Below are 57,671 nucleotides of genomic sequence, written 5' to 3' on the forward strand. Positions count from 1 at the left end.
CGCCAGGCCCTGCACTTGCTGCTGCGCCAGTTTCTGCGCGTCTTCCGCATTATAGCCCTGCAACAAGGCGGTCTTCGCGGTCACTTCGGTGGCCATCGCTTCCGGAATGGTCAGGCTGAGATCCAGCTTTTTAACCGCCTGAGCGATCAGCTGATCCGGCGATTGTGCCGGGGAGGCGGCCTTGCTCGGATCGGTCATCGCCAGATCCAGCGTGAAGATGCTCTCACCCTTGCTGTTTTTCCAGCTCAGCGGGGCGATGCTGAGGCTTGGATTGCCTTTCAGCAGCATCGGCAGGTTCTTTTGCAGCATCTCGGAGGTCTGCTGTTCGTAGACGTCCGGATCCAGGTTCTCGCCCTGCTGCAGCAGCGCCATGGTTTGGCGGTTGTAGCTGTCGGAGAAGTCTTTCAGCGCCTTGCCGTCGACGTTGTCGATTTTCAGCGTCAGTTTACCGGCGCCGAAGTCGTTGCCCTGCACCTTGAGCGCGTCCATGGTGTAGTCGATCTGGCCGCCGATGTTGCTGCTGCCTTGCTCGCCGAACTTGCTCACCAGATTGAAACCGTCCAACGCCACGGTGTCTTTACCGTCGATCGTCAGTTTGAACTGTTTCAGGGTCATCGTCTGATCGCCGAGCTTCACGCCGAACTTGCTTTCGTTACTGTTGCCTTTCAGGTTGAAGCCCTGGAAGGTGATCTGCTCGTTTTGGCCGAATTCATTCGGGCTGGCGAACACGATAGTGTCGCTATTGGCGTCCAGCGCGAATTTTTTCAGATCGCGGGACACGTCGGCGTCAATGGTGGCGCCGCTGAATTTCAGCGAAGATTTATCCTTCTGGTAGTCCAGTGGGATAAAGTCGATGGTGGACGCGGTATCGCCGCTGTACGAGATGCGCGAATCGGCGGTAAACAGCGATTTGCCTTTGGTGGTTTCAAACAGGCCTTTCACCGCCGGGGTGTTTTCCAGCTCGGTATGCACCGACGCCATGCTCGGCAGCAGGTTGAATTTTTTCAGCTGCGCGAACGGGAACGGACCGTGATCGATGGTTTCCAGGAACGCCACTTCTTCACCGGCTTTCAGCGCCGCGTTTTCGCTGGTATCCGTGCCGTCGGAACGCAGCACATAACGCACTTTGCTGCTGAACAGGCCGCGCTGGTAATTTTCATAGCTCAGCTTGACGCCGGCTTTCGGCAGGTAGGCTTTCAATTGGCCATTGGCGTTGTCGACGACTTCGCCCATGTGCTGCTCGATCTGTTTCCCGGTGTACCAGGATGCCCCGGTCCATGCTGCGCCAAGAACGACAATGACGCTGACAGCGACTAACGATTTTTTCATAGCTCTGTTTCATCCTTTTTTCTTATCACCCTCCGTTGCGTGGGAGGGGCAAATAGGGGCCGCCAAAAAACGCCCGCAGGCGCTTAATTGTGGGGGCAGCTCTCGCTTTCAGCAAGCAATTTGCTGAAATTTATCAACGGTTAGGCCAGTTGGTTATAAACCCGGGCGATGCGGCCGCTGCCGCTGACGTTGACCGGGGATTCGAACGCCCCGATAAAGCAGGATTCGCCCGGTTTGAGCGTCAGGCGTTGCCCGGATTTCTCCAGCGTCGCTTCGCCGGCGACGCAGAACACGATGGCGGCGCTTCGCTGTGCCAGCGCCTGCGGCGCGGCGGTCAAATCGTGCAGTGAGAAGGCGAAATCTTCCACCGGGATCGGGAAGAACAGCTCGTTGCCGCGTTGCTCCGGTTGGGTCAGCAGGCCGGAAGCCGGTTGCGGGCGGAACTGCAGGTTGGCCAGCAGCTCGGGCACGTCGATGAATTTCGGCGTCAGGCCCGCGCGCAGCACGTTATCCGAGTTGGCCATCACCTCCAGCGCCACGCCTTTCAGGTAGGCGTGAGGCGTTTCGGCATACAGGAACATCGCCTCGCCCGGCGCGAGCTGCACCACGTTCAACAGCAGCGGTGAGAACAGACCGCTGTCGTCCGGATAGAAGCCGGCGATGAAGCGCACGGTATCCCAGGGTTCCCCCTGCTGGTTGTTGAGCGCGGCTTTCAGCACGCCGAGCGCCAGCGATTTTTGTTCGCCGCTCATCGTCAACAGGCTGGCGAACAGGGTCGCGAGATGGGCGGTGTCCGGCTGCTGCAGGAAGGCGGCGATGTCGTGGTGCGCGCCGGCGATCGGCTGCAGCAGGGAAACGATATCGGCCAATTCACGAAAACCGTTCATCGCCAGGAACGGCGTCAGGGCGAACACCAGCTCGGGCTTGTGATTAGGATCTTTGTAGTTGCGTTCGGCGGCGCTCAGCGGGATGCCTGCGGCGTTCTCTTTCGCGAAGCCGACCTCGGCCGCCGCTTTGCTCGGGTGGACCTGGATCGACAGCGGCTGATCGGCGCACAGCACTTTAAACAGGAACGGCAACTCGCCAAAACGGCTGGCGACGTTGGCGCCCAGCTGTTTTGGCTGGTCTTCGTCGATCAGATCGCGCAGCGAACGCAGTTCACCGTCGGCGCCCGGCACGCGGGAAGGGCTCTTGGGATGGGCGCCCATCCACAGTTCGGCCATCGGCTGATTATCCGGGTTGGCGATGCCGTAAAGACGGGTCAGCGCATCGTGGCTGCCCCAGGCGTAATGCTGTACCGCGTTGGTCATTTTTTGCATGTCGATAAACGTCCTTAACGTCATTGTCGTACTGGATGACAATAACCTACTGATTTTATACGGTTAACTAAATCTGTGCCGACACCTATCCTACGCCCGCGTCGGCAGGAAAAATCATGGGCGCGATCAAAAAAACGCCGGATAACGTCGCGCCCGGCAACGGGGCCAAAGTATAGCGTGATAACGATCGGCGTCTCAATTGGCGCGCAGGCCTCAAGGCGGCCCGGAAAACCCGCCGATCGATTATTCTTTGGCCCCGCGGAATTATTGCCGATAGCTTGGTCATTCTGCGTCATTATTTATTTTTTCAGCATGTCAAACTATGTCGGCTGAATTTATTTTTTACCGTCTGAGCCATTCCCTTAATTATTATTTTCGCGCTGCGCCGGGCTATCACACGCTGAGCTTAAACCTGCGCGTCAGACCCGTTTACCGTAACGGCCAACACGTCGATTTAACGAAACAAGAGGTCTGTTGCATGAAAAAACTGTTGTTGCTATTGGGGCTTTGCACCGGCGCAACCCAGGCGGCGGTGATTGTCGCCTATCCCTACGCGGCGCCACGCACCGTGGTGATCGCGCCGGCACCGATCGTCGTTACACCCGCGCCGGTCGCGGCTGTGGCGCATCCGCTGGCACTCACCGCCGGTGCGGCGGCGACCGGGGTGTATCGGCATAATGAACGGCAGGACGCCTACGACGAGATCAATCATCTGCAGCAGCAACGGTTCGATGAGCTCAATCATTTACAGGCGCAACGCATCAATAATTTTAATTCGCGTCATCCGCATTAATGGTTATCCACATTTTTATTCTCCAGGCTCATTCCCGGCCGTTTATTTCACCGCGGGTTAACCGGCGGAAAATAACCGCGTCGTTAATGGGTAAAAGAGATGAAACGTGCTGTGAGATAACTCTCTTAATGCGAATAGTTATTATGTCACTATACTGGGAGTGCATGCCGACGGGGGGTAGCGCGTCGGCCTAACCCTACAATTTTAGGAATTATGCTAAGGAGATCATGATGGCAGGCGTTCGTATCGAAAAAGACTCTATGGGCCCCATCGAAGTACCGACCGACAAGCTGTGGGGCGCGCAAACCCAGCGTTCGTTGGCGCATTTCCGTATTTCCTCCGAAAAGATGCCGACCGCGCTGATCCACGCGCTGGCGTTGACCAAGCGCGCCGCCGCGCAGGTGAACGTGGATCTGGGGCTGCTGCCGGCCGAACGGGGCGCCGCTATCATCAAGGCCGCCGACGAAGTGCTGGCGGATCGCCATGCCGACCAGTTCCCGTTGTCAATCTGGCAAACCGGCTCCGGCACCCAGACCAACATGAACATGAACGAAGTGTTGGCCAACCGCGCCAGCGAGCTGCTGGGCGGCGTGCGCGGTGAAGAGCGCAAGGTGCACCCGAACGACGACGTCAATAAAAGCCAAAGCTCCAACGACGTGTTTCCCACCGCGATGCACGTGGCGGCGGTGATTGCGCTGCGCGAGCACCTGATCCCCGAGCTGAAAGTGCTGCACAAGACGCTGAGCGACAAGGCCGAAGCCTACCGCGACATCGTCAAAATCGGCCGCACCCATCTGCAGGACGCCACGCCGCTGACCCTGGGGCAGGAGATATCCGGTTGGGCGGCGATGCTGGCGCACAATCTGAAACACATCGAGGACAGTATCCCGCACATTGCCGAGCTGGCGCTGGGCGGCACGGCGGTCGGCACCGGCCTGAACACCCATCCGGAGTACGCGGTGCGCGTCGCTAAAGCGCTGGCGGAATTGACCCATCAGCCGTTCGTCACCGCGCCGAACAAGTTCGAAGCGCTGGCGACCTGCGACGCGCTGGTGCAAGGGCATGGCGCGCTGAAAGGGCTGGCGGCTTCGCTGATGAAGATCGCCAACGACGTGCGTTGGCTGGCGTCCGGCCCGCGCTGCGGCATCGGTGAGATTTCGATCCCGGAGAACGAGCCGGGCAGTTCCATCATGCCGGGCAAGGTCAACCCGACCCAGTGCGAAGCGATGACCATGCTGTGCGCGCAGGTGCTGGGCAACGACGTGGCGGTGAACATCGGCGGCGCTTCCGGCAACTTCGAGCTGAACGTGTTCCGCCCGATGGTGATCCACAACTACCTGCAGTCGATTCGCCTGCTGGCCGACGGCATGCAGGGCTTTAACGAGCACTGCGCGGTGGGTATCGAACCGAACCGCGATCGCATCACCCAATTGCTGAATGAATCGCTGATGCTGGTGACGGCGCTCAACACCCACATCGGTTATGACAAAGCGGCGGAAATCGCCAAGAAAGCGCACAAGGAAGGGCTGACGCTGAAAGCCGCGGCGCTGAAGCTCGGCTACCTGACCGAAGCGCAGTTCGACGAGTGGGTGCGGCCGGAAGCGATGGTCGGCAGCATGCAGAAATAATTGATCTGTGAGACAACCGGGGGCTTACTGAGGTAAGCCCCTTTTTTATGGAGAAATTAAGATGTCGCGCGCACAACGTTTACTCGATCTGATGCAGCTGCTGCGCAGCCACCGTTATCCGGTGGCGGGCCATGCGCTGGCGCAGACGCTGGGCATCAGCATGCGCACTCTGTACCGCGATATCGCCACGCTGCAGCAGCAGGGGGCGGAGATCGCCGGTGAGGCGGGCGTCGGCTATGTGCTGCGCCCCGGTTTTATGCTGCCGCCGTTGATGTTCTCGCCGGCGGAGACTGAAGCGCTGGTGCTGGGGATGCGCTGGGTCAGCCGCCGCGGCGACAGCCAATTGGCGAGCGCGGCGGGCCAGGCGCTGGCCAAGATCGCCGCGGTGCTGCCGCCGGCGCTGCGGGAGGAGCTGGAGGCCAATACGCTGCTTATCGCGCCGGTTCAGGCGCCGCCGGTGGCGGATGAGATGCGGGTGCTGATCCGTGACACCATCCGCCGCGAGCGCAAACTGCATATCGACTACCTCGATCTGGCGGGACAGCGCAGCGAACGCCTGCTTTGGCCCTTTGCGCTGGGCTTTTTCGATCAGTTTCAGATGTTGGTCGCCTGGTGCGAGCTGCGTCAGGCCTTTCGCCATTTTCGCCTCGATCGCATCCAGGCCGCCACGCCGTTGGAACAGCGTTATCCGCGTGGCCGGCGGCGGCTGCTGAAAGAGTGGCGCCTCAGCGAGGGCATAGCGGAGCAATAGCGGCACGCTGCTGCCATAAACTGTCAGTCGCGCGCCTTAGTCTGTGCCTATCGGGAACCGACCGGTTCCCATCATCCAGAGGACAGACCGATGACCCTTCCCAGCATGACCCTGCTTTACGTCGACAACCCGCTCAACAGCGCCGCCTTTTATCAACGTTTATTGGGACAGGCGCCGGTGGAACTTTCTCCCGGCTTCGCCCTGTTCGTACTCAACAACGGCTTCAAGCTGGGGATGTGGGCCAAACAGGGGGTAAAACCCGCCGCCACGTTGACCGGCGGCGGCGGTGAGCTGGGCTTCTTGTGCCAGGATCCGCAAGAGGTCGAGGCGCGCTATAACCAGTGGCGCGAACTCGGGCTGCCTATCGAGCAAACGCCGACCGAGATGGAATTCGGTTACACCTTCGTGGCGCGGGATCCGGACGGCCATCGCCTGCGGGTGTATGCCCTCAGCGAGTAGCGTCGTCGGCATACAGGTGCAAGCGCGGCACCAGCAGCCGCAGCGGCCTGGCGTCGGGTTTGTAACGGTGTTTCACCGCGTCGGCGTCGTAGTTGAGCAGCTCGCCAATCTTCGGCACCGCAGCGCCGTTTTCAACCTGACACAGGGCGATCAGCGGCAGCGGGCAGGGGTGTTGCACCTGTTTTTGCTGCTGCTGATACCACACCCGGGCGATCGGCTGCACTTTTACCGGCCGCTTGATTTTCAGCGTCGCATGCTGCGGCAGGCGGCTGACGTCGTCTATTTCGCGGCTGACCAGGGCGGCCCACTGTTCACGGCTGTGCGGCGGCACCGCGCGGCCGGCTTTCAGGCTTTTCTCCAGCTGCGCCAGAATGTCGTCCCGCTTGACGTTTTTGATGATGTGCTTGTTGGCCCAGCCGAAGCGCACGGAGTCGGGATTGGTCAGGGCGGTGAGGGTGCGGTAGGCGCTGAGGGTAATCAGCCCGTGCAGATGGGTGTGCACGAACTCGAAACGCTGCTCCGGCGCCAGACCGGAATCGACGGTGATAATCTGCTCCAGTTCGCTCTTCAGGCGGTTGATCAGCGCCAACTGCGTCTGCAACGTCTGATATTCCGGTTGCTCCACCGCCAGACAGATGACGCCGGGCAGGCGCACGGCGGCCTTGCTGCTGACATTCTCCCGGTTATGGTGGATGAACAACCGTTGATAGTGTTCCAGTGCCAGATCGCGCGCCGCTTGCCCCACATGCTGCTCGACCGCGATATGCGAAATCGCCTGATGTTCCTGGCCTTTTTCAACCTCCGGCAGGCTGAACACCCGCGCCGCCAGCAACCGCAGCGGGGCGATCTGCTGCTGCAACGCGCCGAGCGCCTGCTCCAGCTCGTTAAAGCAGGCGTTCATTCGGCCAATCACATCGTATCTGCTCATCGCTCACTCCCATATTAGTTACAACATACTATAGAAGAGCGGCCGACTGGGGGCAACATCGGCAATGGGGCAATACTCGGCTAAACTGCCCGCCCAGCTTGCCAGGGGAAATAGGGCGGGCAGCAGGGGGAATTCTCTCGCTCGTTTATTTTTTGTTTAGCCCATTTCTTGTTTGCCGTTGTCCAATCGCTGGAACAAACAGAATGGCAGGACGCTATGAGCCCCTCGGGTTATCTTTTCTTCTGTCATTAACGGGTGCTTTAAACGGAGGTTTACGGTGGATATTAAACAGAAAGTCAAAAACATGACGCTGGAAGAGAAGATCGGGCAAAAAATCATGCTGGATTTTCGCTACTGGGATCAGAACGGTAGCAGCAATCAGGATATGACCGTTCCCGATGCAGCCATTGGCAAGCTGATCACCGATAACCACATAGGTGGGGTGATCCTGTTTGCCAATAATCTGAAAGACAAGCAGCAGATCAAAACGCTGACGGCCTGGTATGCCGTGATGAAAACGCACGCCGGCGTTCGTTTGTTTATTGGCACGGATAACGAAGGCGGTAACGTTTTCCGGCTGCCGCGCGGCGACTACGCCTCATTCCCCGGCAATATGGCGCTGGCGGCGGCGATTGAGGGCGGCGCGGATAAACAGCTCGCCGTTGAACAGGGCAAACTGATGGCTCAGGATATGCGCGCGTTGCATATCAATACCAACTTTGCCCCGGTCGTGGATGTCAACACCAACCCGTTCAACCCGGTGATTAACGTTCGCGCCTTCAGCGATGATAAGAACACCGTTGCCCGCCTGGCCGAGAAAATGGTGGCGGGGATGAAGCAGCAAGGGCTGATCACCGCGTACAAACACTTCCCCGGCCATGGCAGCACCTCCACCGATTCGCATACCGGTTTGCCGCGCGTCGATCGTACGCGGGAAGAGGCCTTTGCCATCGATATCGCGCCTTACAAGCAGGCCATTGACCGCTGCGTGGCGCCGGACATGGTGATGACTGCGCATATTCAGTACCCCGCACTGGATAACAGCCAGATCGACACCCGCAACGGTGATAAAATCACGGTGCCGGCCACTATGTCGCGCGAAATCCAGACCCAGATCCTGCGCAATGAGCTGGGTTATGCCGGCGTAACGATTTCAGACGCGCTGGATATGGGCGCGATTGCCGAGCATTTCAGCCAGCAAGCGGCGGCTGAAAACGTCTTTATCGCCGGGGTGGATATCGCCCTGATGCCTGTCAGCATCGCCTCGCCGGCGCAGGCGAGCCTGCTGCCCGAGCTTATCCGCTACATTGCGGAGCGGGTGAAAACAGGGCATCTCAGCGAGGCTGATATCGATGCCTCGGTCGAGCGCATTTTGCGCCTCAAATTGCGCCATCACCTGATGGGCCATAGCGATAAACCTTGTTCCAACGACGTTGCGTCGTCAGCGCACAGGCTGGAAAAGCGCATCGCCGATCGTTCCATTACCGTGGTTATCAACCGTCAATGTCTGCTGCCGCTAAAGGACAAGGCGCTGCGCTACTTTATTCTGACGCCGTGGGGCGAGCAGGCCAACGGCATCGCGAACGTGATGGCGCAGGAGGGCTATCAGAACGTCGTGGCCGCGAAGGAAACGGAACTGAGCGACGCCGAGGTCAGGGAACATATTGCCGGCTGCGACGTGTTCTTGCTCGGAACCCTCTCAACCCGCTTTACGCCTGCCGAGCAGGATGGGGTCGTGACCTCCGCAACCGGGGCGGCTAATGATACCAGTCCTTATCCGGGCTGGCTGAAATACGCCGCCGAGCAGGGGAAAAAGCGCGTTCATCTCTCACTGCGCGCACCTTACGATATCGTGAACTATGCCGCAGAGGTGGAGGCGGCTGTCGCTACCTATTCCTATTACGGCTATGACGGCGGGGTATGGCGCGGTCCCTCGATGATATCGCTGGCGCAGGTGCTGACGGGGAAAATCACCCCGCAGGGCAAACTGCCGGTCAACACCTGGCATGACTACGATGTGGAGACCAACACGGGCAAAATCGCATTCCCTCGCGGGACGGGGCTGAGCTGGTAATGGGACAAGTACCGGCGTCGTCAGAAAGGGCGGCGCCGGTCGCTGGATGGCGTTGATAAAGCGGGCGGTTTCTTGCTCCGCACGCCGCGACATGGGATAACCGTCACTCACGGAAGGAGAACATTTATGCCGACAGGCGCAACAAAACTAGGCGGATGGCTGTTGATGGCCGCCATGCTGGGCGTGAGCGGATGCGCCAAACCCCCTGAGCCGGAAAAGCCTCCGCAGCCTGTACCGCCGGTCACACCGATGCGGGGCATCTGGCTGTCCACGGTCATTGGATTGGACTGGCCGCCGACGGCCTCGCTGAAAGCGGAATCCCCGCAAGAGCGGGCGCGCCTGCAGAAGCAGGGGCTGACGGACGCGCTGGACGACATGGTGAAAACCGGGATTAACACGGTGTATTTTCAGGTTAAACCGGACGGAACGGCCCTGTGGCGTTCTGACATCTTGCCCTGGTCGGAGGTATTGACCGGCACCGTGGGCCAGGATCCCGGTTATGATCCGCTGGCCTTTATGCTGACAGAAGCGCACCGGCGCGGCATCAAGGTCCACGCCTGGCTGAACCCTTATCGGGTTTCCATGAATACCCGACAGCAAACGATAGATGCACTTAATCATACGCTGCAGTCGCCGCCGGCCAGCGTCTATGCGCTGCATCCCGACTGGATCCGCACCGCCAGCGATCGCTTCGTGCTCGATCCTGGTCTGCCCGACGTGCGCAACTGGATCACCGGCGTGGTGGCTGAAGTTGTCAAAAACTATGATGTCGACGGCATTCAGTTTGACGATTATTTCTATTACGAAACGCCGCAATCGCCGCTGGATGATGAAAGGACGTATCGCGAATACGGCCAAGGGTTTGCAGACAAAGCCGCCTGGCGAAGAGACAATACGCTGCAATTGATAAAACAGGTTTCCGCCACCGTCAAAGCGTTGAAGCCCGCAGTCGCGTTTGGCGTCAGCCCGGCGGGCGTATGGCGAAACCAAGCGGACGATCCTGCCGGCTCGGCGACGCGGGCCGGCGCGCCGTCGTACGATACGGCCTATGCCGATACGCGCCAGTGGGTCAAGCTGGGGCTGCTCGACTACATCGCACCGCAGCTGTATTGGCCTTTTGATCGTGAAATTGTCCGCTACGACGTGCTGGCCAACTGGTGGGCCGAGGTGGTGAAAGGCACGCCGGTTCGGCTTTATGCCGGGGTGGCGCTGTATAAAGTGGGTACGCCATCGGCCAGCGAGCCGGCCTGGACCGTCGACGGCGGCGTCCCCGAGCTGAAAAGGCAGTTGGATCTCAACGAGAGCCTGCCGGGGATGGGGGGAACCATCCTGTTCCGGCAACGTTATCTGACCGAGCCGCAAACGGATAAGGCCGTGAACTACCTGCGCACCCGCTGGAAAACCGGTCAATAATCACAGGCTCCGGCATGACGGGCCGCGGCAAGTCGCCGCGGCTTTTTCTTTTCAGAGACGGGCCGCTTCCGGCAGGCGTTTCAGGTAATGCACCACCAGCAGCGCCAGCAACAGCATCAGGCTGATGAACGCCGCCACGCCATTCCAGCCGAAACTGTGCCAGAACACGCCGCCGAGGGTGCCGGCCACGCTGGAGCCGACGTAATAGCAGAACAGGTACAGCGACGACGCCTGGCCTTTGGCGCGGCGCGCGCGGCGGCCAATCCAGCTGCTGGCCACCGAGTGGGCGGCGAAGAAACCGGCGGTGAACAGCATCATGCCGATAAAGATCGCCGGCACCTGCGGCAGCGCGGTAATCAGGATCCCGATCAGCATAATCACGATCGACGCCAGCAGCACCGGGCCGCGCCCGAAGCGTGAGGTGAGCGCGCCGGCCTTGGGCGAGCTGTAGGAACCGGTGAGGTACACCACCGACAGCAGGCCGACCACCGCCTGGCTCAGGTGATAAGGATCCGCCAGTAGGCGATAACCGATGTAGTTGAACAGGGTGACGAAGCTGCCCATCAGCAGGAAACCCTCCGCGAACAGCAGCGGCAGCCCCTTATCGTGCCAATGCAGTTTGAAGTTGATCAGCAGGGTGCGGGGGCGCAGCGAGCTGGCGCGAAAATGCCGCGAGGCAGGCAGGATACGCCAGAACATGCAGGCGGCGGCGAGGGCGAACAGGCCGATGACGCCAAGCGATACGCGCCAGGAAAAGAAATCGGTCAACACCCCGGTCACCAGGCGGCCGCTCATGCCGCCGATCGAGTTGCCGCTGATATACAGCCCCATCGAGAAGGCGACGAAGCTCGGATGGATCTCTTCGCTGAGGTAGGTCATGCCGACCGCCGCCACGCCGCTCAGCGACAGGCCGATCAGCGCGCGCATCAGCAAAATGCCGTGCCAGCTGGTCATAAAGGCGCAAATCAGCGTGCAAACCGCCGCCAGCAGCAGCGCCACCACCATCACCGACTTGCGGCCGATGGCGTCGGACAACGGCCCGGTAAACATCAGGCCGATCGCCAGCAGGCCGGTGGAGACCGAAAGCGACAGGCTGCTTTCCGCCGGCGAGACGCCGAAATCTTGCGACAGCACCGGCAGGATCGGCTGCACGCAGTAGAGCAGCGCGAAGGTTGCCAGCCCGGCGGAAAACAGCGCCAGCGTCACGCGCATAAACTGCGGCGTGCCGCGTTCGATATAGGGGAGTTTGTTGTTGAGGGTGGAGCGTTTTACTTTTGGCGCAGCGGCCGCGTCATCGTTGGCGGCCAGCGTCGACGGCATCGCGGCCGCAGAACGAACAGGGGTTGTCACAGCGTTTCCTTACCGAACTTCGGGGAGATAAACAGACAGGTTACAGATAACAAAATGATAGGGAGCGGCGATTTTTTTGTCTAATATATTAATAATTCAAATTAAGACGTTTTAAATATGAATATCGAACTGAGACACCTGCGTTACTTTATCGCCGTGGCGGAAGAGTTGCATTTTGGCCGCGCCGCCGAGCGGTTGCGCATCTCCCAGCCTCCGCTCAGCCAGCAAATTCAGGCGCTGGAAGAGATGGTCGGCGCGCGCTTGCTGGCGCGCAACAACCGCAACGTCAGCTTGACGCAGGCCGGGGAGATGTTCCTCAAAGAAGCCTATCAGGTGCTCGATCAGGTCGGGCGCGCGGCGGAAAAGGCGGCGCGCCTGGATCGCGGCGAACTGGGGGAAATGACCATCGGCTTTACTTCTTCCGCGCCCTTTATCGGCGTGGTGGCGCGCAGCCTGCGCGCCTTTCGCCAGCAGTCCCCGCAGGTGCACATCAAGATGCGCGAAATCAACACCAAACAGCAGATCGAACCGCTGCTGAACGGTGAGCTGGATCTGGGGGTGATGCGCAATACGCGGCTGCCGGAGGCGCTGCACTATCAGCTGCTGCTGCGTGAGCCGCTGGTGGCGGTGGTGCCGGAAGGGCATCCGCTGGCGGAAACGCCCGGCGGCGCGCTGCGGTTTCAACACTTGGCGCGGGAACCGTTCGTGTTCTTCTCGCGCGAAGTGGGCACCGCGCTGTACGACGAAATTCTGCTGCTGCTCGGCAAAGCCGGCATTACCCCGTATATCACCCAGGAAGTGGGGGAAGCGATGACCATCATCGGGCTGGTCTCCGCCGGATTGGGCGTCTCGATTCTGCCGGCGTCTTTCGCCCGGGTGAGGGTGGACGGCGTGCGCTATTTGCCGCTGGCGGAGCCGGACGCCACCACCGAAGTGTGGCTGGTGCATCACCGCCGCCGGCCGCTGACCGCTGCCGCGCAGGCGCTGATGGCGTTGATGCTGAAATGACGTTGAACTTGGGCAAATAAAAATCAATTCACGCTGAAATTGCGAGGAATTTGTGCAGCAAATCACATAACTAATCAAATAGTTGACGCTGTATGACAAAAGCCCCACCATAACCCCTAGTCTTTATTTAGAAGCGCGAAAAATAGTAGGAGCAGGTTTGTGATTGCGGTTGGGCAGCCTGGGCATATCGATCAAATCAAGCAGACCAATGCGGGGGCGGTTTATCGGCTAATCGATCAACTGGGCCCGATTTCGCGTATCGAACTGTCAAAACGCGCGCAGCTGGCGCCCGCCAGCATCACCAAGATCGTGCGCGAGCTGCTGGAAGCCCATCTGGTCAAGGAAACCGAGTACCAGGAAATCGGCAGCCGGGGCCGCCCGGCGGTGGGGCTGGTGCTGGACACCGAGGCCTGGCATTACCTGTCCGCCCGTATCAGCCGCGGCAGCATCACGCTGGCGCTGCGCGATCTCAGCAGTAAACTGGTGGTGGAGGAGCAGCTGCCGCTGGCGGCCGAACACCCCGAACCGCTGCTGAAACGCATCCTGACCGAAGTCGACCAATTCTTTATCCGCCACCAAAGCAAGCTGGAACGGCTGACGGCGATCGCCATCACGCTGCCGGGCATGATCGACGTGCAGTCCGGCGTGGTGCATCGCATGCCGTTTTACGATGTGCTGGAGATGCCGCTCGGCCCGGCGCTGGAAACCCGCACCGGCCTGCCGGTTTACCTGCAGCACGACATCAGCGCCTGGACCATGGCCGAGGCGCTGTACGGCGCCTCGCGCGGCAGCCAGAACGTGATTCAGGTGGTGATCGACCACAACGTCGGCGCCGGGGTGATCACCGGCGGCCACGTGCTGCACGCCGGCAGCCACAGCGTGGTGGAGATCGGCCACACCCAGGTCGATCCCTACGGCAAACGCTGCTACTGCGGCAACCACGGCTGTCTCGAAACCGTGGCCAGCATCGAGAACATGCTGGAGATCGCCCAGCAGCGGCTGAGCGGCTCGATGAGCTCCAGCCTGCACGGCGCGCCGCTGACCGTCGAATCGCTGTGTGACGCCGCGCTGGCGGGCGATCAGCTGGCGCGGGACATCATTCTCGGCGTCGGCCACAGCGTGGGGCGGATTCTGGCTATCATGGTCAACCTGTTCAATCCGGAGAAGATCCTGGTGGGCTCGCCGCTCAACCGCGCGGCGGAGATCCTGCACCCGGCCATCGCCTCCTGCATTCGCCAACAGGCGCTGCCGGCCTACAGCGAGCAGGTCAAGGTCGAATCCACGCAGTTCTTCAATCAGGGCACCATGCCCGGCGCGGCGCTGGTGAAAGAGGCGCTGTACAATGGTTCATTGCTGGTGCAACTGCTGCAAGGCTAACATCAGAACTTCTTATTAATCCTGCAAAAGATTGAGCTACCTCAAGCCCCTACGCGGCAGCATCCCCTAGAATTTTTCCGAAAGACTTCTTCGCCGCCGGTGCGGCGATACATTGTTAACGGGGCATTCTGGGGCATTTTATTCATGTTGAAGCGTTTATTTGTGACAGGCACGGATACCGACGTCGGTAAAACCGTGGTTTCCCGCGGGTTGATGCAGGCGCTGGCCGCCGAAGGCCGTTCGGTGGCCGGCTACAAGCCGATCGCCGCGCGCTGCCAGGAAACCAGCGAGGGCATCCGCAATAAAGACGCTTTGGTATTGCAGGCATCTTCAACCCTGCCGCTGTCCTACGAGGAGATCAATCCCATCACCTGCCTGGATGAGGTGTTTCACGCGCATGCGACCGAGGACATCAACTATGGCGTGATGAGCAGCGGTCTGCGGGATCTGTCCGCCAAAGCCGATACGGTGGTGGTGGAAGGCAGCGGCGGCTGGCGGGTGCTGATGAACGATCTGCGGCCTTACGCCGAGTGGGTGGTGCAGGAACAGCTGCCGGTGGTGCTGGTGGTGGGCATCAAGCTGGGCTGCGTCAGCCACGCGTTGCTGACCGCACAGTCGATTATCAATGACGGCCTGCCGTTGCTGGGCTGGGTCGCCAACCGCATCAATCCGGGGTTGGCGCACTATGCCGAAACCATCGCGGCGCTGCAGCAGCGCATTTCCGCGCCGCTGCTGGGTGAGATCCCGTATCTGCCGCGCGCGGAGCAGCGCGAACTGGCGCACTATCTCGACATTTCCACGCTGCTGCGCTAGCGCGCTCAGGCCAGCAAAGGGGCCAACAAACGGGCGGAGACAAACAGCCCCAGGCCGTACACCGTATGCACCAGCAGGCTGATGATGCGGCTACGCGTCGGATTGGGGGTGTTCGCCGCCGCTACGCCAAAGCCCAACGCCGGCTGCATCACGAAGAAGGGCGCCGCCAGGCTCAGCCAGCCGCTCAGCAGCGCGACCAGCGGCGTCGGCGCGGCGTACCACACGATGCCCGCCAAGCCGAGCGGGATAAAGGCGAAGGCGACGCCGATCGCGTAGTGCAGCAGCCATCCCATCGCTTTTTCTCCCCGTCGCACCGGCGCCGCCATGATCGGAGCGTGATAAAACCGGCCGTCGAACAGGCCGATAAACCAGCGGCCAACCAGCGCGTAGTTAAGGGGCGGGATGCCCAGCACGCGCTTTTGCACGATGGCCCACAGATCGGTGCACAGCGTGGCGCCCACCCCGGCCAGCATAATCATCAGTAAAATTTCTGTCGTCATTTTCGTGCCCTTAAAGTCACTCATGGTGTAATGTGCGCACAGTGTGCAACTTAAAGTCGACTTCAAGTCAATGGCAAAAGAACTGGATATTGGCGAGGTGGCGCGTTTGAGCGGCATCGCGCCCTCGGCGCTGCGGCATTACGAGAAAAAAGGGCTGATCGCGTCGATAGGCCGCAATGGTTTACGTCGCCAATACGCCGCTGGGGTGCTGGATCAACTGAAGCTGATCGCCCTCGGGCGGCTGGCGGGATTTACGCTGGATGAGATCGCCTCGCTGTTTGACGAGCGGGGACGCATTGCCCTCGATCGCCGGCTGCTGGCGGCGCGGATTGAAGAACTGGATCGCACCCTGCGGCGTCTGGGGCAGGTGCGCGCCGGTTTGCAGCACATGGTCGATTGCCCTGAACCGGAACACCTGCAGTGCCCGCAGTTCAGGAAGCTGCTGCAGCAGGGCGAGTTTAAGCCTCGCGTTTGGGCGGTGGCGCGGTGTGGTATACCGATACCGGCCGCAGGCCGCGCGACACGGTGGTGGCGATCACGCAGGCCAGCAGAATGCCGGGCAGCAGCGCGTATTCGCCGGTCATTTCAAACACCATCAGCGCCGCCATGATCGGCGCATGGGTGGTGGCGGCCAGCAGGGTGGCCATGCCGGTCAGCGCCAGCAGCAGCGGCACCGCCGCATCCATGCCCGGCAACAGGCCGAACAGCTGACCGATGATAGAACCGAGCGCGGCGCCGACGAACAGCGTCGGGGTGAAGACCCCGCCGGGCGCGCCCGACCCGCTGCTGGCGAGGATCGCCAACAGCTTGCATACCAGGATCGCGCCCAGCAGCAACACCCCCGGCGGCGCGATCAGCAGCGCCTGCACCACGCTGTAACCGTTGCCCCACACCTGTGGGAACAGCAGCGAAAGCAGCCCGACGATCAGGCCGCCCAGCGCCAGCTGCAACGGCGGCTTCAACCGCAGCGATCGGAACGCGCGGCCGGTGGCGGTCATCAACCACAAAAACAGCGGCCCGCCGGCGCCGGCCACCACGCCGACCAGCGCCATCAGCAGGTATTGCGTCGGCAGAGGGGCGGCGAGCGGCGTCACCAGGTAGAGCGGCGCCTGGCCGCCGTTAAGCAGGTTGGTCATCAGCAGGGCGCTCACTGCGGCGATCACCACCGGGCCGAGCGAGGCCAGCATCAGGGTGCCGAACAGGATCTCGGCGATAAACAGGCTGCCCGCCAACGGCGCATGATAGGCGCTGGCCATCCCGGCGGCGGCGGCGCAGGCCACCCACAGTTTCCATTCTTTCTCGTGCGTAAAGCGCTGGGCGAAGAGCGATCCCACCAGCGCCGCCAGCAGGATCATCGCGCCTTCACGGCCGATGGCGCTGCCGCTCGACACCACCAGCAGCGACGCCAGACACTTCACCAGACTGGCGCCGGTATCCAGCTTGCCGTTGCCGGTCTCAATCGCTTCCATATAGTCGGTGGGCGCCGCCGGACGCTGGTGACGGTAGCGCTGGTGAATATACAGCAGCAGGCCCGCCGCCAGACCGCCCAGGGCGGGCGTCAGCGCGCGTCGCCAGCCGGGCAGCGCGGCGGCGGCGGCCACCAGGCTACCGTCGGCATTGCCGAGCAGCAGCCACTCGAGGCCAATCATCGAACGGTGGAACAGCCACACCGCCAGGGCGGCGGCGACGCCGATAAACACGGCGATAAACAGGCTGCGCAGCAGGGCGCGATAGTGGTGCAGGTGGACCAATCTTTTCATGCGTGGGCGGCGTCGTGAGAAAAATCAAAGGGTCATCAGCGCATTGTGCTTGGCGCTCCGGCCGATGACCAGTGAATCTTTAGCAAACTGCGGCATAGGCGGGGCGGCGAGCGCCCCGGCGGGGGTTATTGCGGCGTCAACACCCGGCGCGTGCGGCCGGAGCTGAGGTAGTCGGCGATATAATCCTGCGAGATTTCGCCGCTGTAGCGGCCGTCTTCATCGACGATCGGCATCCAGGAGGTGTTGTGTTCGTACAGCTTGGACAGCACTACGCGCAGGTTCTCCTCCGCGCGGGCGGTGACGCGAAAGCGGTGCAGGCTGTCGGCGCACACCCCGGGCGCGCCGCGCGCCTCACGGCGTTTGACGTAGCCCAGCGGTTTGCCGTCGGCGTCCACCACCGTCACCGAACGTGCATCGATATCGTCCATCAATCCGAATGCCTCTGTCAGCGGCGTTTCCCGCCGCACCGTCACCGTCTCTTGTTGATCGGCCACGTCGCCGGCCTGCACCAGCAGCAGGCGCTTCAGCGTGCGATCCTGGCCGACAAAGGAGGCGACGAAGTCGTTCGCCGGGCGCGCCAGCAGCTCATCGGCGCTGGCGTTCTGCACGATCTTGCCCTGGCGGAACACCGCGATGCGATCGCCGAGCTTCAGCGCTTCGTCGATGTCGTGGCTGACCAGCATCACGGTCTTTTTTAGCTGGCGCTGCATGTCGAGAAACTCGTTCTGGATGGTTTCGCGGTTGATCGGGTCCACCGCGCCGAAAGGTTCATCCATCAGCAGCACCGGCGGATCGGCGGCCAGCGCGCGGATCACGCCGATGCGCTGTTGCTGCCCGCCGGACATCTCTTTCGGGTAGCGGTGCAAAAAGCGCTTGGGATCCAGCGCCACCATGCTCATCAGCTCCTCGGCGCGATCGTGGCAGCGTTTTTTGTCCCAGCCCAGCATGCGCGGCACTACGGTGATGTTCTCCTCGATGGTCATGTTGGGGAACAGACCGATTTGTTGGATGACGTAGCCGATTTTGCGGCGCAGGCTGACGGTATCCAGCGCGCTGGTGTCTTCACCGTTGATAAGAATGGTGCCGCCGGTGGGTTCGATCAGGCGGTTGATCATCTTCAGCGTGGTGGTTTTGCCGCAGCCGGAAGGGCCGAGCAGCACGCAGATTTCGCCTTCCGGCACGTCCAGATTGATGTTGTCGACGGCGTTGAACGGTGTGCCGTTCTTCTGCATGAACTGTTTGGTCAGATTTTCCAATTTAATCATGAGCGGATCCCCTTGGGCGTGAGCGCAATTTGCAAGCGGTGCAATAACCAATCGAGGACGATCGCCAGCAGGCTGATCATCACGGCGCCGGTAATCAACTGGCGGATGTCGCTGCTGCTGATGCCGTTGAGCAGCAGCAGGCCGAGGCCGCCGGCGCCGATCACCGCGGCGATCGCCATCACGCCGATATTCATCACCACGGCGGTGCGAATGCCGCCGAAAATGACCGGCAGCGCCACCGGGATCTCCACCCAGCGCAGGCGTTGCCAGAACGTCATGCCGATGCCGCGGCCGGCTTCGCGCAGCCCGCCGGGCAGGTTGTCGAGCGCGGTGTGGGTATTGCGCACGATCGGCAGCAGCGAGTAGAGGAACACCGCGGTGATCGCCGGTACGTAGCCAATGCCGTGGCCGATTAAGGAAAACAGCGGGATCATCAGCCCGAACAGGGCGATGGAGGGCACGGTCAGCACCAGCGTGGCCAGGCTCAGCACCGGCGTCGCCAGCCATTTGTGGCGGACGATCAGCACGCCGAGTGGCACGCCGATCAGGATCGCCAGGCCGACGGCGATGCCGACCAGCAGCAGGTGTTCCAGCGTCAATCCGGCGATATAGGCCCAGTTTTGCCAGGCGTAAAGTAAGGTATTCATCATGCCTCCTAAATCAGGCCGCGCTGCTTGAGGAACGCGTCGGCGACCTGTTGCGGCGTCTGGTAGTCGATATCCACCTTGGCGTTAAGCTCGGTGATCACCTGATTGTTGAACTGTTTCGACAGCGTGTTCAGCGCCGCTTCCAGCCCCGGCGTGTTTTGCAACACGTCGGCGCGCACCACCGGCGTGACCGCATAGCTCGGGAAATAGCCTTTGTCGTCTTCCAGCACCTGCAGATCGAAGCCTTTCACCCGGCCGTCGGTGGTGTACACCAGCCCGGCGTCGACGAAACCGTCGCGGATGGCGTTGTAGACCAGGCCGGGGTCCATCTGGCGGATTTGCGGGCGATCCAGCGGCATGTCGTACAGCGCCTGCATCGGTTTCAGACCGTCCGAACGGCCGGCGAACTCCAGATCCAGCCCCAGCAGCCAGTTGTGTTTCGGGTCGGTTTTACGCACCTGTTCCACTTTGGCCACCAGCTGCGACATCGTGCGGATCTGCTCTTTTTCCGCGCGCCGGCGCTGCATGGCGAAGGCATAGGTGTTGTTCATGTCCGCCGGCTGCAGCCACACCAGGCCGAGTTTGGCGTCGAGCTTTTTCACCGTGTCGTAGGTCTCCTGCGGCGACATGCGCTTATTGATGTGGTTAAAGATGATCAGCGAGGTGCCGGTGTATTCCCAGGTCATGTCGATCTGTTTGTTGATCATCGCGTTGCGGGTGATCACCGTAGCCAGATTGGTTTTGGGTTCGACCTGAAAACCTTTGGCCCGCAGGTATTGCACGGTGATCGCCGACAGAATGCGCTGTTCGGTAAAGTTCTTGCTCGCCAGCGTCAGCGGGGCGGCCCAGGCGGCCGCGCCAGTCATCAGCAAGGAGAACAGCAGCGCGTGGCGGAGTCGTTGTAACCATCGAGTCATCGCGTTTCTCCCATCAGGATGCGGTGTGCGGGCTGAGCCGGCGGCCGAGACCGGCCAGCGCCAGATCGAGCAGCAGGGCGATCAGCGCGGTGGCGGCGGCGCCGAGGATCAGCGTCGGGAAGTCGTTCAGGTAGATGCCGGGGAAGATCAGCTCGCCGTAGCTGCTGGCGCCGATCAAAAACGCCAGCGGCGCGGTGCCGACGTTAATTGCCATCGCGATGCGCACCCCGGCGAAGATCACCGGCAGGGCGTTGGGCAGTTCGACCTGGCGCAGCCGCTGTCCGGCGGTCATGCCAATACCGTTGGCGGCCTCGACCAGCGCCGGCGGCACCGAACGCAGGCCGGCATAGGTATTGCGCACGATAGGCAGCAGCGAGGCGAGGAACAACGCCACCACCGCCGGCCGGTCGCCGATGCCGATGATCACCATCGCCAGCGCCAGCACCGCCAGCGGCGGCAGGGTGTTGCCGACGTTAAAGATCTGCATCACGTGCTCCGCCCAGCGGCGGGCGAAAGGGCGGCTCAGCAGGATGCCGCTGGGAATGCCGACCAGCAACGACAGCAGCATGGAACACACCACCAGGAACATGTGCTGCTGACCGAGGTAAATCAAATCTTCCCGGCGCGACTTGAGGGTTTCCCAACCGATGCCGTAAACCAGCAGCGCGATGACGGCGATAAACAACAGGCTCCCGAGGAGCAGGCGCCGATATGGCGCTGACTTGTGCATGATGTTGCGTCCTCCGTTGCGCGGAGCGGCCGAAGAGACGGCGCATTCCGCTCTGATTGTTGCCCACGGCCCGGCGGGCGTGGCGGTACAAAACGGGCGTTTCGCATGAGGTTAGCGACATTGAGCGAAGGGTGCGTTCGGCACAGCGTGCTGAACGTAGGCTCAATACGTGAGTTAATCAGCATAAGATACTGATATTTAAACCCGAGAAAGCACGGGACCCAAAGGCGCCGGCTAGGGAAGGTATAGCACCCTGTCGTTGACCGTGCCAAGTTTTATGAGCAAAATCAGCTGATTGAGTTTGCCCGTATTGGCGCCGCAGCCCGCGTCAGCGCTGGGATGCGCGTAAAGTGAAAAAAAATCGCGGTAAAACGTTACGCCGTAACAGTTAGTCCAAATGGTGCGATTCGCTATCGGCAACGGCGGGATGTGAGGGCGGATAGACTTGGCGCAGGTGCTTGCTGATATACTCAGGGAAAATAAAAACGCCAGGAAGCCTGCATAACGCCATGACAAATAACGTTTCACCCGCACCCATTGCCCATCGCCCGCTGATCCTGATTGCCTGCATGCTGGCGATGTTCATGTCGGCGATCGAAGCCACCATCGTCGCCACCGCCATGCCGACCATCATCGGCGATCTCGGCGGCTTCTCGCTGCTGGGCTGGGTGTTCGCGGTCTATTTGCTGGCGCAGGCGATCACCATTCCCATCTACGGCCGGCTGGCGGATCTCTACGGCCGCAAGCGGGTGTTCTTCTTCGGCGCGACGCTGTTCCTGCTGGGATCGGTGCTGTGCGGCTTCGCCCCCGACATGTATTGGCTGATCGGCTTCCGCTTATTGCAGGGATTGGGCGCCGGCGCCATCATGCCGATCGCGTCCACCATCATCGGCGACATCTACAGCGCCACCGAACGGCCGAAGGTGATGGGCTACCTGTCGAGCGTGTGGGGCGTATCGGCGATCATCGGCCCGCTGCTGGGCGCGTTTATCGTGCAACACCTGCCGTGGGCGCTGGTGTTCTGGGTCAACCTGCCGATCGGCCTGTTGGCGATGTTCTTCCTCTGGCGCTATCTGCCGGCGCATCAGCAACTGCGGCGGCACGCGCTGGATCTGGCGGGCACCGCCTGGCTGACGCTGTTCGTTTCGGCGCTGCTGCTGGCGCTGTTGCAGATGGAAAGCCTCGGATGGTGGGTGGCGCCGTTGCTGGCGCTGGCGGCGGCGTCGCTGGCGCTGTTGATACGTCAGGAGCGGCGCGCGGTCGAACCGCTGTTCCCGCTGGCGCTGTGGCAAAGCCGGGTGATCGTCGCCGGCAACATCGGCGGGCTGGTGATTGGCGCGGCGATGATGGGCATCAGCGCCTTTCTGCCCACTTTCATTCAGGGCGTGATGGGGGGCTCGCCGCTGGAGGCGGGCACCACGCTGGCGCTGATGTCGATTGGTTGGCCGTTGGCCAGCACGCTGAGCGGCCGTTTGATGCTGATGACTTCGTATCGCGCCACGGCGCTGCTGGGCGCACTGCTGTTGGTGGCAGGCGGCCTGATCCTGCTGATGTTGCAGCCGAACGGCGGTCTGCTGTGGGGCCGGGTGGCGGCGTTTATGGTCGGCGCCGGCATGGGATTGTGCAACACGACGTTTTTAGTGTCGGTGCAGAACGCGGCGCATTACAGCATTCGCGGCATTGCCACCGCCTGTACGGTGTTTACCCGCATGGTGGGCTCGGCCATCGGCACCGCGATTTTGGGCGCCACGCTGAACCTCAACCTGCAGTGGCGTTTGCCGGAAATTGACGATCCGGTGCAGCGTCTGATGGAGCCGGCGGTGCGCCAGAGCATGGGGAGTGAGGCGCTGGCGCAGCTTATCCAGCAGGTGGCGGCTTCGCTGCATTGGGTGTTCCTGGTGTCGGCGTTGGTGTCGTTGCTGGCGCTGGCGGCGGCGATGCTGATCCCCGCGCGTTGTCGGCCGCAAGGCGAAGAGGAAGAGGCGGAGCAGGCGTAAAGGAAAAGGAAAGGGCGCGGCTGTTGCGCGCCCTGGGTAGCCGATGCGGCTTACTGCGCGTTGGAGGTGTCCTGGCTGGTGCCGGTCTGCGCCGCGTCACCACTATCGTCGCCATTGTTCAGGCGGGTATAAACGATCTTCTGGGTGTCGTTTTCGCAGTGGCCGACCACCTGGCCGCCCGCTTGATCGGCCTGATCGTTAGGCACGATCTCCAGTTTGAAGCCGGACTCCGGAACGCCGTTATTGACGATTTTTTGCGAAATGTCCGCTTTCACGCTTTCACAGGAGGCCAGGGCCGCCAATGGGGCGCCGGCCAGCAATACAGCGGTTAATATCAGCGTTTTCTTCATCACGTCATCCTTTTAGACAATGAACTTCCTGTAACAGGATAGCAGCAACGGCGGCCGGGTTTCACGCATGCCCGCCCGCCGCAGGCGGATTAAGGATTAATCCGACGCCCGGTCTGGCGATCCAGGCATTTACGGGTGTCCGGTTCCCAGTAGGCGTTGACGTTGTTGCTGTCGTTGCAGCGGTCTTCGTCATCCGCCGCGCGATCGGCCTTGTCGAACTCTTTCTCGACGCGGGTGTTGACCTTGTGGCGCAGGGATTTGGTATCATTCCACTGCTCTTTGCTTTGGCGCGCTTCTTCGGTGCTCATCGCGCCGCTGCCTTTGCCATCGACGGTGACGCAGGTGCTGCCCTGCGTGCAGGTGGCGGCCAGCGCCGGCGCCTGCCAGGCGCCCATGACGGCCAGCATGGCGACCGGCAGCATCCCGCGCAGCAGTCGTTGGGTCGAAAATGTTTTCATCGTTTCATCCTTATGAGTGAGTGCGCCTGATGATGGCGGCACTGGCGTTACCTCGCCCGCAGGCGTGGTGATAAATATACCACCGCGCTCCTGGAATTCACCAGCCAAGCGCCGATTCGTTTACTTTATCGAGAGAAAACTGCGACTGATGTTAAAAACTACGCTGTTGTTTTTCGCCACCGCCCTGGCTGAAATTATCGGCTGTTTCCTGCCTTACCTGTGGCTCAAGAAGCAGGGCAGCGCCTGGCTGCTGCTGCCGGCGGCATTGAGCCTGATGCTGTTTGTCTGGCTGTTGACGCTGCATCCGGCGGCCAGCGGGCGGGTCTATGCGGCCTACGGCGGTGTGTATGTGGCGACCGCGCTGCTGTGGCTGCGGGTGGTGGACGGGGTCAAGCTGTCTGCGCTGGATTGGGTCGGCGCCGGCGTGGCGCTGGCGGGCATGCTGATTATCGTTTCCGGCTGGCGCGCGGCCTGAGGAAACGCGGCGGGAGTTGCCTCCCGCCGTCGCGGCTCAGGCGCCGCGGTGGATGTTCAGCCCGGCGAAGGACTGGCTGACCGGCATCATTTCCAGCGTGTTGATGTTGACGCGCGCCGGCAACGTCGCGACCCAGAACACCGACTCGGCGATGTCTTCCGGCGTCAGCGCATCGGCGCCTTCGTAGGTTTTGTTGACCTTGCCGTCATCGCCCTTGAATCGCACGTTGGAGAATTCGGTGCCGCCCACCAGGCCCGGCTCGATATCGGTCACGCGAATGCGCGTGCCGTGCAGATCGGCGCGCAGGCCCAGGCTGAACTGTTTGACGAACGCCTTGGTGGCGCCGTACACGTTGCCGCCGGCGTAAGGCCAGTTGGCGGCGGTGGAGCCGATGTTGATCACATGGCCGACGTTGCGCTCGACCATGGCCGGCAACAGCGCGCGGGTCATGTTCACCAGCCCCTTGGCGTTGGTGTCGATCATGGTTTCCCAGTCATCGGCGTTGGCCTTGTGCGCCGGCTCCAGCCCCAACGCCAGCCCGGCGTTGTTCACCAGCACGTCAATCTGACGCAGCTCGGCCGGCAGTGCCTCGATCGCCTGTTGAATGGCGGCGCGGTTGCGCACGTCGAGCCGCACGATGTGCAGCGCTTGGCCGAGTTCTTCCTGCAGCTCTTCAAGACGCTCAAGGCGGCGCCCGGCGGCGATCACCTGGTGGCCTTCACGGATAAAACGGCGCGCAATGGCCTCGCCGAAACCGGAGGTGGCGCCGGTAACAAAAATAATCATGTTGCTGTTCCTCAACTGTTTTTACCCTACATGCCTCTATCATTAGCACAAACCCGCAGGCAGTGGCAGCGGTTATCACGGCGGAAAGCAAAAAAGGTCACACCGGGCCGGCGGCCCGATGCTGATTAGCGCTGAGGCGGCAGGTGGTAGACCACGGCGTCATACTTGATGCGCTCGCAACGGCCGGCCAGCACGCCGCCCAGCGACTCGACGAGGCGGCGGCTGGCGGTATTCTGCTCGGCCACCGGGTAGAGAAAGTGCGGCGGCTGAAAGCGCTCGCTGGCCCAGCGCGCGATGCCCTGCACGATTTCGCGGCCGTAGCCCTGACCATGCAGGCTCTCTTTTACCCAGATGCCCAGCTCCGGGGTGTGGCTGCGCAAATTATGCGCGCCGCCGACCCCGACGAACTGCCGGTCTTCGCGCCGACGGGCGACGAAGATCACTTCTTCACCTTCGCGCATCAACGGCAGCCAGCCTTGCCAGACGTTGGCGAAATCCTCCGGCGACGCCTCCGGTTCAAAGGTCATAAAGCGCGTCAGAGTGGGGGTGATCGCCTGGTAAACATCGTCGGCGTCTGCTGCGGTAAAGGGGGCAATCAACAAACGGTCGGTGTCAACGCGGCACTGAGAAAGGTCATTGTGATTCATCTTATTCCCTCGCTTTTCAGGCCATAACGGCAAAAAATCCGCACCGGTAAATCGGGGCGGATCGTTGATATTACGCGCATTGGCGGCAGAAGCGACTTATTTTTCGCCGCTGCGGCGGCGCGGAGGAACGGCTTTATGTGACGTCGTCACGTTGATGGGAAAGACGGCGGGCACGGTTAACCGCGCCCGCCGTTGAGGATCAGAACTTCACCGAACCTTGCAGATAAATCGTGCGCGGCTGGCCGATGTACAGACCCTTGTTGTTGTCGTCATAGGCGCGGGTGAAATACGCGTGGTTGAACAGGTTTTTCACGCCGACGCCCAGATTCAGGCCGGCCATTTCCGGGCCGAAATCATAGGCGGCGCGCACGCCCCACAGCATATAGCCGGGAATGCGGCCGGTGCTGCCGTCGGCGCTTTCCGCCACGGTGTTGGCGTTGTCGGCGAACTGGCTGGACTGGAACTCGCCGTTAAGATTAAACGCCCAGTTGCCCGGCGTGTAGTCCAGCCCCATCGTGCCTTTATGCTTCGGCGAGAACGGCACCTGGTTGCCCTTGTAGCCGCCGTCTTCACGGATGGTGGCGTTGACGTAGGCGTAGCTGGCGTAGGCGGTCAGGTCGTCCAGTTTCGGCGTCAGCTGCGACAGATCGTAACGCAGGCTGCCTTCCAGCCCGGCATGGCGGGTTTTGCCGCGCGCGGTCACGCTGTCGGTCACCTGGTTGGAGTCGTACTGGTTGTTGAAGTTGATCAGGAACAGCCCGATCTCGCCGGTCAGCGCATCGCCGGCGTAGCGGGTGCCCAGCTCCCAGGTGCGCGCCTTCTCCGGTTCGATCTTGCCGCTGTCCACCGCTTTGCCCATCTGGCTGTATTGCACGGTGCCGAAGGAGCCTTCGGTGTTGGCGTACAGGTTCCAGTATTCGTTCAGGTGATACATCACGTTCAACGCCGGCAGCGGCGCGTTATAGCTGACGTCGAGGCGGTTGTTCTTGATGTAGTTGTTCTGATACGACTTGATGTACTCGTAGCGCATGCCCGGCGTGAGGGTCCAGTCGCCGATGTCGATGCGATCGTCGATATAGAAGGCGTGCGCCTCGGTACCGGACTGGGTGTCGCGATCGTACGGGCTGGCGGTGGACGGCAGCCTGCCGGCACTGGCTTTGCTGGTGTAGCGCAGTTCGTGGGTGGATTCGCTGACGTAGCGATAACCGACGCCGACCTCATGCGCCGAGTCGCCCCAGCGGAAGCTCTGGCTGTAGCGCGGTTCCACGCCGCGCACCCAGTATTCGCGCGGCGACAGCGTCAGGTTTTTACCCTGATCCAGATAGCCGCTGCGCAGGGTATAGGTGTAGAAGCTCTGCACGTCGAACTTGTGCTGCCGATCCGGCTGATACTGGTAGCCGAAGTTCGCCAACTGGCGGCGGCCCCAGAACTTGTCGTACGGGCGCGTCGACTGGAACGGGTTGGCGTTGTAGTCCGCCCGGCTCAGGCCGCCCGGCATCTCCGCTTCGCCTTCGTAGTATTGCAGCAGGCTGTTGAAGGTGTGCACCTCGTTCGGCGCGTAACGGCTTTTCAGCATCACGTCGTCGATTTGGGTCGCACTGTGCTCGCGCCAGTCGCTGCCGCGGGTGCCGGAGTAAAGCAGCGCCGCGCCGAAGCCGTTGTCGGCGGTGCCGCCGATCATCAGGTTGCCGGTGCCTTTCGGGTGATCCTGGCGCGAGGTCGGGCTGAGCTGCCCCTGCATGCCGGCCGCCATGCCGAAGGTTTTCGGGATGGCGCGGGTGACGAAGTTAACCACGCCGCCGACGCTCTGTGGCCCGTAGCGCACCGCGCCGCCGCCGCGCACCACGTCGATCGCATCCATATTGCCGAGCGAGATAGGCGCCAGCGACAGCTGCGGCTGGCCGTAAGGGGCGAAGGGTACCGGGATGCCGTCCATCAACACGGTGGAGCGGCTGGCGAGGCGTGGGTTGAGGCCGCGAATGCCGAAGTTCAGCGCCATGTCATGGCTGCCGGTGCCGTTGTTCTCCGGCGCCACCACGCCCGGCACGCGGTTCAACGCTTCGCGCACGGTGGTGGTGCCGGTTTTGACGAACTCTTCGCGGCGCACGACGTCGCGCGCGCCGGGGTGTTCGAACACGTCGATCTGGCGGCCTTCCGCCAGCCAGTCGCCGACCACGGTGATGTCCTCTTCCTTCTGCGGCTGCGGCAGTTTGGCCAGCGTGTAGCCGTTATTGCCGAGCGCTTTAGCCTGCAGGCCGCTGCCTGCCAGCAGGGCGTTCAGGCCGTCATCGACGCCGTAGCTGCCGCTCAGGCCCGGCGAACGTTTGCCGGCGGTCAACGCGCCGTCCACCGAGAGCGCGATGCCGGCGCGAGCGGCGAAAGCGTTCAGCGCGCCGTCCAGCTCACCGGCCGGAATGTGATAGGTGGCAGCGGCGCTGGCGGCGCTCGCCGTCAGCGGTGCGGCGAAGACCAGGCCAATGGCCACGGCCAGCGGCGTGGCCCGTTTTCCCCAAAGCGAAGCCGGCGCTCCCTTTCCCCAAGCGTTGTTCATACCTTCTCCTGAATCATTTTTTATTTATTGCTGCAGTGTTTTCCTGGGAGTCGGATGAGCAAAGCAAAAGGGACAATCAAGAATGCGATTTTTTATCATTTTCATTTAAAAAATTCAGGCGGGGACGATTTGCAGCCAATAGCGGGTAAAGCTCTGCAGGCGAACCGGCAGCGTCTGGCTGAGCAGGGCGAGGGCGCGATCGGTATCGTTGAGCGGGAAACTGCCGCTGACGCGCAGGCCGGCAACGGCCGGATCGCAACTCAGGTGGCCGCGCCGGTAGCGCGCCAGTTCGGCGATCACCCGGTCCAGCCGCCACTGGCTGACGCTCAGCACGCCGCGCAGCCAGCCGTCCTCCTGCACGGCGGGGTGTTTGTCGCCGAAGGCCGTCGCGCTGAAGCTGATCTGTTCACCGGCGTTCACCCGGCGCTGTTGTTGCGCGTTTTGCGCCAGCTGCGCCTCGACCGCATGCTCCAGCACTGTCAGGCGCGTTTCGCCGTCGCTCTCGCGCACCAAAAAACGGGTGCCGAGCGCGCGCATCGCCCCCTGCGGGCTTTGCACCCACAGCGGCCGGGGATCGCGTCCGGTAACCAGGCTGATTTCCCCGGCGTGCAGGCGGATCAGCCGTTGGCGATCGTCGTAATGCACGTCCACCGCGCTGGCGGTGTTCAGCACCAGCTGGGTGCCATCGCTTAACACAATGGGTTTGATTTCACCGGTGGCGGTGCGGTAGTCGGCGCGCAGCTCCCGGCCGAGCGGCGACTGGTAAAGGAGGCCGCCGCCGCCCACGCCGAGCAACAGCAGCAGGCTTTTCAGCAGGGTGCGGCGGTCGATCGCGGATTGGCGGCCGGCGCGATCGAGCGCGCGATAGCTGAATTTGCCCGGCACGCCCTGCAGCTGGCTCTGCAACGCTTCGACGCGCTGCCAGGCCCAGCGGTGATCGTCATGCTGCTGGTGCCAGGCTTGCCACTGTTGGCGCTGGCGTTCGGTGACGCGCTCGTCGCACAGCAGGGCATACCAGTGTGCGGCCATTTTCAGCGCCTGGCGCTGCTCGGGGGTGATGGCGTTGCTCATGAATAAACGTCGTTTTCGAGGCTGAACAGCAGGCAATGCTCGGTGGCTTTGGCCATGTATTTTTTAACCGAGCTGACCGAAACGCCGAGGCGCGCGGCGATGTCCGCATAGCCCAGGCCTTCGAGCTGCGACAACAGAAAGGCCTGTTTTACCTTCGGCCCCAGGCCGTCGAGCATGGCGTCGATCTGCTGCAGGCTGTCCAGCAGGCTCTGGCGCTGCTCCGGCGACGGGGCGTAGCCTTCTGGGATCAGCGCCAGCATCTCCAGATAGGCGCGCTCCAGCGTTCTGCGGCGGAACAGATCGACCATCACCCGCTTGGCGACGGTGACCAGAAAATCTTTCGGCTCGCGCAGGGTCGCCGCGGCGTCGCCTTTCAGCAGGCGCATAAAGGTGTCCTGCGCCACATCGTCCGCATCGAACGCGCAGCCCAAGCGCCGGCGCAGCCATCCCTGCAACCAGGCGTGATGGGTGGCGTAGAGGCGCGACAGCGCGGCGTGCGGGGCAGAAGCGGTGGCGGACATGATTTTCGCATTGCTGGTCAAAAAGATGCGCGGATGATAATTGAGAATAGTTATCGTTTCAAGTTTGGCGGTTGTCCTCAGGCCGAGATTCAACCCCCAGGCGCGGTGTTGAAAATAAGCCGTACGCCGTGAAGATATTCGCTTGCCCATTCAAGGTGCAGCGGCGCGGTGTTATTTTGGCAGGCAAACGGTTGCTATTGATCTGCCGGCGAAGCGCGACGTTTGCTTTATTCTTTTTTGCCGGTTAACTCCCCTTGGTTAATTAATATCACTTTGTTCTTTAAGGGATAATGTATTTTACGCCGTCAGCTGGCACGCGGCTTGCTATGCTTAAGCCGGTCTTGGCGTTTGGGCGACAAAGGCATTGTTTCATCGGCGCAGGTTATTACGCGGGTGAGGTGGGCCGGTCGCGACAAGGAAGAAAATAATGGCACTGCAATTCACCACGGCTATTCGTGGCAATTTTTTTGATATCTCAGCCTGTGTAGAGGCGCCGCAACAGCTTGAGGAACGCTTGCGGCATATTCCCGACGGTTTACTGCTGCTGAACGACGGCGTCATCGTCTGGTTCGGCAGCTGGCGGCAGGGCGAGGCGCTGCTGCCGCCGGGTTTCACGGTCACGGAGTATCGCGACAAACTGATCGTGCCGGGGTTTATCGACACCCACATCCACTATCCGCAAACCGAAATGATTGGCGCCTATGGCGATCAACTGCTGGACTGGTTAAACAATTACACCTTCCCGACCGAAAGCCGTTACGACTGTGAGCAGCACGCCGACGCGATGTCGGCCTTCTTTCTGCGGGAGTTGCTGAGTAACGGCACCACCACCGCGCTGGTGTTCGGCACCGTGCATCCGCGGTCGGTCGATGCGCTGTTCAGCCAGGCGGCAGCGCTGAACATGCGCCTGATCGCCGGCAAGGTGATGATGGATCGCCATGCGCCGGAGGCGCTGCTGGAAACGCCGGCGCAGAGTTACCGCCAGACGCGCGAACTGATCGAACGTTGGCACGGCAAAGGCCGCCTCGGTTACGCCATTACACCGCGCTTTGCGCCCACCAGTACGCCGGCGCTGCTGGCGCAGGTGCAGCGGCTGCGTGAAGAATATCCCGACGTTTGGCTGCAGACGCACCTGAGCGAGAACCCGCAGGAAGTGGCCTGGGTAAAAGCGCTGTTCCCGCAGCACCGCAGCTATCTGGATGTTTACCACCGCTACGGCATGACCGGCGATAAAAGCGTATTCGCCCATTGCCTGCATCTGGAGGAGCAGGAGTGGGACTGCCTGTGCGAGACCCGCTCGGCAATCGCCTTTTGTCCCACCTCCAACCTGTTTCTCGGCAGCGGGCTGTTTGACCTGCAGCAGGCCTGGCGCAAGCGGGTGAAGCTCGGCATCGGCACCGACGTGGGGGCCGGCACCACCTTCAATATGCTGCGCACGTTAGGCGAGGCGTACAAGGTCGGCCAGCTGCAGCATTACCGGCTCTCCGCCGTAGAAGCGTTCTATCATGCCACCCTGGGCGGCGCCCGCGCGCTGGCGCTGGACGACAAAATCGGCAACTTCAACGTCGGCAAAGAGGCGGATTTCGTGGTGCTAGATCCGGCGGTGACGCCGCTGCAGCAGCTGCGCTACGCCAACAGCGCCACGTCTGCGGAGCAAGGGTTCGTACTGATGACCCTGGGAGACGATCGTAACATTTATCGCACCTATGTGAATGGTAAGGTGGTTTATGAGGCGTCGCGCTGACGCAGCCGCGCCTGCAGCCAAACGCTGAGCGGCGCGACGGCGATGGCGCTCAGCGCACACAGCCATAACAGACGTTGCAAACTGAGCGGGGTGAGGCCGCCGCTCAGCAGCGTGGAGGAGAGCAAGAAGGCCACCGTGGCGCTCAGGTGTATCAGGGCGGTTTGCAGCGTGCCGAAGGCGGCGCGTTGCCGATTGTCCGGCCAGCGCATGCTCAGGGAAGAGATCGCCACCAGCCGCGCATAGGCCGCCGCGAGAAACGCGACCATGAACAGTTCACCGCGATCGCCACCGCGCGCCGCCAGCCACAGGCTGCCCAGCAGCAACAGCGTGGCGCCCACCGTCAGCGTCACGGCGCCAACGCGTTGCAGCCAGCGGCCCGCCAGCACGGTCGCCAGATAGCCGGCCACGCCGCCGATGAGAAACAGCCAGGACAAATGCGCGTTTGCCACCTGTAGCCGCTGGGTGAGCAGCGGCGCCAGCACCGGGATCAGCAGCATCGGGCTGAACTGTGTCAGGCCGGCGGCGGAGGCGAACAGCAACAACCGGCGATCGAGCGTGACGGGCGCGGCAGCCTGTGGCTGCGGCGCATCCTTGGGAACAAACAGCGCCACCAATACGGCCGCCAGCAGACACAGCCCGCCGATAGCCGCCAGCGCGGCACGCCAGCTTGCCACTTCGCACAGGTACAGCATGCCCGGCATGCCGACAATGCTCACCAACGAAAAGGACGCGATCACCGTCGCCAGCATTCGGCCGTGCAGCGCGGCAGGCGCGGCGTTGAGCAGCAGGCCGATCCCGACGCCCATCGTAGTGCCGCCCAACAGCCCGGCCAGCAGCCGCAGCGCCAACAACCAGTAAAACTGCTGGGTTGTGGCGATCAATAAGGTGGTCACGCCCAGCAGCGTGACGTTGAGCATCAGAAAGCGCCGCTTCTCAACGCCGCCGATCCAGAAAAATGCGCCGATGCCGGAAATCACCGCCGCCAGCGTATAGGCCGCGCTGACATAGCCGGCGAAGCTGACGGGCACGGAAAAATCGCCGGCCATGTAGATGAATATCGGGTTGAATACCATGTATTCCAGGGCATTGGTGAACTGAATAAAGGCGATGACCAGCGCTATCGCCGTCAGCTTTCTCGCGGGTGTCATAAGCATCCATGGGTTGCAGAGTCAGGCCGGCAGTGTAGCGCTTGGCGTTGATCGGGATTAGATGGTAGAAATGGCATGGTTTGTTATCAAATCAGGGATAATCATGCGCGATAAATTGGATTTAAACCTGTTACGCATTTTCGTGGCGGTGGTGGAGCAAGGCAGCTTCGTCGGGGCGGCGCGGGCGCTGGCGATGCCAACCTCCAACGTCAGCCGCTATATCTCTCAGCTGGAGCGCCAGCTTGAGCAGCGGTTGATCGAACGCAGCACCCGCTCGATGCGGCTGACGCCGAACGGCCAGTTGCTGCATGAACGCACCCAGCCGCTGCTGGCGTCGCTGGAACACACCGCGCAAACCCTCAGCGAGCGGCAGCAACAGCTGCGCGGGCCGCTGCGCCTGTGCGTGCCCAATGAAGTTGGGCCATACCTGTTGGGCGAGCCGCTGGCGGCGTTCGCCCTGCAGCATCCGCAGATCGAAATCAGCTGCGTAACCAACCTGGCGGGTATGACGTCGCTGCTCGACGATGTCGATCTGGCGGTGATGATCAGCCGGGGCATGCTGGACGACAGCGACTATGTCGCGCAGCCGCTGGCGTCTTTCCACTGCATCGTGGTGGCCACCCCGGCGCTGCTGGCGCAGTGGCCGCCGTCGTCGGAGATTGAGCAATTCACGCAATCGCCCTGTATCAGCACGGTGGATGCGCTAAAGGGGATGCCGTGGCAGTTCGTCCGCCCGGACGGCAAGTTCGTTACCGTCCCGGTCAATGCGCGCTATCGCGTCAATAGCGGGGAGATGGCGCTGAAGGCGGCCTTGGCGGGCGTGGGATTCGCCATGCTTTCCGAGCTCGGCTGCCGGCCGTTTCTGGCCGACGGGCGATTGGTTGAGGTGCCGCTGACGTTGCCGCCGGCGCCACTGCAGCTGTATGCCGTTTACCCCGGCCGCCGTTATCTGCCGGCCAAAACGCGCGCGCTGCTGACCTTTCTGATACAACAGGTCGGCGAGGCGGCTCACGTCTAATCACTTGTTTTTGCTCAAACTGCCAACTGCCAACTGCCCTAAGCTAGGAGGTGACTCAGAGGGAGCCATTCCCCGAGACCTTATTCCGTGAACATGGAGGCGTTTCGATTTGATGCGTTTATCCACATTGCTGCTCGATCCGGCGGTTACGCCGCTGCATATTACATATGGCGAGAGATAGAATGAATAGCGTTATTTGATTAGGAGGCTCTTTATTGGTTTTTTATCGATATGCATAGTGATATACGGCTATGTGGCTGGGTAAGTGCGTAAAAAACATTGCATTTCTTCGGAACGCCCGATATCATAATGAGAATAATTATCTTTACGATATCGCTAATTAAAAACAACAGACCTGTTTTAATCTCTGCTGCTGTTTTTCGATATGCTTCCGCATTTTACGAGCCAAGGCTGGCTTGAATTTTATTTCTGGAAAGGGATGTCATGCGTGATTTGTTTCGACAGGAAGCCACGGATCATCAGCGGGCGAAATGGGCGGGTAAGGCTTTATTGATAAACGGCTTGCCTGCCTGGTGCTTTGGTCTTTTATCGTTTTTATTTATTCTTGTTTTCCTCTCTTTTCTTATATTCAGTCATTATACACGCCGCATTAATGTTTATGGTGAAATCACCACCTTCCCCCGCTCAGTCAACGTGTTTGCGCCCCAACAGGGTTTTATCTCGGAACGCTTCGTCGAAGTGGGGGATGTGGTTAAAAAAGGCCAGCGTCTTTATCAGATTGATGTCAGCCGAGTGACGGATAACGGGAAAGTGAGCGCCAATACGCGCCTGGCGCTTGAAAACCAGTTAAAACATGTCGACAGCATCATTCTAAAGTTGCAAGACAACAAGCGTATGACGCTGGAAAATCTACGCGCGCAAAAAAAACAGTATGAATTGGCGCATATGCAGTCCAAACAGCTGTTGGATAATGCACGAGAGGGGGTGGCATTTGCTCAGGACAACATGCGTTCCTATAAGGAATATCAGCAACGCGGTCTGATTACCAAAGATCAGCTTAGCGGGCAAACCTATTCATTTTATCAACAACAAAGTCTGTTCCAAAACCTGCATAGTCAACACATTCAGGAGTCGTTGCAAATTACGAATTTGGAAAGTGACATCGTTACGCGCGCGGCAGATTTCGATAACCAAATTTCGCAGTACCAGTTTCAGCGCAATGATTTGCAACGGCAGTTAGCGGAAGCCGATGCCAGCGGCGCATTGATCGTGAATGCCCCAAGCGATGGCCGCATTGAGTCTCTCAGCGTTACGCCGGGTCAGATGGTCAATAGCGGTGACAGCTTGGTACAGATTATTCCACGTAATGGCGCGATTTATCAGCTAGTTTTATGGTTGCCGAACACCAGTGTGCCTTATGTTTCAGCGGGGGACGGCATTAACATTCGCTATGACGCTTTCCCTTATGAGAAGTTCGGTCAGTTTCCCGGCAGAATAGAAAGCATCGCTTATGTACCGGCCTCCATTCAAGAAATGTCAACTTACAGCAGTTCTCCCGTGCATCAACCCAGCGCGCAAACGGCATCTTTTTACAAGGTGACCGTTTCCCTGGATAAAACGCATATCAGTTACCAGGGCAAAGCGTTGCAGCTCACTAACGGCATGCGGGCTCAATCCACGCTGTTTCTGGAAGAAAGGCCTCTATATCAATGGATGTTCTCACCTTTCTACGATATGAAAAACAGCCTGATGGGGCCAATCAATGACTGAATCTTATTTAGACGCGCTAAAGGGCAAACTCAATTTGTCGCTGCGCCGCAAAGTGCCGCAGATCCTGCAAACTGAAGCCTCGGAATGCGGGCTGGCCAGTTTAGCGATGGTATGCCATTACCATGGTTTGCAAATCGATCTGTTTAATCTGCGCAGCCGCTACGGCTTTTCTTCACGCGGGGCGACGCTTTCCGCGTTGATTGACATCGCGAGCGCACTCAAGCTGCAATCCAGAGCGTTATCGCTGAATATCGATGAGCTTAAAGCGTTGAAAATGCCCTGTATTCTGCATTGGGACATGAAGCATTTCGTGGTGCTTGTCAGTGTCAGCCGAGGGCGGGCGGTGATCCATGATCCTGCCTTTGGCCGTAAAGTGCTGGAGTTGCATGAACTGTCGCGGCATTTTACCGGCGTAGCGCTTGAGCTATGGCCAGACAGTGAATTTCAGCCGATCAAACAGCAAAGCAGATTGCGCTTTCGTAAGCTGATGAGCAATGTGCGCGGCCTTAAGGGAGCCTTGCTAAAGATCTTCTGTCTGTCGATCGTGATTGAAGCGGTTAATCTGCTGTTGCCCGTTGGTACGCAGTTGGTCATGGACCATGTGATTTTGGCCGGCGATCATGATCTTTTAGCGCTGATTTGTATAGGATTGCTGTTCTTTATTTTATTCCGCACTGGCGTATCCATGTTGCGCTCGTGGATCTCTATCGTCATGGGCGCGTTGATAGACGTGCAATGGAAGGCGGGAGTGTTTGATCATCTGATGAAATTGCCGCTTTCCTTCTTTGAGAAGCGCAAGTTGGGTGATATTCAATCCCGTTTCGGCTCATTGGATACGATAAGAGCGACTTTCACTACCAGCATCGTCAGCAGCATTATTGATGGCATCATGTCTGTCGGGGTCTTTGTCATGATGCTGCTCTATGGCGGCTGGTTAGTTTGGGTGGTGCTCGGCTTTACGGCGATATATGTCATTCTCAGGCTGTCGACTTATCAACATTATCGGCAGCTGTCGGAAGAGCAGTTGGTGAAGGGCGCGCGGGCCGGGTCTCATTTCATGGAGACGTTATATAGCATCAGTACGTTAAAGGCGTTGGGGTTATCTGAAACCCGTTCACAGTATTGGCTGAATCTAAATGTAGAAACGATCAATGCGGGTATCAAGCTGACCAAGTTAAACATGATGTTTGGCGGTTTGGGGGCGTTTATTGCCACCTGCGATCAGGTGATCATCCTTTGGCTCGGCGCGGCATTGGTCATAGACAATCAAATGACGATCGGCATGTTTATCGCGTTTAACGCCTACCGTGGGCAGTTCTCGGAGCGTGCCAGCAGCTTGATCGACATGATGCTTCAGCTGCGAATGTTAAGCTTGCACAATGAAAGGGTGGCGGACATTGTGCTTTCGTCACCGGAACCGCAAATGCCCGCGCGTCAGCTCTTCACAAAAGGCAACGCCGCAGAGCTTCAGGTGCGGAATCTGCGCTACCAGTATGATCGTTTGGCGAAACCCATTATCACGGATTTGAATCTCAGCATTGCTGCGGGAGAAAGCGTGGCGATTGTCGGCCCCTCCGGCGTGGGTAAAACCACATTGATGAAGTTAATGTGTGGGTTGCTGTCGCCGGATGAAGGGGCCGTGCTGGTCGATGGTATGGATATCAGCAACATTGGCGTTAATAATTATCGCCAATGTATCGCTTGCGTGCTGCAGGATGACAAGCTGCTGGCGGGATCTATCGCTGAAAATATTTCAGGATTTGACGCCGAAATGGATCTGAAACGTATTGAGGCGTGCGCACGGCGTTGCAATATGCATGATGATATTCAAAACATGCCAATGGGCTACGAAACATTGATCGGCGAATTGGGGGGAAGCCTTTCTGGCGGACAGAAACAGCGTTTATTGATAGCCCGTGCGCTCTATCGTCGCCCCAGCATTCTGTTTATGGACGAGGCGACCAGCCACCTGGATCTCGATAATGAAACACATATTAACCGCGCTATTTCACAACTGAACATTACCCGCGTGATTATTGCGCACCGTCCATCGACGATTGCCTCTGCGGATAGAGTCATTCAACTCGGGTAACGTCAGCTTCGCTTCACCTGGCTTCTTCATCTCGACATTTTCGCTACGCCAACCGCGTTGCTCCCCCTGTGGTGGGCCCATGACAAAAAGGGTTATCATAACGATAACCCTGGCATGAAATGACGCTTTAGGCGCTGAAGCCAACGTTAACCGGGGAGGTCAGCCGTGTGGCTTGCAGGGCCCCGATCAGTTCGAATCGGTATTGTTGTTGTTCCCCCACATGGTACCGCCGCCGTTGCTCCCGCCCCAGGGAATGCCTGATGGGCCAACAGAGCCGGGGGCACGATCGCCGGTGACGTAGTTACCGACAGCACCGCCGACAATGGTGCCGACAACGCCGCCCGCCACGCCACCGATAGAGCCGATGCCACCGCCGATCGCTGCGCCGACAGTTTCCGCGGAAACCGTCAATGTACCGCTGCGATCTCCTGCACCGGAAATGATTGAACATTCTTCAGAGGTAAGATTGCGCATATTTGCTCCTTAATCATTAAATTTTCAAATAAGCCACGTTTATCATGCCGAGCGCTGCCCGCGATCGCTATTGAGCAATTTATGCGTGCCGATAACGGCAACGGCGATAAGGGCGTATTTCAAGAAGCGATTGAGGGTGAAATAATCCGCAATCGTGCCAGCAACAAGCCCAATTAAAATGGCGAACAATACAATAAGTGACTTTTTCATATGATGAACACGAATCTTCCTGTATTAGTTACTGTCGGCAGGATTGTTCGTCGATGTTTGTTTATTGCCACCCAACATGGATTCCACCATTTTGCCAGCGGTATAGGCGGCACCACCGATAACGGCACCGGCAACAGCGCCTGGGCCGGCACCGACACCGCCAGCCATGGCGCCGGTCATCGCTCCACCAACCGCGCCGGCAGCGACGGCCCCGCCCAGTTCCGCATAGCTGAAATCCCCAGCGGCTGCGATAAAGTTCACTTCATTAATCGTAAGTTCTCTCATAACGACTTCCTTATATTATTGGTTTTTGGTTTTTACAGTTTTCCGATACCAGAAAAATGCCACTAGCAAGGTTGAAAAGATAAAGGATTGAATGATTGTGCTGGTAAACCTCCTGTCTTCGGAAAAAAATAACGAATAAAAAATATCCATGAATGTGTAGTAAAAGCAGAACAAAAAAATCCAACTGCTGGGTAATTTCATCAGTGCCTCAATAGGTTTGAATGGCCAGGGGTATCTTCTCGCGTTATTCCAATGATGTGGACAACGCGCGCAGCATCCGCGACAGCGCTCGAAGAAGTTGAGCGTTGTTTAAAATGCTGTAATGCGTTTCTGCACAATAATTGAGTTGAACGTCATGAGAGGATTGCTTCTCCCAGCGTTGTGCAAGATTGGGGTGTTTACGCTGACGTTGCTGACTGAGCCAAAGCGTCAGCGGTATCGCTATCTGTGGCAGAGGGCCGGCGTTGTTCGTCAGATCAAAGGATTTTTTCAGCGCCCAACAAAAGGCTTCGGCATGTTCCAGCGTGATCTTCTCCGCAAGCACGCTCTGATTCAGCGCATAGTGCATTTTTATCTCGTTGGCGAAGCTGTCTATCGCATTCGTTTCTTGATGCCGACACAAATGACGCGCAATACCGAGAGAGTCGAACAGACTGAGGTAACTTTGCGCCACGCTGAAACCTCGATTCACTGAGGGTTGCTGGGCGGGCAAACCGCTGTCGATAAGCACCGCATGCGCAAAGGGCGCGCCTTGTTCCGTAGCCTGCGCCGCCATATGGACAGCTAATTGGCCGCCCAATGACCAGCCGGCGATAACGGCAGTGTCGCGTTTGGCACGCGGTATGGCCGCCAAATGGGAGGCGGCCAATCGCTGCAGGGTGAGTGTGTCGTCTGCGCCTGGCGCGGCCAACCCCGGGCTGGCGATGGTGATGATGTTGGCGCAGGCGTAAAGTTGTTTTGTCCACTTTGCATATTGATGTACCTGGCCACCGGCACCATGCACCAAATACAAGGTGGGCAGAGAGGGGCGATGGGCTGTGCCGGACAATATCGATAACGGCAAGGGCGCGTTATCGCGCAGACGCTCGGCAAGTTTATCGAGCTGTGAGTAGCCAAGGATTTCCGCCAGGGTTAATTCCACATTAAGGGCACGCTTGATGTTACCCAAAAACGTGATGCCGGAAAGCGAGCTGCCGCCATTGCTGAAGAAGCTGGCATAGGGGTCGATCTTGTCTGGAGCACAGCCTAACGTATCCGCCAACAACTCACGTAGCAGCATGAGTTCCGCGGACGCGGCGGGAACAACATCGCTGGCCTGACTCCGTTCGGTGCCTGGCGATAGCAAGGTGCGATCCAATTTGCCGTTGCGTGAAAGCGGGAAACGTTCAATAAGATGATAGTGGGATGGCGCCATATACGCGGGCAATGCGGCCGTAACCTGCTCGCGTATTCTTTGCTCCGCCTGGACGCTGGCTTTCCCCGCCTCGGTCAATGTGAAATAGGCTTCCAGATACGGTGTGCCGTTCCTGGTTTCATCGCGACAGACGACGCACGCTTCAGCGACCAGTTCGCTGCTTTTGAGCGCGAATTCGACGTCACCCAATTCGACGCGAAAACCCTGCAGTTTCACCTGTTGGTCTTCGCGGCCGAGAAATTCGATGTAACCGCTGCGATGCCAACGGCCACGATCGCCGGTGCGGTACACGCGTTCTCCGGTGGTTGGGAGAAGAACAAAGCTGCCGGCGGTGGTTTGCCTATCGCGCCAATACTCGCGGGCAACGCCAACGCCACCGATATAAATGTCGCCGGTAACGCCGAAACCGCACGGCTCGAGTTTTTCATTCAACACCCACATGCTTTGATTCGGCAATGCGGTTCCATAGGGGATGGCGTTTCTGTAGTGCGTATCTCGTGTAAGCGGATGATAAATTGACCATATTGCCCCTTCGGTGGCACCGCCAAGGCTGGTGATGGTGGCGTTGGGGCAAAGCCGATGTGCTTCGGCGATCAGCCGCGGAGAGATACGATCGCCGCTCAGCCAGATATGCCGCAGTTGAGGCAGCGACAGGATGTTTTCTTGTGCGCAGTATTGCACCAGCATTTGCAAGATGGCGGGAACCGAGTTCCAGATGCTGATTTTCCGCTGGCGTATCGCATGTAGCCATGCTGACGGCTCTTTAGCGTCGTGCGGCGATAACACGGTTACCGATGCGCCGGCTAGCCAACTGCCGAACAGGTCATAGACCGATAAATCGAAGGCCAGGTCGGCGAGCGCCAATACGTTGTCACGATGTGAAACGTTAAACAGTTGATTCATGGTCAGCAAGGTATTGGTGACGGCGCCGTGTTCCATCGCCACGCCTTTTGGCGTGCCTGTCGTCCCCGATGTATAAATGACATAGGCGAGTGCTTCCGCTTCGCCTGGTGGGAAGGTTGCTGTGCCTGTGACAGGGGGAGAAAACAGCGCCTCCAGATCCTGAACGCGGGTTGTCTGCGGATAGCGGGCGCGATGGTGAGCCCGATTGCTCACAACCCAGGCGCAACCCGATATTCGCATAATGGCCGCTACGCGGGCATCCGGTAATCCTTCGGCCAACGGCAAGTAGGCGCGTCCGGCGAGGATCACGCCGAGCGCCGCAATAGCTTGATGAGCGCCGCGTGGAAGATCGATGGCGATGAGCGCGCCTGGGGCGGTATGGGCGTTCAGCCAATGCGCCACGAGGCCGGCGTGCCGCAATAGCCGATCGTAATGCCACACCTGATCTCCCTCGAACAACGCCGGGCGATCCCCATGCTGGTGGGCAGCGCGTAACAGCCGATCGGAAAGAGGTTGCCGCAAGCATACCGGCATCGCCTGCCCGACGGAGAGCTGCCGCAATTGCCGGTTATCGGCCATTGGCGCCAGCGAATAGTGGTCGACGGCCCGCGAAGGATCGCAGGCAATTTGCTGCAACAGCAATGCGTAAGCTTGCGCCAATCCGTTAATACGCTCCGGCGTAAACAGCTTGGCGTTGTATTGCCACTCCAACTGAATGCCTTCTGCGCCGGAAATCACTTCCAGAACCAGATCAAACTTGGGCGGCGCATAGCGTCTTGGCAGGGTGTTAACCTGCGCACCGCCAAGATTTAGCTCGTTGCTTTTGCGATGTTGGCAGACGAACATGATTTGAAAAATGGGGTGGAACTTGCCGCGCGTGGGCTTGAGTTGTTCAACCAGATAAGAGAAGGGCAATCCCTGATGTTTGAAAGCGCGCGCAAATTTATTCGCGTTCTTTTGCAGCAGCGCGGTGAAACTGTCGTCGCCAGTGATGATAAATTGGTGAGCGATCGTGTTGACGAAGCTGCCAACGGCGTCGTTTAACGTCGGCTCGTTCCTGTTGGCGATCGGGCTACCGATGACCACGCGATCCGTCGCCGATTCTCTGGCAATCAGTAACGCGAAGGCGGAGTGCAACAGCGTAAACAGCGTCGTACCGTTATGTTTGGCTAACTGGGCCAGGGCCGACTGCAGTTCGTTCGTCAGCGATGTTCTGACGATATTCTGTGTTTTGCCTGCCGCGGTGATGGCGATATCGTATTCAAGCGCGTGTTTTTCCGGCGCACCATCCAGTTCATCGCGCCAAAACGCCATGCTGTCATCGACATTGGCGACGGCGAGGAAAGGGTCTTCAAGATAGCGGAAAAACGCCTGGCCGTTGTCATAATGCCAATGCTCTTCGTACGCTTGATAGTCACGGCTCAGTTCATCCACCAGCAAATTGGCCGTCCAGCCGTCGACCACGCAATGGTGGAAGGTCAAGAACAGATAGTGGTGCTGCGCGCTCTTTCTCAAGATCCGGCAGCGCAGAGGATACTCAGCCGCGAGGTCAAACGGGATCGTACACTGGGCGTTAAGCGCCGCCAGCATATTTTCTTGCTGCTCTTCACTGTTCAGCCTGCTGATGTCCTCGAGGCTGTGTTCGAAAATGGTTTCATCAGGATGCACGATGTCAACGGTGATGGCTTCACCGTCTAGCCGGTAGCGGCCGCAAAGCGCACCGTGCCGCTTGAGCAGTTTTTTCAACGCGGCGAGCAAACGCTCGGGTTCAAAGGGCCCCAGGATCTCTTTAGCGATCGGAATGTTATACAGCGGGCTGTTCTTGGTGAAGTTTTCATACAGCCACAGGTATTGCCCCGCGTAGTGATTGACGGTGTAACAAGGCTTCTCGCCGGTGTGCCGCTCTGAATTGTCCGGCGTACAGACAGATAAAAATGCGGTGATGTCTTCCTGCACCGCACTGAGTGCGGCGGCGTCAACATGCTCAATGGTTTGGCGTCGAGGCGACAGCTCGCCGAATTTTGCTCCCTGTTTCGCCATTTCCATCAGATTGATCAAGCCGATGACGCTCATCAGTGCGCTCCTTCCATGTTGACGTCGATAGTTTTCGCTGTTCGACCGCTTTTATTCGGGCGTTTGTCGCTGTGGGCGGAAATCAAATTCAGCCAATGCGCTAAGCTACACAACTGCACTCCCGGGTTTCTCCGCTGCGCCATTGTGAAGGCGGCGCGATGGTCGATATTCTCCCCATCATCGAAACCGAAGATCCTCAGTACGCAGCCGTTCAATCGCTCATTGGCCGTATCGAACCGAATGTGCGGGAAATAACCCAGCCGCGCAGAGAGGGCTATCAACTCTGTAACGCCGGCGTCGACGGCTTGGCGGCGCGCATCGACTTTATGCAGCAACAGTAGTCGCTCATGTCGGAAATCGCGTAGCAGGCCTTGCGTGAGTCTGGCTCCGCCGGCCGTATCATGCATAAAGATCATGTGGTTAACTCGGCCGGGCAGGGTGTGCAGCAGGGCCGAAAGTGCATCAAGCCAACTGGCATATTGAGTGGCTTCGTTCGGTACGTTGAATATGGCCGCGTTCAGCGACCATTCAGCAGGCAACGGCAGCGCCTGCGGTGACAGAATGTCCACATCGCGTTTGTCGGCGAGGGCGGCCAATAAAAGCCGTTCATCTGTGCCTTCGGGAGATTGAATAAACAGCCTGCTGCTGGTCGGCGCCTCGGTTGATAGACAGCGGCCGATAGCGCAACGGATGTCCAGATGCTGCGGATCCAGACCATAGCGTGCATGGGCCAACTGCGTCAGGTGTCGGCAGAAATCGGCGAGTCTTGGATGTTCAAGAATGTCGCTCAGGTTCAGATCCAACCGACAGTGGGCGTTAAGCACGTTAATGATTTTTATGGCCTGCAGGGACTCGCCGCCGAGCGTGAAGAAGTCGCCATCGTCACTGCCCAGCGTCGCCAGCCAAACTTCATGCACCAGGGTGTTGAATGTCGTCGAACGCAACTCCCGTGTGGGTTCAGGCATCCGGGATTGTCTCTCCAGGGTGCGATAATCAATCTTGCCGTTAGCCAGTTTGACCAGCGGCGTTGGATGATGCACGAAGCGCTGAGGAATATGGGCATTGGGCAGTTCGCCGTACAGTGTGCGGCGCATTGCCTCACTGAGCGGCTGCCGGCTGTGATAATGCGCGTACAGTTCCGTTCCCGCGTCGCCGCTTTTGGCCAGTACGGCAATCTCGACAATGGAGGGCAAGCGGGCCAGACAGCTTTCTATCTCACCCATATTGACGCGCTGCCCGGCGATTTTCGCTTCACGAATTTTGCGGCCAAGGAACACCAACTGCCCATCTTGGCGCTGGCAGGCGATATCGCCGGTACGAAAGGCGGGCATGAGATGGCCGTTGGCCTCAAGGGTGACGAACTTTTCCGCGCTCAGCGTTGGCTGATGCCAATATCCCAGGCCGACGGTCGCTCCGGCTATCAGTAATTCGCCGCTGCAGCCGAGCGGCAACGGCCTGAGATCCTCGCCGACGATCGCCGTGTATATACCATCCAGCGGTGTGCCTATCGTCACGGCGGCGCCATCGTTTTTGATTTCTGCGGCCGTCGCCACCACGGTTGTTTCGGTTGGGCCGTAGGAGTTGAATAACTTCCTGCCTTTGGGGTAGTGCGCGAACCAGCGTTCTTTGGCTCGCGGTGAAAGGCTTTCGCCGCCGATGATAACGGTAGTGACGGCCGGCGGTAGCGTCTGTTCACCACCGGAGGCGAACAGCATTTCATTAAAGTAGGCGGTCGGCAGATCCAACAGGCTGATTTGATGATCGTCGCAGAATGTGAAGAAAGCGGCAAAGCTGTGCTTGACGGTCTCGGGGGCGATACACAGGTGGGCGCCGGCCCCCAGCGTCATGAAAATTTCTTCGATGCAGGCATCGAAATGCAAGGGCGCAAATTGCAACACGCGTTCGTGCGGTTGAATGCCATAGCATTTTATCGCCGCATCGACAAAAACGTTGAGAGCATGTCGGGCGCCTATCACGCCTTTAGGCATTCCCGTCGAACCGGAGGTAAACATGATATAGCTGGTTCCGACCGGGAACGCCGGCGCCTCAGTCGATGTTTGCCGGCGAAACACGGTGAAGTGTGCGAAATCCGTCGGCATATTGAGTGTCGATGCGCGCCAATGCGCCAATGTGCCAGGCTCGGAATGAACGGAGGGACGCGTGCGATCGGTAATCAGGATAGCGTCGCTAAACTGTTCAAGCAGTTGACGGTAAGCCGCTCCATCCCCTTTGGCATTCAGGTTGACGAAGGGCATTTTCAATTGCAACGCAGCAAGCATGCAGATGATGGCCTCCGGCCCCTGCGGCAAGTCGAGCAACAGTACGGTATGTGCGGCGCGAACGGGAGCCAGGACATCGGCCAGCGCACGCCACTGCTGCTGCAAAACGGCATAAGACAGCGTTCTGAGCGATGACGAAGCGTGTTCAGGCGTGAGGATCGCCGTGCGTTGCGGCGCTTGAACGACGGCACGATCGATACGCTGCATGATATCGACCACGTTGTCGTTGGCTGTTTTACCCAGCAGCGAGAGCGGGAAACGTTGTCGCAATGCCGCGACGGAAAGATTTTCCGGATCGTCGTACAGCAAGGTGCACAAGGTCTGTATCCCCTGGCTGTGCCGCACCAGACTGGCCGCATCGTAAAGCCCTGAGTCGGCATCGATCTCCAGCCGCAGCGTTTGGTTATCGAGATCGGGACGCATGTTGAAGACCAGATCCTGCGCGCCTCCTGAGCGTAAGTTACGAATTTCACTACGCTGAGCGGGAGAGAATGAGGCTGCCGCTTCAAAGGGAATGATATTGACCACGATGTTGAACAACGGCGAGCGGCTGGCGACGCTCCTCAGACTTTTTATCTCTTCGTAACGAAACGCTTGATGTTTCTTGAGTTGCTTGAGCGCGTGTTCAATGGTTTGCGCCAACTGTCGGCATGAGGCGGTGTCCTCAATATCGAGAGTCAAAGGAACAACGTTGGTCTTGCAGGTTAGCGCCTGCCTCGACAGGGCGTCTGTTCGCGCCATCATAGGGACGCCGATCGTTTGCTGCTTCTCGCCGGTACATAAGTACAAATACGCCATCACCGCTACAAAAGTGCGCGCCAGCCAAGAAGGATGTTCGGTTTGCAGCGCAAGGCGCTCGGCAGGATAGGGCAACGACGTCACATGGCGGATGGTCTGTCCCGAGGGAATATTGGCGCAGGCTAATGTCATCGGGTCTGGCAGTGAGGCGCTGGCCGCTTGCCAAAAATGTCGGTCTGCTTGATAGGCGGCTGACTGTTTATACTCAGATTCAGCCCCGAGCAAGGCATCGATCGCCGGTACGTCTTGCGGTTGTTGTGTCTGGTCTCGGTAGGCCTGCGCCACTTGATGGATCAGCAAATAAGTGCCGTAACCATCAAGCAGCAGATGGTGGCTGCAGAAATACCACAGAAAGCGTTTCTCACCCAGCCTGATGATTTTTTGTCTGAATAACGGCGCCGCGTTCAGCGAGAAGGGGCGCTTAGCATCCGCTTCCATTAATTCGATAGCGGTGGCCATATCGTTGGCGCTCTGCGAAAGATCTACCCATTCCACTGAGATATTGGCGGTGACGGAATATTGATAAGGCGTGCCGTTATCCTCATCAAACAGAACGTGCAGCGTAGGGGTTTGGCTGACGACACGATGAATAGCACGTTTCATTCTTGCGATATCGAGAGTGTGATTTATTTCGACATATTCCGCGATATTATAGCTCGATTTGTCATCGCCGATCTTGGTGCCATAGTAAAATCCTGCCTGTGAATCCAGTAATTGATGTTTGCTCATTGCCTCATCCCTGACAATTATTTTTCTTTATTTTTTACAGTCATCAGTCTGCCCGTTCGGCGGGAGCGCCACACAACCGTGCGGCGTTCTACGATGGGGTGAACTCTTTTAAGGTGTTCCAAACATAAATGCGCGCTGCCTGGCTTGCAGCAAAAATCTAAAATACACAGCGTGCCGCCCTCATCCCATTCTGAGTTATGGAGAAGAAACTGCGGGTCGTTAATAAATCGACTCAGCGTCTCATCTCTCAGGTAGGCCCAGGTTATATACCCTATCGGGTTATCCAAATGGTCGAATAATATTTTAAATTGGTTTTGATTAATCGCTTCCTGAGTCCATAGCTGCAACGTTTTTATATGGTACAAACTGTAATTTTTATTCATCAACATACAGTTAACGGCGAAGCCCAGGCTTTCGTATTGACTGAACCTACTTTTACCCTGCTGGTTTTCTTTGATAAAACTCACGAAATATCCTCAGCGTTGTTATTGTAATACGTTGATCGCCTGGCGCTCGAAACGGTCGAGATAGGTTTGCAATTGTTCGGTGATCTCGCTGACTTCGCCGCGCCAGCCGGCAATTTCTTGAAAAATCACTTCACGGCGCATGAACGTGCGGGAACCCAACCTTCTGGTGACGGTCTGCTTCATCGCCAGTTGTAATCCGGCGGAGGTTTGAGCTGCTGATGTTTCCTGAAGGTATTGCGCGTATAACCGACGGAACGCCAGAGAAAATCTCTCCTCCGCGGTCGTACCCTGTTGTTCGGCGGGAACCCTTACGGGCGCGTCGATGAGCCGGTGCAACAGGGCAATCGCCGGATGAGCATTCCCCAGGCCAAGACCTTGTCGACGGGTAAAGACGCCGGGAGCCAAATCGAACATTTTTTGCAAGCGTTCGCCTAAGGCGAACCACTCGGCGGTGAGAGGCAGGCGTTGTAAAAATGCAGGGTCAAAACCCGCCATACCGAGATTATCCAGCAGGCAGGCTCGTTTATAGGCCATGTTGAAGGCCGCACCGATGCCTTGGTGCGCTGCCGCGAGAAATGCCGGGCCGAATTGATGTTTGGCTAAATAAAAAGCGAGATCTTGCAAGCCTCTCAGCAACAAAGGGGCGTCTTCATTGAGCTTGTTGTGTTGAATGTAGCTGCGCCCGGGATCGCGACGTTCTGCGGGAAAAACACTGCGAACACCATGAAAGTCCAGCAGCCTGCCGGCCATATCGCAATTGGAGGGTGAGGTCATCATCACCAAATGCCGGGTGCGGCAGTACGCGATCTGCGTCGCGAGACGCCGGGCAAGCTCGCAGAGCCCGTAGAATGCTTGTTCTTCCTGGGGCAATGCCAACCAGCTTGCGGCGTCAAACTCCGGGGGACGAGGCAGAAAAGCCGGTGCGGCGACAATCAGCTTTTCGACCCGCTGAATATCCGAAGGCTGCCTTTGCATTGCATCATGAGGATGATAGTAGGGTGCGCGGCAAAAATGTGCAGGGCGCACGACGGGCTCACGCACCAGCAACGCCTTGCGGTTATGGGGACTTCTCGCCGATTCAGGAGAGATGGCGGCTAAGGGGCTATCGGTCAACAAGATCGCCTTATTGGGCACGGCACCGTAAGGCAGCAGTTTGGCCATGACGTTCCCCCATAATGCCTCCAATACTGCGCCGGTCATCGTCAACTCACCATCGACATGCTTTGCCCCTTGACCGACTAACGCATTAGCCCCAATACCTTTAACCTGCCAACGCCCATCAAAGCCACAGCGTGCTCCGCCGCCGTTGCGCGAAATAGCGCCGCCGCCATAACGTTCGGCGAAAAAGACTTTTTCATCGTTTAAGCGCGGCGTACCGTCATCAAAAATAGCATGGCGATTATTTTCTTCGATGAGATAGCTGGTCTCTTTTTTCAGTTCGTCTTGTTCGGCAGGGCTTAATGCATTGTGCCAGAGTAATTGAGAACCTGTCTTTTTTGCGACGAAAGGGATCAAGCTTTCGTGAAGCATGGCGAGCTTTGTCATTTTTTAATCGTTATTTTTATTGGTGCAGAGTAAGTTCAATCCCGGCCTTATTGCACAAGGAATAATAAGACTGTTTTTTTAATTTGATGAATCCGGTGTTGAAAGTGAAGACGAAGGTGAAGGGCGGCCACCGCCACTGCCATTCCAGGTTGGGCCCATAGGAACCTGTGGAATAGCAACGTTAACCGGCATGTGTGGTGCGGCTTGAATAGCTATTTCCGTCCCGACGCCCACAGCTAAGGATACGGGGGTGGGTAATTTCGCTATTGTGCTCAGGCTACCGACAATGAGCGAAGTCGGATTATAAGAGTCGTTGCCGTCAGATCCGTTAATACATGACAATTCAACTTCCGTTAAGGCTCTCATTTAAACTCCTTCTTGCGAGAGGTGATAGATAAAACAAGCGAAAAAATAATCGCCATCGGCAAACCATAACTGGCCGTGGTTTTAAGGGCGGCCGTATCCAAAAGGATCGCCTGGCGCTGCAGGCAGTAGTCTAAAAATACGGCAAGGGGAAATATCAAGAACAGCATAACGATGTGGTACGCGCGCACGCCTTTTTTCTTCGCGTTTTTATAGATCGCACTGATAATGAGGATGAAAATGACAATAAGAACTATTTCCGTTATAAGGTGCAATTTGATTAGCTCCATTAATCAAAATTTACATCAAGTTACATTGGGTAACCTGATAAGTCAACAGGGTATTTTATGATTCCTCTTTATTTATCATGGCATTGAATTAATTAATCATAAAATGATTACTTTTTGTGACTATGTGTCGATGATGAAAAATAAAGATGTCAAAGAAGCGTTTGGCCGCGGTCGGCGAGGCGGTTAACTTCTAATCACTTGTTTTTGCTCAAACTGCCAACTGCGCCTAAGCTAGGTGATGACTCTGAGGGAGCCATTCCCCGAGACCTTATTCCGTGAACATGGAGGAGTTTCGATTTGATGCGTTTATCCACATTGGTGCTGGCGATCGGCATGGCGCTGGGCTCGCAGGCACAGGCAGCAGAAACCCAACCTCACGCCGACCATAGCGCGCTGCCCAGCGGCCAGGCGAAGGAGGCTACCGTGACCGGTGAAGCCAATCAGCACGACAAGCAAAAGACTCAGAATCCGTTCTTCTATCAAAGCCGCCTGCCGTTCCAGGCGCCGCCGTTCAACCTGATCAAGGAAAGCGACTACGCGCCGGCGATTGAAGCGGGCATCAAGCAAAAGCGGGAAGAGGTGGAGAAGATCGCCAACAACCCGGCCAAGCCCAACTTCAAGAATACCTTTGTGGCGCTGGAGCAGGCCGGTTCGCTGCTGACGCGGGTGATGAACGTGTTTGGCGCCATGACCTCGGCCAACACCAGCGACGCGCTGCAGAAGCTGGATGAAGAAACCTCGCCGAAGCTGGCGGCGCTGAACGACGACATCATGCTCAACGGCAAGCTGTTCGCGCGCATCAAGGCCATCTATCAAGATCGCGATGCGCTGAAGCTGGATCCGGAGTCGCGTCGGCTGGTGGAAGTCACCTATAAGAACTTCGAGCTGGCGGGCGCCAACCTGTCGGACGCCGACAAGGCCAAGCTGAAGGCGCTGAACCAGGAAGCGGCGACGCTGAGCACCCAGTTCACCAACAAACTGCTGGCGGCGAGCAAAAACGGCGCGCTGGCGATAACCGACCCGGCGAAGCTGGACGGTCTGTCCGAAGGTGAGCTGGCCGCGGCAGCGCAGGCGGCCGCCGAGCGCAAGCTGGAGAAACAGTGGCTGTTGGTGCTGCAGAACACCACCCAGCAGCCGCTGCTGCAGAGCCTGAAAGATCGCGACACCCGCAAAGCGCTGTTCGACGCCTCCTGGACGCGTGCTGAGAAGGGGGACGGCAACGATACCCGCCAGACCATTTCCCGTCTGGCCAAGGTGCGCGCCGAGCAAGCCAAACTGCTGGGCTACCCGAACTACGCCGCCTGGAAGCTGCAAAACCAGATGGCCAAAACGCCGGATGCCGCGCTGAGCTTTATGCGCAACATCGTGCCGGCGGCCACCGCGCGCGCCGAGCGTGAAGCCAAAGACATTCAGGCGGTGATCGATCAGCAGAAAGGCGACTTCAAGGTGCAGGCCTGGGACTGGCAGTTCTATGCTGAACAGGTGCGCAAGGCCAAGTACGATCTGGACGAATCGCAGATCAAACCTTACTTCGAGCTGAACAACGTGCTGAACAACGGCGTGTTCTACGCCGCCAACCTGCTGTACGGCATCAGCTTCAAAGAACGCAAGGACATTCCGGTCTACCAGCCGGACGTCAAGGTGTATGAAGTGTTCGACAAGGACGGCAAATCGCTGGCGCTGTTCTACACCGACTACTTCAAGCGTGACAACAAGGGCGGCGGCGCCTGGATGAGCAACTTCGTCGATCAGTCTAAGCTCAACGGCACCAAGCCGGTGATCTACAACGTCGCCAACTTCACCAAACCGGCGCCGGGGCAGCCGGCGCTGCTGTCGTATGACGACGTGATCACGATGTTCCACGAGTTCGGCCACGCGCTGCACGGCATGTTCGCCGATCAGGAATACCCGAGCCTGTCGGGCACCAACACCGCGCGCGATTTCGTCGAGTTCCCGTCGCAGTTCAACGAGCACTGGGTCAGCGATCCGAAAGTGTTCAGCCACTTCGCCAAGCACTACCAGACCGGCGAGGCGATGCCGCAGGAACTGGTCGACAAGATCAAGAAGGCCGACAAGTTCAACAAGGGCTACAGCATGACCGAGCTGCTGTCCGCCGCGCTGCTGGACATGCACTGGCACATGCTGACCGCCGATCAGCCGCAGCAGGACGTGGACAAGTTCGAGGCCGAGTCGCTGCAAAAAGACAAGGTGGATCTCAGCTATGTGCCGCCGCGCTACCGTTCCAGCTACTTCCAGCACATCTGGGGTAACGGCTACGCCGCGGGCTACTACGCCTATCTGTGGACGGAAATGCTGGCGGACGACGCCTTCCAGTGGTTCACCGAGCACGGTGGCCTGACCGCCGAAAACGGCCAGCGTTTCCGCGACATGATCCTGTCGCGCGGCAACAGCCAGGATCTGGAGAAGCTGTACATCGACTGGCGCGGCAAAGAGCCGAGCATTGAACCGATGCTGATCAATCGCGGGTTGAAGGACGAGTAAGTTCGGCCACTCCCGATAAGCAAACAAAAGGGCGCGTTATGCGCCCTTCGTCTTTTTGGCGTGGCCGACAGTCAGCGGTTCACCACCTTGGCCGGCAGGGCCACCACCAGCAGCGAGCTGAGCAGCAGGCAGCCGGCGAAGGCCCAGAGCGCGCCGCCGCTCTTGCCGGTCAGATCCAGCGCCAGCCCCATCAGCGAATTGCTCACCAGCCCGGCGATGTTGGCCAGCGAACAGGCCAGCGCGAAGCCGGTCGCCGCCGCCGTGCCGCGCAGGAAGGTGGCCGGCAGACTGAAGAACACCGGCACCGCGCCGATGATCGCCGCCTGGGCGATGGAGAACAGCAGCACCGTGGCCAGCGCGTTGTGAGTAAAGAAGGTGCTGCCGGCCATCGCCAACGCGCCGATGATAAACGGCACGATGATATGCCAGCGCCGTTCGCGCAGCCGGTCCGAACTGCTGCCGATCAGCAGCATGCCGAGCAGGGCGGCGACGCTGGGGATCGCCGTCAGATAGCCGATGGTGGTGATGTCGGTGACGCCGGCGGTTTTGATGAAGGTCGGCATCCAAAAGCCCATGGCGTAGGCGCTGAGCAGAATAGCGAAGTCGATGCCGCCGAGCATCCACACCTTCAGGTTGAAGAAGCCGTCGCGGAAGCTGTGCTTGCCGTGATCGGCCTCGGCGTCGTCGCGCGCCAGATCGTCGGCGATGCGTTGTTTCTCCTCGGGCGTCAGCCACTTGGCCTGCTGATAATTGTTAGGCAACAGCCAGAAGGTCAACACGCCCAACAGCACGCTGGGAATGCCCTCCAGCAGAAACAGCCACTGCCAGCCGTGCAGCCCGTGGCGCATGTCGAAATGGCCCATGATCCAGCCGGAGAGCGGCCCGCCGATCACGCTGGACAGCGGCAGGCCGATCATGAACAGTGCGATGATGCGGCCGCGGCGATAGGTCGGGAACCACAGCGTCAGGTAAAAGAGCACGCCGGGCAGGAAACCGGCCTCCGCCACGCCGAGCAAAAAGCGAATGACGTAGAACTGGGTCGGCGTGGTGACGAACATGGTGGCGGTGGACAGCAACCCCCAGGTGATCATGATGCGGGCGATCCACATCTTGGCGCCGACGCGCTGCAGGATCAGGTTGCTCGGCACCTCGAACAGAATATAGCCGACGAAGAACAGCCCGGCGCCCAGACCAAAGGCCGCTTCGCTCAGCTGCAGCGCGTCGGCCATCTGCAGCTTGGCCAGCCCGACGTTGATGCGATCGAGGTAGGCCGCCAGGTAGCACAGGCAAAGAAACGGGATCAGTTTCCAGGTGATTTTGCGGTACAGCAGCAGCGATTCTGCGTCCGCTTTCCCCGCCAGCGGGGTGTCGACAATGGCCATGATGTTGTCTCCAGGTGGTGCGTGTTGGCCTCCGCAGGAGGCGCCTGTTGTGTTTGCGTTGCATGGGCGCCGCCCTGTTTCGGGCGGTCGCGTGAGGCGCTGTCTGCGCCTTCGTTATTGTCGTGGCAGGTGAATCGTTGACTCATAACCGGTTCAGGTAGTCGAGCGCCTCCTGTTTGTGCACCACATCGCCGTATTTGCTGTCGATGTCGAACAGGTTGGCTTCGTGCGGGCCGGGGTGACGATCGCCGACGCACTCGCGCACCACCATGGCGCGAAAGCCGTGCTGCACCGCATCCACCGCGCTGGCGCGGATGCAGCCGCTGGTGGAACAGCCGATCATCAGCAGCGTGTCGATCCCTTGCGCCACCAGCAGCGGCGCCAGCGCGGTGCCGAAGAAGGCGCTGGCGTATTGCTTGCTCAGCACCACCTCATCGGCCAGCGGCGCCACCGGCGGGCAGAACGCCGCCAGCGGGTTGCCCGCCACCATGTCTTTCATCACCGGCGCTTTCTTCACCCACAGGCCGCCATCGGCAAAATGGCCTGCATGATAGCGGATATGGGTGTGGATCACCGGAATTCCCGTTCGGCGCGCGCAGGCCAGCAGCTCGCGGCTTTCCTCGACCGCGCTGACTACGCCCGACGCGAACAGCGGCGCGCCTTCGGTGGTGTAGGCCTGCATAAAGTCGATCGCCAGCAGCGCCGGGCGCCGGCCGAAGCCGATGCGCTGGCCCCAGACGCCGCGATAGTTGTCGCTGAGGGTGTCGTTCATTCTGCCTCCTCAATAAGCGCCGGACAGCAGGGCGCCGGCGCCGGGAACGATCGGTTCCAGCTCCAGCGCGGTCAGCATCGCGTAAGTGGTGGCGATGGCGGCGGTGATCACCGGTTTGCCGGTTTGGGCCTCCACCGTCGGGACGGCCGGTAGCGAAGGCATCTGCACGCAGGCGGACAGCACGATAGCATCGACCTCGCGTAAGTCCATCTCGGCGACGATCCCCGGCAGCCTGGCCGGATCGTGCCGGCCGACGTCGAGGTTGTCCGGGATCTCCAGCGCGCGCCATACCTTGACCTCGATGCCTTCGTGCTGGATGTAGTCCACCACCAGCTGGGTCAGCGGTTTCATGTAGGGCGCCACCAGCGCGATGCGTTTGGCGCCGATCACCTTCAGGCCGTTGACCAGCGCGCCGGCGCTGCTGATAACCGGCGCGGCGGCCTGATTGTCTTTCGTCACCTGCGCCAGCCGGGCCTGCGATTCGCGGTGGTAGCCCAGCCCCATCGCCATGATGGCCACCAGGCAGGCGTAGCCGAGCACGTCGACCCGCGCGTCGGACAGCTCCAGCGCGCAGCGATCGGACTCGGCGTCCATCGCCGCCAATTCTTCTTTATTGACGTGTTTCATGCGCATGCGGCTGGAGTGAAAGGTGAAACGCTCCGGGCGTATCAGCTGGCGCGCGCCCAGCATCGCCGGGATCTCGGTTTCCATCGTGGTGTTGGAGCTGGGCACGATCTGGCCGATGCGGTAGTGGTTGCTCATGTCGGTGTTCCTCAGTTAATCCAGAAAATCGCCCAGGGCGCGGAAGAAGCCGTCGAAATCGTCCCACGGGATCATGTGTCCGGCGTTCTCGACCTCGACGATGGCGATCTCCGGCTGCAGCGCGCGGATCTCCGCCCGGTCTTCGGGCTGAATGACGCCGCCTTTGCCCGCGGCCATCAACAGCGTCGGCATGGTCAGCTGCGGGTAGTCGCGGTGGCTGTCCACCTGATGAAAATCGTCGTAGGCGCGTTGGATCGCCGGCTCGTAGCAGGTATGCAGCCACTCGGCGCGCAGCTGGCGCTGTTCTTCGCTCCAGGTTGGGCAAAAGGCGCGCATCTGCTCGGCGCTCATACCCGGCAGCGACTGCCGGATGGAGTCGGCGTACCACGGCCATTGGCCGGGATAGGCGCGGCGGCCGGGGCCGGAAACCGGCGGATCGACCAGCACCAGTCGCCGCACGCCGGCGGGCCGCAAAACGGCTGCGCGCAGGGCGAAGCGGGCACCCATCGAATGGCCGAGCAGGGCGTAACTGTCCAGGTTCAGCGCGGCGGCGAAGGCGCTGACGTCCTGTGCGCAGGTCTCTGCGTCATAAGCCAGTTCCGGGCCGCTGGACGACAAACCGCGGCCGCGCACGTCGAGCACGTAGACGTCGTATTTTTCCCCCAGCCGCTCGGCGACGAAGCCCCAGGTGATCGCCGGGCTGGTGATGCCGGGGACCAGGATCAGCGCCGGGCCGTGGCCGCCGTAGCGCAGATAGTGTTGGCGAATGTCGTTGGCGTGAACGTGGGCGCCGTAGAGGAAGGTGCTCATGCGGCGTTCTCCGATTTCAGCGCTTGCGCATACAGGTCATAGCCGTAAACCCAGGCCGGATCTTCCTGGGTGCGCAGGAAGGTGTTGGCGTTGGACACCGCCTGCACCCTGGATGCGCGCTCCTTGCGGTTGGCTTCATACAGCTGGAAAGCGGTGCGGTAGTCGCTGAGGCCGGTTTCCTGCAGGCAGCGGGTCAGCATGGCGGCGTCTTCGATCGCCATCGCCGCGCCCTGCGCCATGTGCGGTTTCATCGGATGGCAGGCGTCGCCGAGCAGCACCAGACGGCCTTCGCTCCACAGCGGCAGCGGTTTGCGGTTCAGCAATGGCCATTTGGTGACCTGTTCGCTGGATTCGATCAGCGCCTGCACGATCGGGTGGTAGCCGGCGAAGGTCTCGAACATCTCTTCGCGGCTGCTGTCGATGAAGCTGCCCTGGAAATCCCAGGCCGGGTGCGGCACGCCGCTGACGTAGTAATACTCGTCGCGCCGTTGGGTGGTGTAGTAGACCATCAGATGGCGGTCCGCCGACCACCACTTCACGCAGTCTTCGAACGTCAGGTTGTATTTCGCCAGCTTCTCGCCGCGGATCAGCGCGCGGTGGGCCACCCAGCCGCTGTAGGTCGGCGCTTCAGCGCCCAGCAGGTGCTCGCGAATGCGCGAGTTGATGCCATCGGCGCCGATCACGATATCGGCGTGGGCCGAGGTGCCGTCGACGAAGTTCAGCACCACCTCGTCACCGCGATCTTCAATCTTGCTCAGGCACTTGCCGAAGTGCAGGGTGCCGGGCTGCAGCGCGGAGAGCTGCAACGCCTGCAAATCGCCGCGGTGCACCGTCACATAGGCGGCGCCGTACTCCCGGCGGGCGAAGGCGCCCAGTTCGATGCGCGACAGGTAGTCGCCGCTTTCGGCGTCGCGGCTGAACCAGAAATCGGGATGAGACGCCATCTGCTCCAACCGTTGCTCAATACCGAGGCGGCGGAAAATCTTCAGCACGTTCGGCCCCATGTGAATGCCGGCGCCGAGGCGCGAGAACGCCGGGCTCTGTTCATACAGATCGACGGTAAAGCCGGCTTTTTGCAGCAGCCCGGCGGCGGCGGCGCCCCCCAGCCCGGCGCCGACGACGGCGATGCGTGGTTGTTTGCTCATCATGTTTCCCCTGTCTGTTGGCTTTTTTCAGCGTAGGCCCAACGCGTGGCTGGACGATCGATTTATAGTGTATGCGCTAGATAACGCAAAGTTGCAAAAGTGTTAAATCAGATCTCGCTCACGCTAATTGACAGCGTGTTACTGTTAAACTCATGTTAATCACAGGATTGATGCGGGATGAAATAGGACTTTCTTATGGTGGATATTCGCAGCTTGCTTTCCTTTGCTTTTTTGACTTAGATGAAATGAGTGTGTTCACTTTAAATTGTTTGAAAAATCACCGCCGCCTTGCGGGCGTCGGTGACCCTTGACGAGACAGGAGACAGGCCATGGCGGTCAATGAAACCCAGTTGGTACAGCTGTTCGAGCAGGTGCTTACGCTGTCGAAGGTCGATGCTTCGCAGAGCGTGGCGATTTTGAAAAGCCATTATTCCGATGCGCGCACGGTGCGCGCCGCGACCGACGCGGCGCTGCGGCTGGGCGCCAGGGTGTATGCCGTCGAACTGCCGGCGTTCAACCATCCGCGAGCGATGGGCAACGACATGACCGCCTATTGCGGCGATACCGCGCTGACCGGCAATCTGGCGGCGCAGCGTGCGCTGGAGGCCGCCGACCTGATCGTCGATACTATGATGCTGCTGCATTCGCCGGAGCAGGAACAGATCCTGAAAACCGGCACCCGCATCCTGCTGGCGGTGGAGCCGCCGGAGGTGCTGGCGCGCATGTTGCCCAACGCGGAGGACAAGGCGCGGGTGCTGGCCGCCGCCGCCGTGCTGGAGCAGGCGAAGCTGATGCAGGTGACCTCTGCCGCCGGCAGC

The 57,671-nt window shown here is 59.5% G+C and carries 48 protein-coding genes and 1 pseudogene (2 of these 49 only partly in view); 18 read left to right on the plus strand and 31 right to left on the minus strand.

The features are described from left to right. Nucleotides 1–1,329, minus strand: the 5' portion of a protein-coding gene (locus IT763_RS10630) for a YdgA family protein (RefSeq protein WP_028128187.1). Its footprint begins 204 nt before the window's first position; the window shows 1,329 of its 1,533 coding nt (coding positions 1–1,329); its start codon is at nucleotides 1,327–1,329; its stop codon lies off the left edge, out of view. Between the two features lie 140 nt (nucleotides 1,330–1,469). Next, nucleotides 1,470–2,648, minus strand: a complete 1,179-nt coding sequence (gene manA, locus IT763_RS10635; protein ID WP_049298943.1) for a mannose-6-phosphate isomerase — start codon at nucleotides 2,646–2,648, stop codon at nucleotides 1,470–1,472. 322 nt (nucleotides 2,649–2,970) lie between these two features. On the opposite strand from manA, the gene IT763_RS10640 reads away from it, so the two are divergent. From IT763_RS10640 to IT763_RS10655, 4 genes are all read left to right on the plus strand, one after another. Continuing rightward, nucleotides 2,971–3,441: a hypothetical protein gene (locus tag IT763_RS10640; RefSeq protein WP_228009684.1), complete on the plus strand. Its 471-nt coding sequence runs from the start codon at nucleotides 2,971–2,973 to the stop codon at nucleotides 3,439–3,441. A gap of 230 nt (nucleotides 3,442–3,671) precedes the next feature. Beyond that, nucleotides 3,672–5,069: a class II fumarate hydratase gene (gene fumC, locus IT763_RS10645; protein ID WP_049298945.1), complete on the plus strand. Its 1,398-nt coding sequence runs from the start codon at nucleotides 3,672–3,674 to the stop codon at nucleotides 5,067–5,069. A 61-nt stretch (nucleotides 5,070–5,130) separates the two neighbouring features. After that, on the plus strand, nucleotides 5,131–5,820 hold the full coding sequence (locus tag IT763_RS10650; RefSeq protein ID WP_016927872.1) for a YafY family protein: 690 nt from the start codon (nucleotides 5,131–5,133) through the stop codon (nucleotides 5,818–5,820). Nucleotides 5,821–5,910: 90 nt separating this feature from the next. Then, complete coding sequence (locus IT763_RS10655; RefSeq protein WP_028128189.1) at nucleotides 5,911–6,279, plus strand: VOC family protein; 369 nt, start codon at nucleotides 5,911–5,913, stop codon at nucleotides 6,277–6,279. Here IT763_RS10655 and tus read toward each other — a convergent pair. Continuing rightward, entirely contained in the window at nucleotides 6,269–7,207 is a 939-nt protein-coding gene (gene tus / locus IT763_RS10660) for a DNA replication terminus site-binding protein (RefSeq protein ID WP_033640460.1), read from the minus strand. The two genes, IT763_RS10655 and tus, sit on opposite strands and share 11 nt — an antisense overlap. Nucleotides 7,208–7,484: 277 nt before the next feature. Between tus and IT763_RS10665 the strand changes: the two genes are divergently transcribed. Continuing rightward, nucleotides 7,485–9,281 carry a glycoside hydrolase family 3 protein gene (locus IT763_RS10665; protein WP_206195392.1) on the plus strand — a complete coding sequence of 599 codons (1,797 nt, stop codon included), beginning with the start codon at nucleotides 7,485–7,487 and terminating at the stop codon, nucleotides 9,279–9,281. A 126-nt stretch (nucleotides 9,282–9,407) separates the two neighbouring features. After that, a complete protein-coding gene (locus IT763_RS10670; RefSeq protein WP_371811609.1) occupies nucleotides 9,408–10,694 on the plus strand; it encodes a glycoside hydrolase family 10 protein in 1,287 nt (428 codons plus the stop codon). Between the two features lie 51 nt (nucleotides 10,695–10,745). Here IT763_RS10670 and IT763_RS10675 read toward each other — a convergent pair whose 3' ends face one another. Continuing rightward, entirely contained in the window at nucleotides 10,746–12,014 is a 1,269-nt protein-coding gene (locus tag IT763_RS10675; RefSeq protein ID WP_170913122.1) for an MFS transporter, read from the minus strand. Nucleotides 12,015–12,161: 147 nt separating this feature from the next. On the opposite strand from IT763_RS10675, the gene IT763_RS10680 reads away from it, so the two are divergent. The 3 genes from IT763_RS10680 to bioD all read left to right on the plus strand — a co-directional run bounded on the left by IT763_RS10680 (nucleotide 12,162) and on the right by bioD (nucleotide 15,242). Further along, complete coding sequence (locus tag IT763_RS10680) at nucleotides 12,162–13,052, plus strand: LysR family transcriptional regulator (RefSeq protein ID WP_049298953.1); 891 nt, start codon at nucleotides 12,162–12,164, stop codon at nucleotides 13,050–13,052. A 159-nt stretch (nucleotides 13,053–13,211) separates the two neighbouring features. Further along, on the plus strand, nucleotides 13,212–14,429 hold the full coding sequence (locus IT763_RS10685) for an ROK family transcriptional regulator (RefSeq protein WP_004938526.1): 1,218 nt from the start codon (nucleotides 13,212–13,214) through the stop codon (nucleotides 14,427–14,429). Between the two features lie 144 nt (nucleotides 14,430–14,573). Continuing rightward, nucleotides 14,574–15,242 carry a dethiobiotin synthase gene (gene bioD, locus IT763_RS10690; RefSeq protein ID WP_004938529.1) on the plus strand — a complete coding sequence of 223 codons (669 nt, stop codon included), beginning with the start codon at nucleotides 14,574–14,576 and terminating at the stop codon, nucleotides 15,240–15,242. Between the two features lie 5 nt (nucleotides 15,243–15,247). Here bioD and IT763_RS10695 read toward each other — a convergent pair whose 3' ends face one another. Next, complete coding sequence (locus IT763_RS10695) at nucleotides 15,248–15,742, minus strand: DUF2938 family protein (protein ID WP_049298957.1); 495 nt, start codon at nucleotides 15,740–15,742, stop codon at nucleotides 15,248–15,250. A 70-nt stretch (nucleotides 15,743–15,812) separates the two neighbouring features. Between IT763_RS10695 and IT763_RS10700 the strand changes: the two are divergent. Beyond that, a pseudogene (locus IT763_RS10700) lies at nucleotides 15,813–16,202 on the plus strand (helix-turn-helix domain-containing protein); the annotation flags it as partial. Here the strand turns inward: IT763_RS10700 and clcB are convergent. From clcB to IT763_RS10725, 5 genes are all read right to left on the minus strand, one after another. Continuing rightward, complete coding sequence (clcB, locus tag IT763_RS10705; protein WP_206195393.1) at nucleotides 16,201–17,502, minus strand: voltage-gated ClC-type chloride channel ClcB; 1,302 nt, start codon at nucleotides 17,500–17,502, stop codon at nucleotides 16,201–16,203. The pseudogene IT763_RS10700 and the gene clcB overlap by 2 nt on opposite strands. Nucleotides 17,503–17,627: 125 nt before the next feature. Next, entirely contained in the window at nucleotides 17,628–18,767 is a 1,140-nt protein-coding gene (gene osmV, locus IT763_RS10710) for an osmoprotectant ABC transporter ATP-binding protein OsmV (protein ID WP_021505258.1), read from the minus strand. Beyond that, nucleotides 18,764–19,414 (minus strand): osmoprotectant ABC transporter permease OsmW, encoded by a 651-nt coding sequence (gene osmW, locus IT763_RS10715; protein WP_004938544.1) that lies wholly within the window; start codon nucleotides 19,412–19,414, stop codon nucleotides 18,764–18,766. Before osmW ends, osmV begins: the two co-directional genes overlap by 4 nt. Nucleotides 19,415–19,422: 8 nt before the next feature. Beyond that, the gene (locus tag IT763_RS10720; protein ID WP_227944616.1) at nucleotides 19,423–20,280 is read right to left on the minus strand and encodes a glycine betaine ABC transporter substrate-binding protein; all 858 of its coding nucleotides are present in this window, start codon (nucleotides 20,278–20,280) and stop codon (nucleotides 19,423–19,425) included. 64 nt (nucleotides 20,281–20,344) lie between these two features. Further along, nucleotides 20,345–21,061 (minus strand): ABC transporter permease, encoded by a 717-nt coding sequence (locus IT763_RS10725; protein ID WP_004938551.1) that lies wholly within the window; start codon nucleotides 21,059–21,061, stop codon nucleotides 20,345–20,347. Nucleotides 21,062–21,570: 509 nt separating this feature from the next. Between IT763_RS10725 and IT763_RS10730 the strand changes: the two genes are divergently transcribed. Then, on the plus strand, nucleotides 21,571–23,058 hold the full coding sequence (locus IT763_RS10730; RefSeq protein ID WP_016927859.1) for an MDR family MFS transporter: 1,488 nt from the start codon (nucleotides 21,571–21,573) through the stop codon (nucleotides 23,056–23,058). 50 nt (nucleotides 23,059–23,108) lie between these two features. Here IT763_RS10730 and IT763_RS10735 read toward each other — a convergent pair whose 3' ends face one another. Beyond that, nucleotides 23,109–23,408: a DUF1161 domain-containing protein gene (locus tag IT763_RS10735; protein ID WP_004938557.1), complete on the minus strand. Its 300-nt coding sequence runs from the start codon at nucleotides 23,406–23,408 to the stop codon at nucleotides 23,109–23,111. 89 nt (nucleotides 23,409–23,497) lie between these two features. Continuing rightward, nucleotides 23,498–23,866 carry a DUF1283 family protein gene (locus IT763_RS10740; protein ID WP_004938560.1) on the minus strand — a complete coding sequence of 123 codons (369 nt, stop codon included), beginning with the start codon at nucleotides 23,864–23,866 and terminating at the stop codon, nucleotides 23,498–23,500. A gap of 148 nt (nucleotides 23,867–24,014) precedes the next feature. Between IT763_RS10740 and IT763_RS10745 the strand changes: the two genes are divergently transcribed. Next, nucleotides 24,015–24,341, plus strand: a complete 327-nt coding sequence (locus IT763_RS10745; RefSeq protein ID WP_004938563.1) for a YnfA family protein — start codon at nucleotides 24,015–24,017, stop codon at nucleotides 24,339–24,341. A gap of 36 nt (nucleotides 24,342–24,377) precedes the next feature. Here IT763_RS10745 and ydfG read toward each other — a convergent pair whose 3' ends face one another. The 5 genes from ydfG to fecI all read right to left on the minus strand — a co-directional run bounded on the left by ydfG (nucleotide 24,378) and on the right by fecI (nucleotide 29,917). Further along, on the minus strand, nucleotides 24,378–25,127 hold the full coding sequence (gene ydfG / locus IT763_RS10750; RefSeq protein WP_016927858.1) for a bifunctional NADP-dependent 3-hydroxy acid dehydrogenase/3-hydroxypropionate dehydrogenase YdfG: 750 nt from the start codon (nucleotides 25,125–25,127) through the stop codon (nucleotides 24,378–24,380). 125 nt (nucleotides 25,128–25,252) lie between these two features. After that, nucleotides 25,253–25,774 (minus strand): GNAT family N-acetyltransferase, encoded by a 522-nt coding sequence (locus IT763_RS10755; RefSeq protein WP_004938571.1) that lies wholly within the window; start codon nucleotides 25,772–25,774, stop codon nucleotides 25,253–25,255. 199 nt (nucleotides 25,775–25,973) lie between these two features. Next, the gene (gene fecA, locus IT763_RS10760; RefSeq protein WP_206195394.1) at nucleotides 25,974–28,325 is read right to left on the minus strand and encodes a TonB-dependent Fe(3+) dicitrate receptor FecA; all 2,352 of its coding nucleotides are present in this window, start codon (nucleotides 28,323–28,325) and stop codon (nucleotides 25,974–25,976) included. Nucleotides 28,326–28,439: 114 nt separating this feature from the next. Next, nucleotides 28,440–29,396, minus strand: coding sequence for a ferric citrate uptake sigma factor regulator FecR (gene fecR / locus IT763_RS10765; RefSeq protein WP_049298962.1), 957 nt, complete (start codon nucleotides 29,394–29,396; stop codon nucleotides 28,440–28,442). Further along, a complete protein-coding gene (gene fecI / locus IT763_RS10770; RefSeq protein ID WP_033640439.1) occupies nucleotides 29,393–29,917 on the minus strand; it encodes a ferric citrate uptake sigma factor FecI in 525 nt (174 codons plus the stop codon). Before fecI ends, fecR begins: the two co-directional genes overlap by 4 nt. A 427-nt stretch (nucleotides 29,918–30,344) precedes the next feature. Between fecI and guaD the strand changes: the two genes are divergently transcribed. Further along, nucleotides 30,345–31,661: a guanine deaminase gene (guaD, locus tag IT763_RS10775; protein ID WP_016927854.1), complete on the plus strand. Its 1,317-nt coding sequence runs from the start codon at nucleotides 30,345–30,347 to the stop codon at nucleotides 31,659–31,661. Here guaD and IT763_RS10780 read toward each other — a convergent pair. Next, nucleotides 31,643–32,809 (minus strand): MFS transporter, encoded by a 1,167-nt coding sequence (locus IT763_RS10780; RefSeq protein WP_197758012.1) that lies wholly within the window; start codon nucleotides 32,807–32,809, stop codon nucleotides 31,643–31,645. The genes guaD and IT763_RS10780 overlap by 19 nt on opposite strands. A gap of 103 nt (nucleotides 32,810–32,912) precedes the next feature. Here IT763_RS10780 and IT763_RS10785 point away from each other — a divergent pair, with 103 nt between their 5' ends. The 3 genes from IT763_RS10785 to IT763_RS10795 all read left to right on the plus strand — a co-directional run bounded on the left by IT763_RS10785 (nucleotide 32,913) and on the right by IT763_RS10795 (nucleotide 37,650). Continuing rightward, on the plus strand, nucleotides 32,913–33,827 hold the full coding sequence (locus IT763_RS10785) for a LysR family transcriptional regulator (RefSeq protein WP_206195395.1): 915 nt from the start codon (nucleotides 32,913–32,915) through the stop codon (nucleotides 33,825–33,827). A gap of 444 nt (nucleotides 33,828–34,271) precedes the next feature. Continuing rightward, nucleotides 34,272–35,558 carry an HlyD family secretion protein gene (locus tag IT763_RS10790; protein ID WP_016927851.1) on the plus strand — a complete coding sequence of 429 codons (1,287 nt, stop codon included), beginning with the start codon at nucleotides 34,272–34,274 and terminating at the stop codon, nucleotides 35,556–35,558. Beyond that, the gene (locus tag IT763_RS10795) at nucleotides 35,551–37,650 is read left to right on the plus strand and encodes a peptidase domain-containing ABC transporter (protein WP_016927850.1); all 2,100 of its coding nucleotides are present in this window, start codon (nucleotides 35,551–35,553) and stop codon (nucleotides 37,648–37,650) included. The genes IT763_RS10790 and IT763_RS10795 overlap by 8 nt, the downstream gene beginning before the upstream one ends. 186 nt (nucleotides 37,651–37,836) lie before the next feature. Here the strand turns inward: IT763_RS10795 and IT763_RS10800 are convergent, their stop codons facing one another. From IT763_RS10800 to IT763_RS10835, 8 genes are all read right to left on the minus strand, one after another. Beyond that, nucleotides 37,837–38,124 (minus strand): hypothetical protein, encoded by a 288-nt coding sequence (locus IT763_RS10800; RefSeq protein WP_025302730.1) that lies wholly within the window; start codon nucleotides 38,122–38,124, stop codon nucleotides 37,837–37,839. Between the two features lie 42 nt (nucleotides 38,125–38,166). Beyond that, entirely contained in the window at nucleotides 38,167–38,334 is a 168-nt protein-coding gene (locus IT763_RS10805) for a hypothetical protein (RefSeq protein ID WP_016927849.1), read from the minus strand. Between the two features lie 24 nt (nucleotides 38,335–38,358). Then, complete coding sequence (locus tag IT763_RS10810) at nucleotides 38,359–38,619, minus strand: hypothetical protein (protein WP_016927848.1); 261 nt, start codon at nucleotides 38,617–38,619, stop codon at nucleotides 38,359–38,361. A gap of 244 nt (nucleotides 38,620–38,863) precedes the next feature. Next, nucleotides 38,864–43,009: a non-ribosomal peptide synthetase gene (locus tag IT763_RS10815; protein ID WP_206195396.1), complete on the minus strand. Its 4,146-nt coding sequence runs from the start codon at nucleotides 43,007–43,009 to the stop codon at nucleotides 38,864–38,866. Continuing rightward, nucleotides 43,009–46,815: an AMP-binding protein gene (locus IT763_RS10820; RefSeq protein ID WP_164052831.1), complete on the minus strand. Its 3,807-nt coding sequence runs from the start codon at nucleotides 46,813–46,815 to the stop codon at nucleotides 43,009–43,011. The genes IT763_RS10815 and IT763_RS10820 overlap by 1 nt, the downstream gene beginning before the upstream one ends. Before the next feature lie 17 nt (nucleotides 46,816–46,832). Next, nucleotides 46,833–47,282, minus strand: coding sequence for a toxin-activating lysine-acyltransferase (locus IT763_RS10825; RefSeq protein ID WP_025302733.1), 450 nt, complete (start codon nucleotides 47,280–47,282; stop codon nucleotides 46,833–46,835). 18 nt (nucleotides 47,283–47,300) lie between these two features. Continuing rightward, entirely contained in the window at nucleotides 47,301–48,827 is a 1,527-nt protein-coding gene (locus IT763_RS10830; protein ID WP_016927843.1) for a hypothetical protein, read from the minus strand. Nucleotides 48,828–49,189: 362 nt separating this feature from the next. Continuing rightward, nucleotides 49,190–49,480, minus strand: coding sequence for a hypothetical protein (locus tag IT763_RS10835; protein ID WP_049298970.1), 291 nt, complete (start codon nucleotides 49,478–49,480; stop codon nucleotides 49,190–49,192). 300 nt (nucleotides 49,481–49,780) lie between these two features. Here IT763_RS10835 and dcp point away from each other — a divergent pair, with 300 nt between their 5' ends. Next, a complete protein-coding gene (dcp, locus tag IT763_RS10840) occupies nucleotides 49,781–51,982 on the plus strand; it encodes a peptidyl-dipeptidase Dcp (RefSeq protein WP_028128196.1) in 2,202 nt (733 codons plus the stop codon). Between the two features lie 71 nt (nucleotides 51,983–52,053). Here dcp and IT763_RS10845 read toward each other — a convergent pair whose 3' ends face one another. The 5 genes from IT763_RS10845 to IT763_RS10865 form a co-directional block, all read right to left on the minus strand. Next, entirely contained in the window at nucleotides 52,054–53,364 is a 1,311-nt protein-coding gene (locus IT763_RS10845; RefSeq protein ID WP_206195397.1) for an MFS transporter, read from the minus strand. Nucleotides 53,365–53,506: 142 nt separating this feature from the next. Beyond that, entirely contained in the window at nucleotides 53,507–54,136 is a 630-nt protein-coding gene (locus IT763_RS10850; protein WP_049298973.1) for an N-carbamoylsarcosine amidohydrolase, read from the minus strand. Between the two features lie 9 nt (nucleotides 54,137–54,145). Continuing rightward, on the minus strand, nucleotides 54,146–54,847 hold the full coding sequence (locus IT763_RS10855) for an Asp/Glu racemase (protein WP_170310522.1): 702 nt from the start codon (nucleotides 54,845–54,847) through the stop codon (nucleotides 54,146–54,148). Between the two features lie 66 nt (nucleotides 54,848–54,913). Further along, nucleotides 54,914–55,708: an alpha/beta hydrolase gene (locus tag IT763_RS10860; RefSeq protein ID WP_049298976.1), complete on the minus strand. Its 795-nt coding sequence runs from the start codon at nucleotides 55,706–55,708 to the stop codon at nucleotides 54,914–54,916. Beyond that, the gene (locus IT763_RS10865; RefSeq protein WP_033634195.1) at nucleotides 55,705–56,856 is read right to left on the minus strand and encodes an FAD-dependent monooxygenase; all 1,152 of its coding nucleotides are present in this window, start codon (nucleotides 56,854–56,856) and stop codon (nucleotides 55,705–55,707) included. Before IT763_RS10865 ends, IT763_RS10860 begins: the two co-directional genes overlap by 4 nt. Before the next feature lie 326 nt (nucleotides 56,857–57,182). On the opposite strand from IT763_RS10865, the gene IT763_RS10870 reads away from it, so the two are divergent. Further along, on the plus strand, nucleotides 57,183–57,671 hold the start of the coding sequence (locus IT763_RS10870) for a 2,5-dihydroxypyridine 5,6-dioxygenase (RefSeq protein WP_049298978.1). Its footprint extends 570 nt past the window's final position; 489 of the gene's 1,059 nt are visible here — the first part of the coding sequence; it begins with the start codon at nucleotides 57,183–57,185; the stop codon falls past the right edge of the window.

Source organism: Serratia sp. CMO1, from assembly GCF_015689115.1.
Classification (GTDB): Bacteria; Pseudomonadota; Gammaproteobacteria; order Enterobacterales; family Enterobacteriaceae; genus Serratia; species Serratia marcescens.

What these genes read in the sequence shown, in the direction of transcription:
- manA (WP_049298943.1), bottom strand. Translation starts at nt 2,648, where the DNA reads ATGCAAAAAATGACCAACGCGGTACAGCATTACGCCTGGGGCAGCCAC.
- IT763_RS10640 (WP_228009684.1), top strand. Translation starts at nt 2,971, where the DNA reads ATGTCGGCTGAATTTATTTTTTACCGTCTGAGCCATTCCCTTAATTAT.
- fumC (WP_049298945.1), top strand. Translation starts at nt 3,672, where the DNA reads ATGGCAGGCGTTCGTATCGAAAAAGACTCTATGGGCCCCATCGAAGTA.
- IT763_RS10650 (WP_016927872.1), top strand. Translation starts at nt 5,131, where the DNA reads ATGTCGCGCGCACAACGTTTACTCGATCTGATGCAGCTGCTGCGCAGC.
- IT763_RS10655 (WP_028128189.1), top strand. Translation starts at nt 5,911, where the DNA reads ATGACCCTTCCCAGCATGACCCTGCTTTACGTCGACAACCCGCTCAAC.
- tus (WP_033640460.1), bottom strand. Translation starts at nt 7,207, where the DNA reads ATGAGCAGATACGATGTGATTGGCCGAATGAACGCCTGCTTTAACGAG.
- IT763_RS10670 (WP_371811609.1), top strand. Translation starts at nt 9,408, where the DNA reads ATGCCGACAGGCGCAACAAAACTAGGCGGATGGCTGTTGATGGCCGCC.
- IT763_RS10675 (WP_170913122.1), bottom strand. Translation starts at nt 12,014, where the DNA reads ATGCCGTCGACGCTGGCCGCCAACGATGACGCGGCCGCTGCGCCAAAA.
- IT763_RS10680 (WP_049298953.1), top strand. Translation starts at nt 12,162, where the DNA reads ATGAATATCGAACTGAGACACCTGCGTTACTTTATCGCCGTGGCGGAA.
- bioD (WP_004938529.1), top strand. Translation starts at nt 14,574, where the DNA reads ATGTTGAAGCGTTTATTTGTGACAGGCACGGATACCGACGTCGGTAAA.
- IT763_RS10695 (WP_049298957.1), bottom strand. Translation starts at nt 15,742, where the DNA reads ATGACGACAGAAATTTTACTGATGATTATGCTGGCCGGGGTGGGCGCC.
- clcB (WP_206195393.1), bottom strand. Translation starts at nt 17,502, where the DNA reads ATGAAAAGATTGGTCCACCTGCACCACTATCGCGCCCTGCTGCGCAGC.
- osmV (WP_021505258.1), bottom strand. Translation starts at nt 18,767, where the DNA reads ATGATTAAATTGGAAAATCTGACCAAACAGTTCATGCAGAAGAACGGC.
- osmW (WP_004938544.1), bottom strand. Translation starts at nt 19,414, where the DNA reads ATGAATACCTTACTTTACGCCTGGCAAAACTGGGCCTATATCGCCGGA.
- IT763_RS10720 (WP_227944616.1), bottom strand. Translation starts at nt 20,280, where the DNA reads ATGACTGGCGCGGCCGCCTGGGCCGCCCCGCTGACGCTGGCGAGCAAG.
- IT763_RS10725 (WP_004938551.1), bottom strand. Translation starts at nt 21,061, where the DNA reads ATGCACAAGTCAGCGCCATATCGGCGCCTGCTCCTCGGGAGCCTGTTG.
- IT763_RS10730 (WP_016927859.1), top strand. Translation starts at nt 21,571, where the DNA reads ATGACAAATAACGTTTCACCCGCACCCATTGCCCATCGCCCGCTGATC.
- IT763_RS10735 (WP_004938557.1), bottom strand. Translation starts at nt 23,408, where the DNA reads ATGAAGAAAACGCTGATATTAACCGCTGTATTGCTGGCCGGCGCCCCA.
- IT763_RS10740 (WP_004938560.1), bottom strand. Translation starts at nt 23,866, where the DNA reads ATGAAAACATTTTCGACCCAACGACTGCTGCGCGGGATGCTGCCGGTC.
- IT763_RS10745 (WP_004938563.1), top strand. Translation starts at nt 24,015, where the DNA reads ATGTTAAAAACTACGCTGTTGTTTTTCGCCACCGCCCTGGCTGAAATT.
- ydfG (WP_016927858.1), bottom strand. Translation starts at nt 25,127, where the DNA reads ATGATTATTTTTGTTACCGGCGCCACCTCCGGTTTCGGCGAGGCCATT.
- IT763_RS10755 (WP_004938571.1), bottom strand. Translation starts at nt 25,774, where the DNA reads ATGAATCACAATGACCTTTCTCAGTGCCGCGTTGACACCGACCGTTTG.
- fecA (WP_206195394.1), bottom strand. Translation starts at nt 28,325, where the DNA reads ATGAACAACGCTTGGGGAAAGGGAGCGCCGGCTTCGCTTTGGGGAAAA.
- fecR (WP_049298962.1), bottom strand. Translation starts at nt 29,396, where the DNA reads ATGAGCAACGCCATCACCCCCGAGCAGCGCCAGGCGCTGAAAATGGCC.
- fecI (WP_033640439.1), bottom strand. Translation starts at nt 29,917, where the DNA reads ATGTCCGCCACCGCTTCTGCCCCGCACGCCGCGCTGTCGCGCCTCTAC.
- guaD (WP_016927854.1), top strand. Translation starts at nt 30,345, where the DNA reads ATGGCACTGCAATTCACCACGGCTATTCGTGGCAATTTTTTTGATATC.
- IT763_RS10780 (WP_197758012.1), bottom strand. Translation starts at nt 32,809, where the DNA reads ATGACACCCGCGAGAAAGCTGACGGCGATAGCGCTGGTCATCGCCTTT.
- IT763_RS10785 (WP_206195395.1), top strand. Translation starts at nt 32,913, where the DNA reads ATGCGCGATAAATTGGATTTAAACCTGTTACGCATTTTCGTGGCGGTG.
- IT763_RS10790 (WP_016927851.1), top strand. Translation starts at nt 34,272, where the DNA reads ATGCGTGATTTGTTTCGACAGGAAGCCACGGATCATCAGCGGGCGAAA.
- IT763_RS10795 (WP_016927850.1), top strand. Translation starts at nt 35,551, where the DNA reads ATGACTGAATCTTATTTAGACGCGCTAAAGGGCAAACTCAATTTGTCG.
- IT763_RS10800 (WP_025302730.1), bottom strand. Translation starts at nt 38,124, where the DNA reads ATGCGCAATCTTACCTCTGAAGAATGTTCAATCATTTCCGGTGCAGGA.
- IT763_RS10805 (WP_016927849.1), bottom strand. Translation starts at nt 38,334, where the DNA reads ATGAAAAAGTCACTTATTGTATTGTTCGCCATTTTAATTGGGCTTGTT.
- IT763_RS10810 (WP_016927848.1), bottom strand. Translation starts at nt 38,619, where the DNA reads ATGAGAGAACTTACGATTAATGAAGTGAACTTTATCGCAGCCGCTGGG.
- IT763_RS10815 (WP_206195396.1), bottom strand. Translation starts at nt 43,009, where the DNA reads ATGAGCGTCATCGGCTTGATCAATCTGATGGAAATGGCGAAACAGGGA.
- IT763_RS10820 (WP_164052831.1), bottom strand. Translation starts at nt 46,815, where the DNA reads ATGAGCAAACATCAATTACTGGATTCACAGGCAGGATTTTACTATGGC.
- IT763_RS10830 (WP_016927843.1), bottom strand. Translation starts at nt 48,827, where the DNA reads ATGACAAAGCTCGCCATGCTTCACGAAAGCTTGATCCCTTTCGTCGCA.
- IT763_RS10835 (WP_049298970.1), bottom strand. Translation starts at nt 49,480, where the DNA reads ATGGAGCTAATCAAATTGCACCTTATAACGGAAATAGTTCTTATTGTC.
- dcp (WP_028128196.1), top strand. Translation starts at nt 49,781, where the DNA reads ATGCGTTTATCCACATTGGTGCTGGCGATCGGCATGGCGCTGGGCTCG.
- IT763_RS10845 (WP_206195397.1), bottom strand. Translation starts at nt 53,364, where the DNA reads ATGGCCATTGTCGACACCCCGCTGGCGGGGAAAGCGGACGCAGAATCG.
- IT763_RS10850 (WP_049298973.1), bottom strand. Translation starts at nt 54,136, where the DNA reads ATGAACGACACCCTCAGCGACAACTATCGCGGCGTCTGGGGCCAGCGC.
- IT763_RS10855 (WP_170310522.1), bottom strand. Translation starts at nt 54,847, where the DNA reads ATGGAAACCGAGATCCCGGCGATGCTGGGCGCGCGCCAGCTGATACGC.
- IT763_RS10860 (WP_049298976.1), bottom strand. Translation starts at nt 55,708, where the DNA reads ATGAGCACCTTCCTCTACGGCGCCCACGTTCACGCCAACGACATTCGC.
- IT763_RS10865 (WP_033634195.1), bottom strand. Translation starts at nt 56,856, where the DNA reads ATGATGAGCAAACAACCACGCATCGCCGTCGTCGGCGCCGGGCTGGGG.